Raw genomic sequence first — 56,354 nt, 5'->3', positions numbered from 1 at the left:
CGACCTGACCGTACAATGAAACGACCGCCTCCTGTCAACCAAATGACCGGACGGTTCATTGAAGTGCTCCACTCGTCAGGATGGTGATCAGGTGCCCGAGGCCGAAGCAGCCCTGCGCACGCTCGCGCACAACGTCAGAGCCGCACGCACCCGTGCGGGCCTTTCGCTGGACGAGCTGGGCCGCCGGGCGAAGGTCAGCAAGGGTGCCCTGGTCGGGCTGGAGAAGGCCCAGGGCAACCCGAACTTCGCCACCCTGGTCCGCCTCGCCGACACCCTCGGCATCTCGGTGTCCGCGCTGATGGAGGGACCGGCCGAAGGCCGCGTCCGCGTGGTGTCCGCCGACGCCGTCATGCCCCTGTGGGCCGGGGAGCGGGGCGGCGAGGCCCGGCTCATGCTGACCACCTCGGGACCGGCTCCGGTCGAGGTCTGGCGCTGGAAACTGGAGCCCGGCGAGGAGTACCCCAGCCACCCCCACCAAGCGGGCGTCGTGGAAACGGTCAGCGTCACGTCCGGCCGGATGACACTGGTCGTCGACGGCACCGAGCACACCGTCGAAGCCGGACAGACCGCCACCTTCGACGGCGACACCACCCACACCTACCGCGGCTCGGGCACCGGCACCTGCCACCTGATCATGACCGTTCACATCCCGCCAGGACCCGGCTCCCCGAGCTGAAGGGTGGCGGTCCCGGCCGGGGGAACCCGACGGTACGACCGTTCGTCGCACGAGGAATGCCGCTTACCGCACACGGTCGACCGGATGGTGTTCAACAAGGCACGGGATTCGTACCGTCCGGGATCATGAGTGCTCCTGTTGCTCCCCCGGGATGGAGCCGCTGGCTGATTCCGCCCGCCGCTCTGTCGGTCCACCTGTCCATCGGCCAGGCCTACGCCTGGAGCGTGTTCAAACCGTCCCTGGAGTCAGCGCTCCATCTGGACGGCACGCAAAGCGCGCTGCCGTTCCAACTGGCGATCGTGATGCTCGGTCTGTCCGCCGCGTTCGGCGGCACGCTCGTGGAACGCAAAGGACCGCGCTGGGCGATGACCGTCGCCCTGGTCTGCTTCTCCTCCGGCTTCCTGCTCGCCGCCCTGGGGGCACAGACCGAGCAGTACTGGCTGATCGTCCTCGGCTACGGGTTCGTCGGCGGCATCGGGCTGGGCATCGGCTACATCTCGCCCGTCTCCACCCTGATCAAGTGGTTCCCGGACCGGCCCGGCATGGCCACCGGCATCGCCATCATGGGCTTCGGCGGCGGCGCGCTGATCGCCTCGCCCTGGTCGGCGCAGATGCTGGACTCCTTCGGCGCCGACCATTCGGGGATCGCCCTCGCCTTCCTCGTGCACGGACTGTCGTACGCCGTCTTCATGTCCCTGGGCGTCCTGTTGGTGCGGGTGCCGCGGGCCAAGAAGCCCGTCGTGAGCGGGCCGACTGCCTTCGCAGGCGCTCAGGTCTCCGCCCGCAGTGCCGTGCGCACCCCGCAGTTCTGGTGCCTGTGGCTCGTGCTCTGCATGAACGTGACCGCCGGCATCGGCATCCTGGAGAAGGCCGCCCCGATGATCACGGACTTCTTCGCGGACACCTCCACCCCGGTGTCGGCCTTCGCGGCCGCCGGCTTCGTCGCTCTGCTGTCGGCGGCCAACATGGCGGGCCGCATCGGCTGGTCCTCGACCTCGGACCTGATCGGACGCAAGAACATCTACCGCGTCTACCTGGGCGTCGGCGCGGTCATGTATCTGCTCATCGCTGCGTTCGGTGACTCGTCCAAGCCGCTGTTCGTCCTGTGCGCGCTCGTGATCCTCTCCTTCTACGGTGGCGGATTCGCGACGATCCCCGCCTATCTGAAGGACCTGTTCGGGACCTACGAGGTCGGCGCGATCCACGGCCGGCTGCTCACGGCCTGGTCGACCGCCGGTGTCCTCGGCCCGCTGATCGTGAACTGGATAGCCGACCGCCAGGAGGAGGCCGGCAAGCACGGAGCGTCCCTCTACGGCCTCTCCTTCGTGATCATGATCGGGCTGCTCGTCGTCGGGTTCATCGCCAACGAGTTCGTACGGCCGGTCCACTCCCGCCACCACATTCCCGCACCGAAGGAGGCCGCCGATGGCCGACACGAGCAGCACGCCTGACCGGCGCGCGCTGATCCTCTTCTCCTGGCTGTGGGTGGGCGCCCCCCTGTGCTACGGCCTCTACGAACTCGTCCTGAAAGCCAGGCAACTCTTCACCGGGTGAGGCGGCAGGCACGCTGGTACTGGAGGGGGCGGGAGGCCGAGGGGCGCTTGTTCCGGCGTGCTCGGTCCCTCAACGGCGGCCCGGACGCGAGCCGTTGCGGCAGCCACATGGAGTATGTGAATGAAGTGTGCATATTCCGTGGTGCACTTGTGGCATGATCTGACCTCGCTGCGTTGTGGCGGCGGAGCCCCGGCGGCTCACAGCCGACGTGACGAACGGGCAACCGCCGCACCGAGCAGCACGCCACATGACACGGCCGACGCCACGGCCTGCGCTGCCAACGCGTTCTGGGGGACCTATGACCAATCCGTACACCATTCCGCCGTACCCGGCTGCCCGGACCGCCCCCAAGTGGGCGCGCAAACGCTACGTACTGCCCGCGATGGGCCTCGCCTTCTTCATCGGGATGGGCGCGGGCGCCGGCGGGCAGGACAGTGACACGGCGAAGCCGGTCGCCGCGAAGGTGCTTCCGACGGCCACCGTCACCGCGACAGCCACCGCCACGGAGACCGCGGCCCCGTCGCCGGCACCGACGGTGACTGCGACGGCGACTGCCACGGCGACGGAGACCGTCAAGGTGAAGGTGACCGTCACCGCAAGAGCCGCGGCAGGTTCGGGAAGCAGCGGCGGTTCGTCCGGCGGCTCGTCGGGGAGCGGCGGCTCGAGTTCCTCGGGCGGGTCCAGCAGCGCCGGAAACGGCGCCACCGCTCTGTGCAACGACGGCACCTACTCCTACGCCGCCCACCATCAGGGCGCCTGCTCGCACCATGGAGGCGTGGCCGTCTTCTACCGGTAGACCGAGCAGGCCGCCCCGGCGGCCGTGTGAACGGCCCGGCCGGCGTATCGACCGGCCGGGCAGCCGTGCAGCGTGGCGACCGAGCGCCCTACAACCGGCGCAGTAGCCGCAATGACTCCTTCCGCAGGACGACCACGGTCCTGCCGGTGGGCAATCCTGTGGCGTGTGACAGCTGATCTCCACAGAGGCGACGCTCTTCCGGCCACCTCACCGGCGCCCCCCGCCGGTCAGGCGCCCCGGCCGCGCCGTTCACGGCTGCGGCGGTGGTCGCGGCGCGTCGCGCTGGGCTCTGCCGTCGTGCTGATGGCCGTCACAGCGGCCTCGTTCGCCTACAACGGCTTCACCGCCGGGCGCGCCGCGCCTCCAACGGGACTCAGGTACGTGCAGGCCGCCGACGTCCGGACGCGCTACCAGACCTGGGGCGCGGCGGGCTCACCGGTCGTCCTGGTGCACGGAGCCTTCGAATCCGTGGACACCTGGTCGCGCCTGGCCCCGTTGCTCGCCCGCAACCACCGGGTGTACGCGCTCGACCTGAGCGGCGACGGGTACAGCGAACGCCGCGGCCCGTACACCGTCGACCATTTCACCCGGCAGTTGCTGGGATTCCTTGACGCCATGCGCCTCGGCGGCCCCGGCGAACGGCCGCTGCTGGTAGGGCACTCCAGCGGAGCCGCCGTGGTCGCCGAGGCCGCGCTGCGCGCCCCTGGCCGGACGGGGGGCGTGATGCTGCTCGACGGCGACGCCCTCGACACGGGCGCCGGTCCGCCGCGGGCCTTCAGGTACGTGCTGATCGACCCCTACCGGACCAGCCTGCTGCGCCTCGGGCTCGGCATCGACGCCGTGATCCGCGGCCTGTACGACGCGCAGTGCGGGCCTGCCTGCCCGCCGCTGGACGCCGTCGGTCTGGATCAATGGCGACGCCCGCTCCAGGTGCCGGGTGCGGAGGGCGCTCTGTGGAGCATGCTGGCCGAAGGTGTGCCGGGTCTGCCCGCCGGCCGGGTGGCGCGGCTGGCCGGGCTCGACCTGCCCAAGTCGGTGGTGTTCGGGGCACAGGACGACGTGTTCACCCGGCAGACGCCGTACCAGACCGCCCGACGCATCGGCGCACCCCCTCCGACGCTCATCCCGGACGCCCGGCACCTGACGATGGTCTCCAGCCCGGAGGTGGTCGCGGCGGCCGTGGACAAGCTCATGGACGCACATGCGATCTCGATGCCCGGCGACGGCAACGAGGCGCCGGGTGTCAGCGGTTGAGGGAGTGCGGGGGAGGGGCATCCCTTCCCCCTGGGCATCCCTTCCCCTGCCGCCTCGTGCTGCTGAAGAGCTCGTGAGGAAGGCCGGGTGCCGTCAGGCGGCCCGGCCCGCCCGTCAGCCGGGGTTGGCCGAACTCCCGGGTCGGACCGCTGTCATGCGGCGAAGCGTTCGGCGAGGCTCTTCGCCCTGGTGGCCGCGTCCTGCAGCGCGCGCTCGCGGGACGACTCGAACAGCGGGACCAGTTCGGCCATGGCCGGGTTGTGCGGGGCCATCGTGAGCTCCGGCACGATGAACTCCAGGTCGAGCCCGAGCATGTCGGAGAGGACTGCCGTCAGGTAGTTCTGTACGTACTCGTACGACTCCTTCGGCGTACCCGGAGCGTAGGAACCGCCGCGGCTGGCCACGATGGTGACCGGCGTGCCCTGGGCGGAGGGGCTCTCGCCCGCGGTGCGGCCGAAGAGGATGACGTTGTCCAGCCAGGCCTTGAGGGTCGAGGGGATCGCGTAGTTGTACATCGGCGCGCCGATCAGTACCGCGTCCGCGTGCTCCAACTCCTCGATCAGCCGCAGACGCTCGGCGAAGGCGGCGGCCTGCTCGGGGGTGTGAGCGGCGGGGTCGACGAACCCGGCGCTGTGGGCGTCGGCCGTGATGTGCGGCACAGAGCCGGTGGAGAGGTCGCGGTAGATCACCGTGCCCTCCGGGTGCTGCTCCTGCCAGGCCTCGCGGAAGGCGCTCGTCACCGCACGGGAGGCGGAGGCGGGCGCGGGGAACACGGACGAATCGATGTGCAGCAGTGTGGCCACGAGGGACTCCAATCAGCGGCAGTGGCGGGCAGCCGGGTCGACAGCCGCTCAACCTGCCAAGTACGCGACTATAAATAGCATAGGGACTTACTTTTTTTCACTTGCTTGCGACGGCCCAGTATCCTGGGGGTATGACGGTCGAGCGGAGCCATGACGCGGGTGCGTGCAAGCGGGTGGGTGCAGGCATCACCCGTGTCTTCCAGTTGCTCGGGAAGCGCTGGACCGGCCCGATCGTGGCCGTCCTGGTCGAGCAGCCCGCGCATTTCGCCGACCTGCGGCGGGCCGTCCCCGGTATCAGCGAGCGCATGCTCTCCGACCGGCTGTCCGAGCTCGGCGCCGCGGGACTCGTGGTGCGTGAGGTCGAAGAGGGGCCGCCGCTGCGCGTCTCGTACCGGCTGACGGAATCCGGGGCCGCGCTGGAGCCCGCCCTGCTGGAGCTCGGGAAGTGGGCCGAGGAGCATCTGCCCGAAGGGCGGCCGAGTGCGACAGGCTGCGACAGCTGACCGTTCGGTTATTGTCGAAGGATGCCGCGACCAGCCAATCCGCACGTCCGTGAACGCCTCCTTGCCGCGGGGCTCGAGCTCATCCACACGAACGGCTTCAACGGGTGCGGCATCAAGGAGATCACCGACAGCGCCGGTGTTCCGAAGGGGTCGTTCTACAGCTACTTCGCCAGCAAGGAAGACTTCGCGGTCGCGGTGCTCGAGCACTACTGGGCGTCCATCGACCGGGACTTCGGCTTCCATCTGCGAGACGCGTCCCGGCCTCCGGTCGACCGTGTCACCGCGTTCTTCCTGGCCATGACGGACCACAACGCCCAGCGCGACTTCGCGCTGGGCTGCCTCGTCGGCAACATGTCTCTCGAACTGGCCGACCACAGTGCGGAGGTCAGGGAGAAGCTGGACCACATCATGGACCGGTGGACCGGCTTGATCGCCGCGTGCCTCCGCGAGGCCCAGGCCGATGGCGACCTCCCCGGTGACGCGTCCCCGGAGGAACTCGCCTTCGTTATCGTCGAGGCGTGGGAGGGGGCCGTCATGCAAGGGCGCATCGGGCAGCGACGCGACGCGTACGACAGGTTCGCGACTGTGGCCTTGCCGCGTCTCCTCGGGGTGCCGGCTCCTTCGGTGAAGTAACGGACGGCTGGTGGGCCGGAGATGGCGGTGCTCTGACTTTATAAAAAGACGACTGGTCACTTATTATCGAGTCGTCAGCTACCCCCCTCGTGAGGAGCACTCCCTCTCATGTCCGACAGCAGCATCTACGCCGAGCCTGCCGACCCCGCACTTCCCGGAAGCGGGTTCACACTTGACCCCACGCGTGCGGCGCTGGTCATCACCGACCCGCAGGTCGACTTCCTGAGCCCGAAGGGCGCTACCTGGTCCGTCTTCGGCGACAGCATCACCGAGAACGGCACCGTCGGCCACATCGGCCGGCTTCTCACCTCCGCGAAGGAGGCGGGCATCACGGTCGCCGTGTCGCCGCACTACTTCTATCCCACCGACGAGCAGTGGCAGTTCAACGATCCGATCGAGCAGTTCATGCACGGCGTCGGCATGTTCAGCCGTACCGGTCCGCTCACCCTCGACGGCTTCACCGACTCCGGCGCGGACTTCCTGCCGGAGTACAAGGAGTACATCCTGGACGGAAAGACCGTCATCGCTTCCCCGCACAAGATCGTGGGGCCGGAGTCGAACGACCTCGTCCTCCAACTGCGCAAGCGCGGCATCTCGCAGGTGATCCTCGCCGGGATGGCGGCCAACCTGTGCACCGAAGGGCACCTCCGGGAGCTGCTCGAGCAGGGATTCGAGGTCGTCGTCGTCCGCGACGCCACCGCCGGACCCCGGCTGCCCGAGGGTGACGGATATCTGGCCGCGCTCATCAACTTCCGCTACCTGGCCAGCGCCGTGTGGTCGACCGAGCAGACCATCGGTCAACTCCGCTCGGCCTGAGTTTGTTCTGCCGGACAGGGCAAGTACGGGCGGAGGTTCCTGAACCCCCGGCGGACCCGTGCGGGGGTGAGCCGGCCGAGCCCGGCCGGCTCACCCCCAGGGGTGGCGGATGTCCGCGACCAGCGGCCGGGCGAGACGGAGCTGAGTGTGGGCCGCGACGATCAGCCAGGTCCACTGGCCCGCCGCCTCGGGAGAGCGAAGTCTCGGGCGGGTCCTTCGTACTTGTCCCGCTCAGACACGACTTGGTCTCGGCCTGGCGAACCGCAGGGCAGCGCACAGCGTGACGTACGAGCATGTAGCCATGCGCTTCGAGCCGAGTTCGCGTGTACCGCCCTTGCCGGAGACCGGTTGCCGGCCTGGCAAGCCTGCAGATTCGCGAGGCGACGGGTTCGAGGGTGGCTGCATAAGTCTGATCGTGCTGCTCATCGAGATCCCGGTCGCCATCCTGCTGGGGCTGACGTTGGCCATTCGTGGATGGGGCCGTGCAGACGAACAAACCGGGACACCTACGATGGACTGGGTACCGGTCCTCTGGTTCGGCGGGTTCACCCTGGGCGTGCTCGTGATCGCCGTGGTCTTCCTGTATTTGGCGCATCCGTTCGCAGGAGCGGTTCAACTGCTCATAGCGGCCATCGCACTGATCTTCACGATGAGTGCTTGGCACGAGCAGTATGAGCGCGCCCATCCATCTCCGCTACCAGCGTGCCCGACAAGGGCCGGGACGCCGTGTGTTTCACCGAACCTCGTGACCGACCGGTAAGGCCCCGCAGCGGGGCCCGAAGCACAAGGCTCCACCGGCATGCCTAGCTGACTTCGTTGCCGCTCACGTCGGATGGTCCGAGCCGTTGCATCCCGAGGTGCTCCTGGAGCAGCTCCTGCTCGTACTCCTGAAGAGCCGAGAGCGTCGACCGCCAGGAATCCCTTGCCTCGTGTTCGTCGGTGAAGAGGCAGCAGCTCTGCCCTTCCTCGCCTTCGTCGCTGATGGCCCACCATCCGTTCGTGACGTCCCAGAGCGAGCGTACGGAGCCGTCTCTCAGGCTGAAGGTGTGGTGTGTCAGGCTTGCCCACACCCCCCAGCCCTCGGGACCGCAGCTTCGCCGGTGATCACGGCGCCACGTCTCGACCTCACGCGCCTGGTGTTCCTGTGCCTGGGCGAGCTGCGTGCTGATCTCATCCGGCACCGGAGTCTGCGAAGACTCCACCAACTCCCGTACCTGCCTTGCCGCGGCGGTCGGGCGACACGCATGAGCGGCGACAGCCGTCTCCACCGAGCGGCAGCCCGCCGACCGCAGCTCACGGGCCCGGTCGGCCGAGATTCCCGCCGCGGCGAGCGCCGCCGCCTCCGAAGCCCGCCAGCTCTGACGAGGATCGGCGTTCTGGAGCAACACATGCGCGTTGTTCGGCGTCCGCAGATCCCAGCCGTCCCGGAGCCACTCCTCGGCGGAGCGCACGGTCAGGTGAGCGGCGTCGTCGGCGTCCTCGACATGCAGGACAGGGAGCAGTCGCCGCAGGGCCGCCGGAGTCCAGGGGGTGGACAGAAGGGACCGCGCGGCGTCCTGACCGGCGCCGACGCTCGCGTAGGCGGTGAGGGAGTGCCCGTACTCCTCAACCATGCGGTCGGCCAGGTCGGCGCGCTCGCGGGTGAGGGAGAGGGCGTACTCGGTGCCCCGGCCGTCGTATCCGAAACGACGAACGATCAGGGTTGACCGCTGTTCGTCCATGAAGACCTCAGCGGCGCTGGAGAGTCCCGGGTACTCGGTCGCCAGATGCTCGAATCCCTGGGAGTTCTCCCATCCCGGTTCGGGGGGAAAGGCGTCATCGGGTGCGGGGGGAATGTCACTGTGATACCGGGTGCCGAGGAGGGCGAACGCCTGCCGGCGCAGCGCGTCCGCAGGGTCGCTGTCGCCGGAGCGGACGACGCTGAAGGAGTCCGCGGGCAGCGAATCGAGCGACGTACGGGGGATGTCCTCGATGAGGAGGAGGGTGGCCGGCGTCCACGTGATGCGGCGGCCCTCGGAGGTTTCTCCGACGGAGAGTTCGCCGGTGTGCAGAGCGCAGCCGTGCAGTTGGGGTGCCCGCCAGTCGGGTTGAGCGCTCGCCAGGAGTTCCCCCGTGGGCAGGCTGAACGTCAAGGGGGACGGCCGGTGAAGGCGGTCAGGGCTGAGAAGGATGTCCAGGTGTTCCACAGGCCGGCGGCCGTCACGGCCCAGCCGTGCGACGGTCTCTTCGAATCCCGGATCGGCGTGATCGGTGAACCCCGCTTCCGTCTCCACCGAGCTCGCCGAGTACGGGCTCGGGGCGTGGACGCTGTACGGAGACAGACTCCAGGTGGGCTGCCAGTGGAACCCCGCGCGTAAGGGGCGGTGGTTCTTCCACGTGTGCATCGTCAATTCCTTCTTGGACCGCGCGGCGGACAGCGCGTTGGTGCTTGAAGCTGTGAACAGGGCCGCTGTTTCCTTCGCGCTTCCGCTGTCTGGACGGCCCGAGACGGTCTGGAGTCTGGGGCGGATCACCTGACAGGGCCCTTCTGACGACACCCTGCGGGTCTGCTCACACCACCTCAGTCTACTTGCCGGACTTGCTGATTGAGCAGCCGCAGCAGCGGGGGCCGGGTTGTGACCGGGCAGGTCAGGGCATGAGCAGGGTTTTGATGGCGCGGCGTTCGTCCATGGCCTTGTAACCTTCGGCCACTTCGGACAGGGGCAGCTTCAGGTCGAAGACCTTTTTCCACGGCTGCTTTCCTTGATCAAACGGGGGCCGACAGGGGCTGTCGGGCGGTCCCCTCGTCGGCGGTCATCTTCAGCTGCGTGATGCGCGCCGACCGGGCGGGTTCCCACGACCCGCGGCTTGGACCGCATCCGCTGTCACCATTGAGGAAACCGCAGCTCACAGGCCTGGGGAAGGTACTGCCGTGACAGGTACTGACAGAACCCCCCAGCTCTGCTGCACCCCGCTTGGCCTGGGTGGCATGGACACCGCCCACGAGATCCGTGAGTTCCTCGCCACCCGACGCGCGAAGATCACCCCGCAGCAGGCCGGCCTGCCCGCTTTCGGCGGCGGAAGCCGCAGGGTGCCCGGACTGCGCCGCGAGGAGGTCGCCCTGCTGGCCGGTGTCAGCATCGACTACTACGTCCGCCTGGAGCGCGGACGGCTCGCCGGTGCCTCCGAGGAAGTCCTCGACGCCGTGTGCCGGGCCCTGCGACTGGACGAGGCCGAACGGGCCCACCTGCACGATCTGGCCGCCGCCCAGCGCCGGCGCCCACCGCGCCGGGCCGCCCGCAGGTCCAAGGAGCCCGTCCCGGCCAGTCTCAGGCGCGTCCTCGACTCCATGACCGGCTCACCGGCCTTCATCCGCAACGGCCGCCTGGACATCCTCGCCGTCAACCCGCTCGGGCGCGCCCTCTACGCCCCCCTGTTCACCACCGCGGCCTCCCGCCCGGTGAACATCGCCCGCTTCCGGTTTCTCGACTCCACCAGCCGCAGCTTCTTCCCCGACTGGGCCGCCTCGGTCAACACCACCGTGTCCCTGCTGCGCACCGAAGCCGGCCGAGCCCCGGGGGATGCGGAGCTGACCGGTCTGATCGGCGAACTGGTGACACGCAGCGACGAGTTCCGCGCCGCCTGGGCCAAGCACAACGTGCGCCTGCACCACACCGGCCGCAAGTCCTTCCGCCACCCGGCCGTCGGCGAGATCACCCTCGACTTCTACGCCATGGAAATGCCGGCGCACCCCGGCCTGACCCTGACCGCCTACAGCGCCGAACCCGGCACACCCGAGCACGACGCCCTGTGCCTGCTCGCCTCCTGGGCCGCCACCACCCAGGAACAGCCCGACCAGGAGGGTCCTGTCCGCCCTTGATCTCGTCCGGACACGGATTCCGCTCCTGAAATCCGGGTGCTCAGGCTGTTTCCGTCCCAGGGCTCCCGAGTGCTCCCAGGATGCGCTCAGCGGCCAGAGTGGGCGTCAACTCGCCGTCTTTGACCAGCTGTTCGAGGGAAGGCGCGAGAGCCCGTACCGCCGGGTCGGCGTGCAGACGGCTGAGGAGTTCGTCGCGGACCATGTTCCAGGTCCAGTCGACCTGCTGTTCACGGCGCTTGGCGGCGAGACGTCCGGTCGAGTCCAACAGGGTGCGGTGCTTCTCCAGGCGCTCCCAGACCACGTCCAGGCCGCTCGACTCCCGGGCGCTGCAGCTCAGCACGGGCGGGGTCCAGACCGCGTCCTTGCCGTGCATCAGCCGCAGCGCGCCCGCCAACTCCCGTGCGGCGGCGAGGGCGTCGCGTTCGTGCGGGCCGTCCGCCTTGTTGACGGCGATCACGTCGGCCAGTTCCAGGACGCCCTTCTTGATGCCCTGCAACTGGTCGCCGGTGCGGGCCAGGGTGAGCAGCAGGAAGGAGTCGACCATGTTCGCGACCGCGGTCTCCGACTGGCCGACGCCGACCGTCTCCACCAGGATGACGTCGTAGCCGGCCGCCTCCATCACCACGATCGACTCCCGGGTCGCCTTCGCGACCCCGCCCAGCGTGCCCGCGCTGGGGGAGGGGCGGACGAAGGCCGCCGGGTCCACGGCCAGCCGCTCCATGCGTGTCTTGTCGCCGAGGATGGAGCCGCCCGTACGGGTGGAGGACGGGTCCACGGCGAGCACGGCCACCCGGTGCCCGAGCGAGGTCAGCATGGTGCCGAACGCGTCGATGAACGTCGACTTGCCCACGCCGGGCACCCCGCTGACGCCGATCCGCCGGGCCCGGCCGCTGTGCGGGAGCAGCTCGGTCAGCAGTTCCTGGGCCAGCACTCGGTGCTGGGGGCGGGTGGACTCGACGAGTGTGATGGCCCGCGCGACGATGGCGCGTTTCCCGTCGAGAACGCCCTTCACATAGGTGTCGAGGTTGATGGCCATGGTCGTCAGAGGTCGTGTCCGAGGTCGGCCGACAACCGTTTCACCAGGTCGTACGCGGCGTCCGGGATCACCGTCCCGGGCGGGAAGACGGCCGTCGCGCCCATCTCCAGCAGCGTGGGCACGTCCTGCGGCGGAATCACCCCGCCGACCACGATCACGATGTCCTCGCGCCCTTCCTCGGCGAGCTGCTCGCGCAGCGCCGGTACGAGTGTGAGATGACCGGCGGCCAGCGAGGAGACGCCGACGATGTGCACGTCCGCCTCGACGGCCTGGCGGGCCACCTCGGCCGGGGTCTGGAACAGCGGACCGACGTCCACGTCGAAGCCGAGGTCGGCGAAGGCGGTGGCGATCACCTTCTGGCCGCGGTCGTGGCCGTCCTGGCCCATCTTGGCGACCAGGATGCGCGGACGGCGGCCCTCGGCCTCCTCGAAGGAGGACACCAGGGTGCGCGTGCGGTCCACGGACGGGGACTCGCCGGCTTCGTTGCGGTACACACCGGAGATCGTACGGATCTGCCCCGAGTGCCGGCCGTACACCTTCTCCAGGGCGTCGGAGATCTCTCCGACGGTCGCCTTGGCACGGGCCGCGTGCACGGCCAGCTCCAGCAGGTTGCCGTCGCCCGCGGCGGCCCGCGTGAGCGCGTCCAGCGCCCCCTGGCACACGGCCTCGTCGCGCTCCTCGCGCAGCCGCCGCAGCTTGGCGATCTGCTGGGCGCGTACGGAGGAGTTGTCGACCTTGAGGACCTCGATCTGCTCGTCGCTGTCGACGCGGTACTTGTTGACACCGATGACCGGCTGGCGCCCGGAGTCGATCCGGGCCTGGGTGCGGGCCGCGGCCTCCTCGACACGCAGCTTCGGGATGCCCGCGTCGATGGCCTGCGCCATGCCGCCCGCCTGCTCGACCTCCTGGATGTGCTGCCAGGACCGGCGGGCGAGATCGTAGGTCAGCTTCTCCACGTAGGCGCTGCCGCCCCACGGGTCGATGACCCGGGTGGTGCCGGACTCCTGCTGGATCAGCAACTGGGTGTTGCGGGCGATGCGGGCCGAGAAGTCGGTGGGCAGCGCGAGGGCCTCGTCGAGGGCGTTGGTGTGCAGCGACTGGGTGTGGCCCTGGGTCGCCGCCATCGCCTCCACACAGGTGCGCATGACGTTGTTGAACACGTCCTGCGCGGTCAGCGACCAGCCCGAGGTCTGCGAATGGGTGCGCAGCGAAAGGGACTTGGCGTTCTGCGGGTCGAACTGCCTGACCAGCTTGGCCCACAGCAGCCGCGCCGCCCGCAGCTTGGCGATCTCCATGAAGAAGTTCATGCCGATCGCCCAGAAGAACGACAGCCGCGGCGCGAACGCGTCCACGTCCAGGCCCGCGTCCCGGCCCGCCCGGATGTACTCCACACCGTCGGCGAGGGTGTACGCCAGCTCCAGGTCGGCCGTGGCGCCCGCTTCTTGTATGTGGTAGCCGGAGATGGAGATGGAGTTGTAGCGGGGCATCCGCTGCGAGGTGTACGCGAAGATGTCGGAGATGATCCGCATCGACGGCTTCGGCGGATAGATGTAGGTGTTGCGGACCATGAACTCCTTGAGGATGTCGTTCTGAATGGTCCCGGCCAGCTTCTCGGGCGGCACGCCCTGTTCCTCCGCCGCCACGATGTACAGGGCGAGGATCGGCAGCACGGCGCCGTTCATGGTCATCGACACCGTCATCCTGTCCAGCGGGATGCCGTCGAAGAGCTGACGCATGTCGTAGATGGAGTCGATGGCCACGCCCGCCATGCCGACGTCACCGGTCACCCGCGGGTGGTCGCTGTCGTAGCCGCGGTGCGTGGGCAGGTCGAAGGCGACCGACAGGCCCTTCTGGCCGGCTGCCAGGTTGCGCCGGTAGAAGGCGTTGGACTCCTCGGCGGTGGAGAAGCCCGCGTACTGGCGGATCGTCCACGGCTGGTTGACGTACATCGTCGGGTACGGGCCGCGCAGGTACGGCGCGACGCCCGGATAGGTGCCCAGGAAGTCCAGGCCCTCCAGGTCGCGGCCGGTGTAGAGCGGCTTGACCGGGATGCCCTCGGGGGTCCTCCAGAGCAGGTCGTCCCCGCCGGCCGCCTTCTTGAACGCCGTGTGCCACTCGCCGTCACCGCCGTCGCGGGCCGGGGTCCCCAGCTCGATCCTGGAGAAGTCCGGGATTCCCATCACGACACTCCCATACGGTCGAGGGTGGAGGACAGCACGGCCACGGCATCGCAGCCGGCGAAGATGTACGCGTCGACACCGGGGTACTGCCCGGGGCGCCCGGCGAGGAACACGTGCGACGCGCCCGACGACTTCAGCTCCGCGGCCACCAGCGGCGCCTGCTCCTCGTACAGGGCGTCGCTGGAGCACAGGCAGACCTCAGTGGCTCCACTGGCCGCGAAGGTGCCGTCGGTGACCGGTTCGATGCCGCCGGCCTGGAAGAGGTTCGAGGCGAAGGTGAGCCGTGCGGTGTGGGCGGCGGCCGGGCCGATCGCGGCGAGGAAGATCCGGGGCCGGGAGCCGGTCGCGGCGAGGTGGGCGTCGGAACGGGCCCTCAGCGCCTCGTACGCCTCGTCGCGGCGTACACGCGGCAGGCCACCTGCCGGGGGCTCGGGTGCGTTCTCGCGGACGACCGGCTTCTCCGCGAGGTGCGGGAACTCGCTGACGCCGGTGATGGGTTCGCGGCGCCTGGCCAGCTTGTCGGCGCGCGCCTGCCAGGTGGCGGCCAGCTCCTGCCCGAGGTGCCCCGAACGCAGGGCGGCCGCCTGCCCGCCGGCCCGTTCGATGGACCGGAAGTGCTCCCAGCCCGCGTGCGCGAGTTCGTCGGTGAGCCGCTCCACGTACCAGGAACCGCCCGCCGGGTCGATCACCCGGGACAGATGCGACTCCTCGACGAGGATCGTCGAAGTGTTGCGGGCGATGCGCCGCGCGAACGCGTCCGGCATGCCGAGCGCGTGGTCGAAGGGCAGGACGGTGACCGAGTCGGCCCCGCCGACCCCGGCGGCCAGCGTGGCGATCGTCGTGCGGAGCATGTTCACCCACGGGTCGCGGCGCGTCAGCATCACCGACGAGGTCACCACGTGCTGGAGCTGCGCGCCCGCGCGCGGGGCTCCGCAGACCTCGGCCACCTTCGCCCACAGGCGGCGCGCGGCCCGCAGCTTGGCGATCGTGAGGAACTGGTCGGCGGTCGCCGCGTACCGGAACTCGAGCTGCGCACAAGCCTGTTCGACGCTCAGCCCGGCATCCGTCAGCTCCCGCAGGTACGCCACCGCGGTGGCCAGCGAGCAGCCCAGCTCCTGGGCGGCCGAGCCACCGGCATCGTGGTACGGCAGCGCGTCCACGGTCAGCGCCCGCAGTCCGGGGTACTGCTCCGCACACAGCCGCGCCAGATCGGCCGCCGCCGCGAAGTCGGACCGCTGCCCGGTGCGGGCCTCGTGGCCGAGCGGATCCGCGCCCAGGTTGCCGCGCGCCGCGTCCTTGGCGACGCCACGCTCCTCGTAGAGCCGCAGCAACGCCCGTGCGGCGGGCTCGACGTCCGGTCCCGCGTCCAGGACGACGGGTGCCAGGTCGAGATAGACGCCGTCGAGGACCTCGCCGAGCGCCGGCACGGGGATGCCGCCCTCCCCGAGGGTCAGCCAGAGGGAGGTGACGCCGTTCTCCAGGTCCGCGAGCACCGCGCCGCTGTCGGCCGCCGTGTGCCGCTGCCGGATGTCCCAGCCGCCGACCGTGTTCCCCTCGGCCCGCCCGCCGCGGACGAAAGGCGCGAACCCTGGGAAGCCGGGCTCGGGCGCGGCGTCGCGCGCGGAGTAGAGGGGCCGGGTGCGCAACCCGTCCTCCAGCTTCGTGGACAGGGCGTGCTCGGCTTCTGAGCCCTCGACGTCCTTGCCCGACTTGCGCAGGACACCCGCCACAAGGCGCTGCCACTGCTCGTGGGGAACATCAGGGAATTCGCCGGCCAGTTCAAGGCCGTCGTCGGACAGGACCGTCATGCTCGGATGCTAGGTCACCGGGACTAGGGAGATGCACAGAACATGGCTGTGATCTTGCCCTCTCCCGCAATGTGACCCCGGCCTCCCCGTCGTTTTCCTGAAAGCCTGAGTGGATCTCCTGTCACGGCGGCACGGGCGCGTCGGCGAGGGCCGGATGCCGCGGGGCGAGGAAGACGGCGATGCCCGTTCCGCCGGGGGAGGGGTGGGTGACCTGGGACCAGCCCTGCCGCCGGTAGAAGGATATGGCGCGGGTCGACCGGACCGAGGTGAGCAGCCAGGAGCGGCCGTCGGGGGCGTCTTCGGTGACCGCCTGAAGCAGCCCGGCCGCGGGTCCGGTGCACCGGTCGTTGCGGCAGGACAGCTCGATGGCGCCGTTCCAGCCACGGCGGGTGAGGCTTAGCGGCGCGTGTAGGTGGAAACGACTATTCCCGAACGGTGTTGTCGCGGCGACGGTCGGCCGAACAGGGGAGGGGCCTCACATGGACGCGCCCTTGTATCTCAGGCCGCGGGTGGATCCGCCGCTCGCCTCGCTGCTGGGGGCCGGACCGTTTCTGCACTCGCTCGTCGACGCGCTGGGGTCTCCGCTCAACGTGCTGCTCCCCGAGGTCATCGCCGAGAACGCCGCGCGCTTCCGTGCCGTGCACCGCCGCCACCATCTCGCCGGGCGCGTGTACTTCGCGCACAAGGCGAATCGTTCCAGCGCGCTGCTGCGGAGACTGGCGGCGGAGGACGTGGCCGCCGTCGGTGTCGACGTCGCCTCGCTGGAGGAACTACGGCACGGACTGAGCTGCGGATTCACCGGTGACCGGATCATGGCCACCGGCCCCAAGGACACGGAGTTCCTGTGGCTGGCGGCCCGGGTGGGGGCGACGGTGAACCTGGACTCGATCAGCGAGCTGGAACAGCTCGCCGGCCTGGTGCGTGCGCACGGTCTCGGCCGGGCCACCGTACTGCTGCGCCTGTCCGGATTCGAGTCCTCCGCCGGTCCCGGGGGAGCGGCGGGCACACGGCTGCTGTCGCGGCGCAGCCGTTTCGGCACCCCGCTAAGGGACGCGGAGGCGCTGCTGTCGGCTCTCGTACGGAACGCGGACGCCGTCGGGATGACCGGTGTCGCCTACCACCTGGACACCACCGGCGTGGACGAGAAGGTCCGGGCCCTGGAACAGTGCGTGCTGTTCATGGACGAGTGCCGGGCACGTGGCCTGGCACCACGTGTCGTCGACATCGGCGGCGGGTTCGGAGTCGGCTACGTCGCCGAGGCCGGCGAGTGGGAACAGTGGACGACCGCGCTGAGCGAGGCGGTGCTCGGCCGACGCCCACCGCTGACCTGGCGCGGTCACGGCTACGGGCTGCGCAACGAGGGCGGCACGGTGCGCGGGACCGCGGCGCTGTACCCCGGCCACCGTCCCACCGCAGGCCCCGACTACCTCGACGAACTCCTCTCACTGCCCGCACCGGTCCTCGGCCGGCCGCCGGCCAACCTCCTCCTGGAACACCTCCACGACCTGTACATCGAACCCGGTCGTGCCCTGGTCGACCAGTGCGGGCTGTCGCTGGCGCGGGTGCTGGACGTGCGGCTCGCGGACACGGACTCCGGGCAGTACCTGGTCCGCCTCGGGATGAACGCGGGTGACATGAGCCTTGAGGAGCACGGCGTCCTCGTGGACCCCGTGCTGCTGCCGCGCGGGGAGCCGGACAAGGATGAGGAAGGACCGGTCGGCGTCTTCCTCGCCGGCAACCTGTGCCTGGAAGCCGATCTGATCACCCGCCGTCTGGTTCACCTTCCCGAACTGCCGCGCGTGGGCGATCTGCTGGCGTTCGCCAACACCGCCGGCTACGCGATGGACTTCCACGCGCACCGCGCGCAGCGACAGCCGCTCGCGAGAACGGTCGCGGTCGAGCGGCGAGGTGACTCCTGGCGCTGGTGCCTGGACGAGGACTACTGGCCGATCCCATCCCTGGGGGGAATGCCCGCATGAGGTACGACAGCATCACGGAGGCCATCGGCAACACACCGCTGGTGCGCATCGACCCCGCCGTGCACGGACTGCGCAACATCGACCTCTACGCCAAGCTGGAGATGCTCAACCCGTTCGGATCCGTCAAGGACCGGCCCGCCTGGCACATGGCCCGACCTCATGTGGAGGCCGCGGCCGGCGGCGACGGTACGGTCGTGGAACTCTCCAGCGGCAACACAGCCAAGGCCCTCGCCCTGCTGGCCGGCATGCACGGGCTGAAGTTCAAGAGCGTCACCAACCGGATGCGCGTCCCCGAGATCAAGGAACTGCTCCTGCTCCTGGGTGCCGAGATCGAGGAGCTTCCGGGGCGCAGCGAGTGTCTCGACCCGACCGACACGGACGATCCGCTGACCCACTTCCACCAGGCGCTCTCCGACCCTGACAGTACCTATCTGCACACCGACCAGTACTTCAACCCGCGCAACGTCGAGGCGCACGCGGCGGGCACCGGACCCGAGATAGTGAAGGACCTGGACGGGCGGGTGCCGGACTGGTTCATCGCCTGTGTGGGCACGGCCGGCTCGTCGACCGGTGTCGCCAGGGTCCTGCGCGAGCACGACCCGCAGGTGCGGGTCCTCGGCCTGGTCGCCCACAAGTCGGACTTCATACCCGGCATCCGCACGATCGACGAGGTCCACCAGGTCGGCCTGTTCGACCCGGCGACCTACGACACCGTCGAGTCGGTGACCTCCGACGAGGCCATCGACGGGATGATCACCCTCATCCGCCGCTGCGGACTGCTGTCGGGACCGACCGGAGGCGCCGCGTACCAGGGGGCGGTACGACATCTCCGGCATGCCGACGCCGAGTTGGAGGGCACCGCGCAACGCCGTACGGCGGTCTTCATCGTGTGCGACCGGGCCGAGAGCTACCTGAGCTATGTGCGCAGGCGCCGCCCGGAACTCCTCGGCCTGACGTACCGGGGAAACTCCGCCTCGGCCCTCACGGACGCCGAGATCCACGCGTCGGCCCGCGTCATCGATGTCGGCGACGCCCTGCGCTGGACCGCGGCGGGCGAGCCCCGGCCGCTCGTAGTCGACCTGCGCAGCCCGCACGCCTACGCCGCTCTGCAGATCGAGGGTTCGGTCAACATCGTCGACGAACTGTTCGAGGACCTGCTCCGGGGCGGGCTTCCCTTCAGTAAGCGGACGCCCGTGCTGCTGGCCTGTCCCGTCGGTGAGAGGTCGCTGCGTTACGCCGCCGTGCTGACCCGGATGGGGCACCCGGACGTCCGGAGCCTGGCCGGCGGAATCGTCGCCTGGCGGGACGCGGGCGCTCCGCTGGTGCGCGCATGAGCGCTAAGCAGCCGCTTCCTGACACGGAACAGGCCCCGGACCCGCTGTGGCAACGGGAGTTGAGGGAGCAGTTCCCGATCATCGGGGCTCATCCGGAGCTGGCGTACCTGGACAGCGCGGCGACGTCCCAGAAGCCGCGCGCCGTACTGGACGCCGTCCAGACCTACTTGACGACATCGAACGCCAACGCCGGCCGTGGAACCTACCCCTGGGCCAACCGGACCACGCGACTGGTGGAATCGACCCGGGAGCGGGTCAAGGAGTTCCTCCGCGATCCCGAACCGGAGCGCTCCGCCGTCCACTTCACCGGCGGCACCACCGACGGGCTGCGCACGATCGCCCGCGACTGGCTCGCCCCCTACCTGAGCGACGGAGACGAGATCCTCGTGCCGTTCGCCGACCACCGCGCCAATCTGGATCCCTGGCTCGAGACCGGGCGGCTGCTGGCCGAGCGCGGAATCGACGTGCGCGTACGGGCACTGCCGTACCAGGAGGTCTCCGGCGACTACGACCACCGCGCCCTCGGTGATCTCGTGGGCCCGCGCACCCGCTTCGTGGCCGCCACCCATGTCCACCACGTCTACGGCGGCGACATGAACGTGCACCGCATCCGCGCGGCGGTCGGTCCACGGGTTCCGATCTGCCTGGACGCCGCACAGAGCGTCGGCCATCTGCCCGTTCATCTCGACGACCCCTCCCTCGACGTCGACTTCGTGGTCTTCTCGGGACACAAGGCGATGGCCCTTCCCGGTACGGGGGTGGTGTGGGCCCGCAACACACGGGGCCCGACGTTCCGGCCGGGCGGCTGGCAGGGCACGCCGAACACGGTGGGCATCGTGTCCCTGCGCGCAGCGCTCGACTGGCTGCACGAGGCCGGCCCCGACCGGATCGGCCGCTGGACGACCGGCCTGGCCACCCGGCTGACCGATCGGCTGCGCGGCCTCGGCCCGTACGAGATCCTCGGCTGCCCCGCCAGCCTGGCCGCCGGCTCCGCACTCCCGGCCTCCCAGCGCCGGCACGGCATCGTGACCTTCCGGCACCGTGACATCCCGCCCGACGACCTGGGATTCATCCTGTACAGCCACGGATTCATGGTGCGGGCCGACAGCCTCTGCCAGGCGGGAGCGGGCGAGGGAGACGGGGCGGTGCGGGTGAGCCTGCACGTCTACAACACGGCGGAGGAGGTCGACCGCCTGCTGGCCGTCCTCGTGTCGCTGATATGAATGGCAAGTGATAACCGTTTCCACCTGTAGATTCGTGATGTCCACGGGCAGGTGAGAGACGGAAGAGGTGGCGCGCGGCATGGGCGTGAGCATGGCGACGGCCAGGGCGTGGGTCGAGCGCTGGGAACGGCAGCAGGAGCGGTACGCGCTGGACCGCGAGGAGCGGTTCACCGTGATCGCGGATGTCGTCGAGCACGTCACGGCCGGCCGGCCCCGCCCGCTCCTGCTCGACCTCGGCTGCGGCCCCGGCTCCCTGGCCGCTCGCCTCTCCGACCGCCTTCCGGACGCGGAGATCGTCGCCGCCGACATGGACCCCCTGCTGCTGGAGCTGGGACGAACCCATCACGCCGACGCCGCCCGCTATGTCGACACCGTCATCGGGGAGGAAGGCTGGGCCGACGCCCTCGGGCTGGAACGCCCCCTGGACGCCGCCGTCTCGACGACCGCCCTGCACTACCTCCCCGAACCGGTGCTGCTGCGCACATACCGCTGTCTCGCCGCACTGCTGCGCCCCGGCGGTGTCCTCGTCAACGGCGACCACTTCCCGCCGGACGGAGCACCGTGCTCGGACATCACCGCGTACGTGGCCCGCCGACGGGCGGAACGGACGGGCGGCCACCCCCAGGAGGACTGGCGGTCCTGGTGGGACGCGGCGGCCCGGGAACCGGAACTGGGTGACCTGTTCGACGAGCGCGAGCGGCGTCGGCCGGCCCATGGCGTCAGTGGGGGCGGCGGCCACCTGACGATGGGTCGCCATACCGAGCTGCTGCACCAGGCGGGCTTCAGCCATGTCACGCCGGTCTGGCAGTTCGGCGACAGTGCCGTGCTGGTGGCGGTCAGGGTGATCACGGGCGCGTGCGCGGGCTGATGAGCTGTCACACCCAGCAGCTGCCGGCCGTGCCGTACCGTGCCGTGCCGAAGCCGGTGTCCGCGGTGATCCGGCCTGCTCAGCCGCGTGCCGGGACGGCGATGACAGGGCAGCCGGCGTGGTGGAGCACGCCTTGGCTGACCGAGCCCAGCAGCATGCCCGCGAAGCCTCCCCGCCCCCGGGTCCCCACCACCAGGCCCAGCGCGTGCGACGAGGCCTCCGTGAGCACCTGGACCGGATGCCCGACGACCACTTCGTGGCGCAGCTCCACCTCGGGGAAACGGGTGTGCCGGCCCGCCACGATCTCGGAGAGCAGCCGGCGGCACTCCTGCTGCGGCTCGTGCTCGTCGAAGATCCTCAGCGGCCCCGGCTCCCAGGCCAGCACGGCCCGCAGCCCGGCGCCGCGCAGGGCCGCCTCCTCGAACGCCAAGTCGACCGCGGTGGTGGAGTGTTCGCTGCCGTCCACGCCGACGACGTAGTACCCGGGGTCCTCGGGGGTGTGTTCCGGCTCGGGGACGACCACCAGAGGACAGTGCGTATGGGCCATCACCGGGAGGGCGACCGACGCGGAGCCGAACACCTCCTGCCTCCGGCTCAGATGCCGTGATCCCAGCACGAGGGCGGTGGCGTCGCGGCTCTGCTCGCGCAGCACCCACACCGGGTCGCCCTCCGCCAGCAGAGCTTCCACCTCCAGACGGGGGTACCGGGCCGCGACGAAGTCCGTGGCCTCACCGAGCACTTGCCTCCCGGCCGTGTGCAGCGACTCGTTCCACTTCTCCCACGACGCCGGGACCTCGTGCCGCCGGTAGCCCCCGGTCGGCACGCCCTCGACATGCACCGGACGCAACGGCAGTCCCCGGCGGACGGCCTCTTCGGCCGCCCAGGCCACTGCCGTCCGGTGGGCCGGATCAGGGTCGACGCCCACGACGATCGGCCGGCGGTCACCGGGCCGGGACATGGCCGCCTCCGGTCGTTGCGGAGCCGGTGCCCGGTACGGCCCGGTCGTTGTTCCTCGCTGGTGCGGGAACGGACATCGCCCTCGCCTCCTCCCTGCGGTGGCGTGGAGAGGTGCCGCCGCTTCCATGGAAAGCCCTGGCAAGGGGGAGACGCCAGGGGCCATTGGTCCCCACGAGAGGCCGGGACCGGTTCGGGGCCCTTGACCCGGCGTGCGGTACCGGGTCATGCCGTCTGCGATGATCGGCCCGGTGGGCACCGGACCGGGCACATCCCCGGACGCGGACCTCGGGTTCCCCCGCATCCGCGCCACCGGCCGGCCCGCGCCGTTCAACCGGCACGCGCGCACCCCTCCACCGCCGCGACGCCTGACGCCAACCTGCCGCGAGGAGCACCATGAATCCCGGATCCACGGCTTTGGCGGCGGTGGGCACATCGCTGCTGGAGGACTTCTCCCTCGAGATGACGGGCAAGGACATCCCGAAACTGGAGGAAGCCCACCCCGCGATCCCGCCGGGCACCCGCATCAACATCACGTTCCTCGCCCACGAGGACCTGGCGACGCGTCTGGCGGCCGCCCGCGCGGTCGAGCGGCTCGGCTTCGTTCCGGTACCGCACATCTCCGCCCGCCGCCTGAGGTCACGGACCGATCTGGAACGGTTCCTGGCCGGTCTGCGCGACGACGGAACCGTGGAGAATGTGTTCGTCGTCGGTGGGGACCCCGTCCGTGCCGAAGGCCCCTACGAGGACGCCCTGGCCGTCATCCGCACCGGACTGCTCCAGCACTACGGGGTGCGCCACGCCGGGATCAGCGGCTACCCGGAAGGCCACCCGGCCATAGCGGACCACGTGCTGTGGTCCGCTATGGCGGACAAGCACGCGGCGCTGGGAGCACAGCGGTTGGCGGGCGACGTCATCACGCAGTTCGGCTTCGACGTCGACCCCGTGCTGGCCTGGCTGGAGGGGACACGCACGCGAGGCGTCGGCCTGCCGATCCGCATCGGTGTGCCCGGACCGGCCGGCATCAAGCGACTCATCACGTACGCCGCCCGCTTCGGCGTCGGCACCAGCGCCTCCATCACCAAGAAGTACGGCTTCTCCCTGACCAACCTCATGGGCACGGCCGGCCCCGACCGCTTCCTGCGCGCCCTGGCCGAGGGCTACGACGCCGGGCGTCACGGGGTGGTGAAGGTGCACTTCTACACCTTCGGCGGGATCGGAGCCACGTCGGAATGGATCGCCCGGTTCCGGGAGGAGGGGCTGACATGACAAGCACCCGGGGCAGCCCGACGCGCCCCGCCTGACGGCGGCATCATCGGTGGCGTGGGCGGCTTGCCCGTACGCGCTTCAGGGGCGTCGGTGGCCCCGACCTCCAGTACGGCGATGCTGCCGTAGCACTTGGCTCGTCCGGCTCAGCTCGACCGTGCCGGGGATGAGCGGATCCTGGCCGTCGTCATCGGACCCGCGCGGGCTCCGGCCCGCGCGGCAGCAGTGCCACGGCGAGTGCCGGCACGGCGGCGAGGAGCAGCCACGGCACGGCGGGCGAAAGCCCCATGTCGAGCAGGGATCCGGTGGCCGAGCTGCCGATGAGCACGATCAGGCCGGAGACGGAGGACAGCGCCCCCGTGTAGAGGCCGATGCGGCCCTCTTCGGCGAGGTCGGGCACCCACGCGCGGGCGGCGGGCACGATCAGCATCTGGCCGAGGGTGAGCAGGACGACGTACCCGGCGGCCGGCAGCAGACCCACGAGGCCCGTCCAGCCCGCCGGGCGCGCCGCCGCCACGACCGCGAACCCGGCAGCGACCAGCAGCAGCCCGGCGGCCATGGAGCGGCGCAGGCCGAGCCGGTCGCTCGCCCACCCGGTGACCGGGAGCTGCGCGATGACGACCAGCAGGGACGACAGGGCGAACAGCCAGGACAGCGGAGCCTGTGAACCCGTCGCTCGCTCCACCTCGTCCGGCAGGGCGAGGTAGAGCTGGTTGTAGGCGAGCAGGTAGCTCCCGTACGCGCAGCACAGCGCCAGGAAGCGGCGGTGGCGCAGCAACTCGCCTACTCCGCCCCCCTCCCGCGACCGCACTCGGCCGGGGATGTGCCGGGGCATCAGCCACGCGTGCCCCGCGAGGACGAGCACGAAGACCCCGGCGCCGGCGAGGCAGGCGGTGCGGAAGTCCACGGCGAGCAGCAGGCCGCCGAGCAACGGACCGACGAAGGCACCGGCCTGGCCCGCGGCGGAGAACAGGGCCAGGACCCTGGTGCGGGAGCCGTTGCCCTGGTCTTCCCACAGCACCGCCTGCCGCGCCACCTCCGACTCCACGGCCGGGGAGAACAGTGCGGCGGCGAAGCCGATCAGCAGCACCGCGCCGATGACCGCCCAGGTCTCCTCGGCGAACCCCAGCCAGACGAACCCGGCGATCCGCAGCACGCAGCCCACCAGGACGACCGGCCGCACGCCGTGCCGGTCGACGAGCCGCCCGCCGACCACGAACAGGCCCTGCTGGCTGAAGGTTCTGAGGCCCAGCACGAAGCCGACCGTCCAGCCCGCCATGCCGATGGCTGTGCCGAGATGGTCGGCGAGAAACGGCAGTACGGCGAAGAAACCGATGCTGAAGGCGAGTTGGGTCAGTATCAGCAGCCGCAGCAGTGGCGAGAGACGCTTCCGGGCGCGTTCGTGCGGCGGCCTGCCGCCGGTGCTGGGGCGCTTGGTCAGGAGGCGGGAGAACACGTCGGCCACCAAGAGGTCAAGTACGTCAGGGGACGTCGGCGCGGGAGGAGGTCAGGACAGTGGGCGGCTCGGCCCGCGGTGCGGCCGGTTCGGTCACGGCGGCCCGCGGGGCCGGGCGTTTCGGCCTCCGCACGGGCCGGGGCAGCCGTACCCCGCCCGCCGCCGTGACGGCCAGCGCGCCGAGCAGGGCGAGCACGGCGGCGGGCGCCAGGACCGCCCACGGCGCGCGTTCGACGTAGGGCTGGTTCTGGCGAGCAACAGGCCCCACTCGGCCCACCGGTGTCACTCCGGTCGTTCAGGCCCGAGGCAGTGGCGCGTCGAAGAAGTCGATTGCATAAAATCCCTGGATGCCAACCACCAGCCACCTCCTGCAAGGGCCGCGAGTGGCTGTTCGCCACGTCCGTCGCCAGGACTACGACGAGTTGACAGCGCTGGCTCAGGACAGCGCCGACATGCTCCACCGCTGGCTTGGTGCCCGCGACCACACGGAGGAGGCGTTCGACGCCTACCTCAAGCGGTTGGAACAGCCCACGCACGCAGGCTTCGTGATCTGCCTTCGCGACACCGACGCAATCGTCGGCGGCGCCAACATCAACAACATTGTCCGAGGCGCCCTCCAGAACGGAACCCTGGGCTACACCGCATACGCCTCCACGACCGGTCGCGGCTACATGACCGAAGGACTGTGGCTCGTCATCCAGCATGCCTTCGGCGAACTTGGGCTGCACCGGCTCGAGGCGAACATCCAGCCCGACAACACTGCCTCCCTGAAGCTGATCCAACGGCTGGGGTTCCAGCGCGAGGGCTACTCGACCGCCTTCCAGTTCATCAATGGCGAATGGAGAGACCACGAGCGCTGGGCCCTCACCGCAGAAATGGCAGGCACTGCCCAACAGCTCACGGAGCAGGACCAGTTCGCCTGAGAAGGTTCGAAATCAGCTCACGAGCTACCCTGACGGAGGTCTTCCGGGGTGGCGGCGTCGGCCAGGCGCTGCATGATCAGGGCGACGCACTGGCTTCGGGGTCGGCGCCTTGGTCAACAGGACATCCACGAACCGTCCCGGACACAGCACCAGGGCCCCTCTCACGCCGGCGTGGCGATGCCACCAGGAGGCCGGCGGAGCAGGTGCAGACAGACGACCGAGGCGACGACGGTCCGCCGTTCGGAGGCGTCCAGGCGAGGGTCCATCTCGACCACGTACTGCTGCAACCCGATCCACGAGTCGATGGTGCTCACCGTGACCCGGCCGAAGGTCTCCGGCGCCGGGCTCTCTTCCGGATCGGTCTCCGTGAGATGCCATTCGGCGTGCAGGAGACCCGGCCGCGTCAGAAGGAGTTGGCGTCCCTGCTCCGTCCGGAGGCTCAGCTGCCGGGTCTTGACGAGTCCACGGGCGCCGGCGGTGCCGGCCTCCCGGCCCTCGGCGTCGGTGAAGCGGAACTCCACCGGCCCGAACTGCTCGATGCCGACGATGAACTCGCCGGACGTTTTCGTGAGGACGGAGTACGTGTCGTCGGGGTCTTCACCTGCTGGCCCTCCAAGTCGGGTAAGTGAGCGTAACCATGTATGGGTGAGTGCCGTTGTCAGAGTGTGAATCTGACGGAATGGGCGAGGACGCAGGGCGTGCATCCGCAGACCGCGTATCGCTGGTTCCGTGAGGGGACGTTGCCGGTACCGGCTCAGAGGGTCGGGCCACGCACGATCCTGGTGAACATCGATACGAACGCCGGGCCTGAGGCCATTGGCGGTCTGGGACTGTATGCCCGCGTCTCCTCGCACGATCAGAAGGCCGATCTGGAACGCCAGGTCGCCCGGCTGTCGGCGTGGGCGGCGAGGGCCGGTCACCGAGTCGTTCGTGTTGAGACGGAGATCGCTTCCGGGATGAACGGCTGCCGTTCCAAGGCCCGGCGTCTGCTGGCCGACGCGCAGGTGACCTGCGTGGTGGTGGAGCACAAGGACCGGCTCGGCCGGATGAACGTCGAACTTGTCGAGGCCGCCTTGTCCGCGGCGGGCCGTCGTCTGCTGGTGCTGGACGACGGCGAGGTCGAGGACGACCTGGTGCGTGACATGGTGGAGGTGCTGACGTCGTTCTGCGCCCGCCTGTACGGCCGCCGCTCGGCAAAGAACCGGGCGAAGGCTGCGCTGGAGGCCGCCGAACGTGGCTGACCTGCGCTCGATCGATCCGCCATTCGTTGCTCCGGGTCCGTCCGGTGTCGCGGTCCGTACCCGGCTCAAGGCGATCACGGCTGAGGAGGAGAAGGTGCTCAGGCTGGTCGGTGACCACTTGGGGACGCTGGCCGGGCGTGACCTCAAGGCCCGCTGTGCGGCTGGTCTGGAGCACGACACCGACCAGTGGGCAGAGCGAAAGCGCACCCTGACGCTGGAGGCGTCGTCCCGCTGGGCCGGGAGCATCACCAAGGCCACCCACGACCAGTGGGCGCTGTCCCGCCGTGCCCAGCTCGCCCACATCCAGAACCTGGAGGCCGGTGTCCGTACGGTTGCGCACCGGCTGTCCCTCCAGGTCGGAGAGAAGGGCACAAAGCGGGCGCCAGGCGGATACCGGACGAAGCGGGAGTGGTTCGCCAAGTCCCGCCGCCTGCACGTGCTTGAGGACCGGCTGACTGCTGAGCGAGCCGACCGTGAGGCCGGGCGCGTCCGGGTGGTCCGCGGCGGCGCACGCCTGCTTGGCACCCGGCACAATCTCACGACCGCGAACCTGACCGAGGCCCGATGGCGTGAGCGTTGGCAGGCCGAGCGCCGGTTTCTCCAGGCGGACGGCGAGTCGGGCAAGCGGTTCGGGAACGAGACAATCCGCGTCACCCCTGACGGGGAGGTCAGCATCAAGCTGCCCGGCCCGCTGGCTCATCTGGCCAATGCCCCCTGCGGCCGGTACCTTCTCACCGGCACCGTGGTGTTCCACCACCGGGGCGACGAACGGGCCGACCGCGCCGCGGGCAACCGGGCGGTCGCCTACCGCATCCACGAAGACGTGCAGCGCGGCCGCTGGTACCTGACCGCCTCCTGGACCATCCCACCGGTCAAGACCGTTCCCCTGGCGCAGGCCCGCGCCAAAGGGCTGATCGGCGTGGACACCAACGCCGACCACCTGGCCGCCTGGCGGCTCGACCAGCACGGCAACCCCTGTGGTGAGCCCCGAAGGTTCTTCTTCGACCTCTCCGGCACCGCCAATCACCGTGACGCGCAGGCCCGGTACGCCCTCATCCGGCTCCTGCACTGGGCAGCCCGGCACAAACTCGCCATCGGCATCGAAAACCTGGACTTCAGCGCGGAGAAGACCAGGGAGAAACACGGCCGCCGCAAACGGTTCCGCAAGCTGATCTCCGGCATGCCCGTGAGCAAGCTGCGCGCCCGGCTCGTCAGCATGGCCGCCGAACTCGGCTTGACGATCATCTCCGTGGACCCCGCCTACACATCGATATGGGGCGCCCAGCACTGGCAAAAGCCCCTCACCAGCAACACCAGGAAGACCACCCGCCACGACGCGGCAGCCGTGGCGATCGGCAGGCGCGCCCTGGGGCACCCGGTCCGGCGACGGACGGCACCACCCCCGCACGACCAGAGCGATCGTGCGGGGCATCGGACCGTCCAGGCCCGACCAGGCGTCCCGGGGCGTGAGGAAACCCGCCCCTCCGTCCCCGGACAACGGGCACGACCCGCTGCACCGGACGTGAGAGCGAAAGCGGGAGACCAGTGTGCCCAACACCGTTCGGGGCACGCGGCTGAGCACGGGTCCTGGCAACAGGACTCACTCCCGCTCAGTCTTTAGGAACGGTACGTGACCCAGGCGAGCGGGGTCCCCTCCACGGTGGACACGGCCAGGGCGGGGCCCACGTATGTGCGCCACCGTGAACGCTTCGGCTGCCCCACCACAACGGCTTCCAGCTCGAACAGACCGGGTTCCGTCATCGGTCTTCCTCCCCCTGCCACGGCTTCCCCCTCGACCGAGTACGTCCAGGGTGACTGAGAACCGGCCCGACTCCCATCCCCCGGGCGGACATCGGCACCACGCAACGGCGCCACCCGGAACTCCCGGATGTTCGCGAGGATTTGACGACTGCGCCGCTACTCGCTCGCGCCGTACTGATTTGAGACGGGACTCGTGGATGCCGCGGCCCGGCTGGGTGGCACGGCCCCATAGGCTGAGCCCCCTGTCCGCACTGTCTGGGGGAGTAATGACCAGTAGGTTCACCGAGTTGGTTGTCGACTGCCACGATCCGGAGCGGCTCGCGGCCTTCTGCTGCGCGGTCCTGGGGTTCAGGGTGATCGACCGGAGCGAGGGCAACGTCGAGATCGGCTCCTGGGTGCCGACCGTCGAGGAGGTCCGGGCCCGCCAGATGCCGCCCACCCTGGTCTTTATCCGGGTGCCCGAGGGCAAGACTGTGAAGAACCGGCTTCACCTCGATGTCAGCCCGATCGACGGAAGTACCGAAGACGAGGTGGCCAGGCTGCTCGGCCTCGGCGCCGCCAAGGTGGACGTGGGCCAGGGCTCCGGCCGGAGCTGGGTGGTCATGGCCGACCCCGAGGGCAACGAGTTCGACGTCCTGCGCACCCTGGCACCGTCCACCTAGGTCCGTCTTCAAAGATCATCGGGTGGTGGATCATGGTGGAGTGATACGCCGCCATGAAGTCACCGATCAGGAGTGGCAGTTACTCGCTCCCCTGATACCGCGGGCCGCTACTGGCCGGCCGCGGGCGTCGGACCGGCAGGTCGTCAACGGGACGGTTTACAAGATCCGGACCGGGATCTCCTGGCGCGACCTGCCGGAACGCTACGGACCGTCGAAGACCGTCTACACCCGCTTCCGCCGCTACGCCCTGGCCGGTGTGTTCACCCAGGCCCTGCAGCAAATCCAGGCTCGTTCGGACGCGGCCAGTGACATCGACTGGCTCGTCCAGATCGACTCCACCATCGTCCGCGCCCACCAGCACGCCGCCGCTCGGCTGTCTCACCCCACGGAAATTCGTGGAGGTGAATGATGCGAGTGGTCGTCTTCGGCACTTTGGTTTGTGCAGGAGAAAAGTTCCTGGTAATGCCCGTGGCGCAGCCACCAGACTGACCTCATGGACACTGAGCCTGTCACCGGTGCGGGGACCCCCATGCAGCGGATCGATCGCTTCTGCACGCGCGTCTACCTCGGACTGCGCGAGCATCAACTCGCCCCGCAGGATGTGGTCGAGTTGGCCTGCGGACTGCTGGACTGGGGCCACTCCTGGGAGGCCGTGCGCGAGGTCGTGGAACGCGACCCCGCACAGGTGCCCGCATCGGAGATGGCCGACCTCGCCCGGCGGATCCTGGAGAAGACCGGGTTCGATCCCGGCTTCGACCTGGCCCCTGAGCGACTCGCGGTCCTGCGGCAGGCACTCCGCGTCGTCGCACGCGACCTGCCAACCGCCGGCATCGACGGCGAACCGCGGCTGGTGCTCCTGGAGGAATTCACGCCCGTGTCCGCCGGGATCGAACTTTCCGACGGCCGCCTCCTGGTCGGCGATGGGGGACTGCACGCATGCGCGGGCGACACACCTGCGGGTGCGGTGACGGCGGTCGCCGATCTCATCCAGGACGACCTCATGAAACAAACCTGGCAGGTCTGGCCGGTCTGCTCCGACCACCGGCTGGGCCTTCATGCTGCCACTCATCAGGGCGCGGCCGTGTGGTGGTGCGCAGGCGGCGACGAACACGCCGCCGCCCTCATCGGTGAGCTGGCGCACCACAGACGGTCAGTTCACTGAGAGAACGCCAGTGGCCGCCAAGTCGCCTACGGGAGACGGGAGATGATGCATCAGAGCCGGACCGGCTGCCAGTGGGCCCGTCCTACCGGACCTGCACGAGCACCCGGACCCCCCGCATCGTCGCCGTCTTCAACGAAACGACCGGACCACGTCAGTGGCTCTCCGCGACGGCTACGCGTCCTGACCGCAAGGATGTCCGCCCGCGTGCCGGGCTGCCGAGGGTGTGTGCGAGGGCGAGGAGGTTGTCGTCCGACACCACCCTCAGGCCGTACTCCGCGAGCAGTGCAGCCATCCGCTGCGGCTTCCACAGCGAGCGCCACGGCTCGCCCGATGTGACAAAACCGCCGAGCATGCGTGTCAGCAGCCGCCCCGCGGCCACCCTCGCCGACGGTGCCTGATAGTTGACGACGAGTGCACTGCCCGGGACCGTCCGGGCGGCGAGTGCGGCCACCGTGGCGTGCACCTCGTCGCGCGTGAGGTACGGGACGACGCCCTCCCACAGCCATGTCGTCGGCGCGGACGGGTCGTGCCCCGCGGCATCCAACGCCGCACCGAGATCGTCGACTGCGAAATCGACGGGCGTGAACCGCACGGAACGGGCGGTGGCCGGCAGCTCGGCGTGGTGGACATCGCCCTCGTCCGGCCCTCGGAGCACTGGGGCGGTCCCGGCGAGGCGGGCGCGCTTGTCTTGCTGGGAGGCCGGATGGTCGACCTCCCACACATCTGTCTGCGCGAGCTCGGGCAGACGCCACGCCCGCGTATCCAGGCCGGCGCCGAGGATCACGAGCTGGCCGGTCACACGGGCGCGCAGTGCCCTGTCGATCGCGACCGTCCGCGGCACGACCACCTCGGCGCACGCCCGCACACTCTCGTACGCGGTGCGCTCCCGCCAACCCTCCGGCGGAGTGTTCGCGCGTACCTGGTCCACGGTCGTGCGTTCCGCGACGCCCAGTAGCCCTACCGCCACCGGATCCGCGAACTGGTCCGTGGCAGCCCTCCCATGCGCGGCCGCTCGCCCCTGGCAGACCAGCACCGCCGTCCGGCTCGCCGCACGCCCGCTCTCGGTCATGGAGCCATATTCAACACCACGGGCAGGCCGAACTCGGAGTCGCTGTACGACGGCCCGGTCTTCCACCGGGTCATCGAGGGCTTCATGATCCAGGGCGGTGACCCCCTGGGGAACGGCACTGGCGGCCCCGCGTACAAGTTCGCGGCTACCGGGGTCGGCCGGTAGGACGTCGGCGAGGGTCTCGGCGGCGGCTCCGCAGTGGCCGGCTGCCGCTTACGCGGCAGCCGACCGGTTTGGCTCCGTCGGTCAGTGCTGGGGGTGCGGACGGGCGTGGAACATAGGCCGCCGCCGGGTGGCCGTGCCCGCGGCGAGATGGCCGATCTCGACGCGTGTCCTGATGGCGCGGAGCACCTCGGTCAGGCCCAGAACTATGGCCATGACGCCCACGACCAGGGTCAGCGTCGCGATTGTGGCGAACGGCATGATGATCATCACGACACCCGCCAGCGCTCCGATGACGCCGAAGGCCACGTGCCAGCCGCGCGCCGGCATCTCCGGAGCGGAGGCCGCCGCGGCTGTCTCAGTGGTGCCGCGCAGCAGCCAGCTGAAGCCGATCCACAGGGCGAGCAGCAGGATCGACTCCAGGGTGCCCCTGAAGGAGATCAGCCCCAGCAGAATGGCGACCGCACCGGTGATGAAATGCAGTACGCGAAGATGCCGGGGCACGTGCGTGCCGAAGGCGCCGGCCAGCTGGAAGACACCGGTGACCAGCAAGTAGATGCCGAAGAGCACGCCGGCGACCCGCAGCGTCGCGCCCGGCCAGGCCAGGGCGACGACGCCCAGGGCGATGGTGGCAAGGCCCATGGTGAGCATGATCTGCCAGCCCATGTTCGCCAGGGCCGTCATGCCTTCGGCCAGCGGACTCTCTTGCGGCTCGGTGCCGCGCACTTCTGGCTCGGTGCCGCGCGCCTGTGGCTCGGTGCCGCGCGCCTGTGGCTCGGTGCCGCGCGCTTCTGGCTCGGTGCCGCGCGGGGGAACGGGGCCAGGGCCCGGAGAATCGGAAGGAGATGTGGCACCGGAAGGAGATGTCATGACACCTACCTCCTCTTGGGAGCAGCGTGGTGACGTCAGTACACGTCCATCGTCACCCGGTCGGCCTCATGTTGCTCAGTGGAGACGGCAGGGGTTCGTGGCGCATGCGGTATGCCTCGTGCGAGCCGGCTGACCCTGCTCACCGGCACGGCAACGCTCCGTCGCCGCACTGGCCCTCTTCCTCGCCTCCGCCAGAGCCAGGTCGATCACAGGACGGAATGCGCAGTGCCCCAGGCCCAAGGGCGCCGGGCGAGCGTCGGGACGCTGTCCGTGCTGCGCTGGAAACATGCCTCAAGGACCGGCAGCGCCACTCGCGCCGATCCCGCCCGCGCCGGGGCCGGGCCCGATCGGGATCCGCCCCCTGTTCGCGCTGCGTGACGCGAGGCGGCGGTGGCCGTTCGCGGCACGCGCGGGGTTGTGCATGGGTGTGCCGGTCGTGATCGGCTGGGCCGCCGGCGACACCGCGGCCGGTCTCATGGCGACGATCGGTGGCTTCACCGCGTTGTACGGCAGCGCCCTGCCCTACCTCTGCCGTGCGGGCAGGCTCGCGCTCATCGCGGTGTCCCTGGCGTTCGCGGTCGGGATGGGCATATGGGCCGCCGCTGTCGTGTGGGTCGGTGTGCTCGTGGTCGCCCTCATCGCGATGGTGGCGACCCTGCTGTGCAACGCCCTGGCCGTCGGTCCACCCGGGGCCTACATGGTCGCCCTCGCCTGTGCCGCCGGCACCTCGATGCACGCGGAACACCTGGGCCCGTTGCACACCGGCCTGCTGGTGCTGGGGGGCGGTGGCTTCGCCTGGCTGGTCCACATGTCCGGCGCTCTGCTGTGGCCGCGGGGTCCGGAGAAGTCCGCGGTCGCGGCCGCCGGTGACGCGGTGGCGCGCTTCGCCCAGGCGGTGGGCACATCCCGGCAGGACACCGCCCGGCACTGGGCCGCCCTGGCCATGCACGAGTCATGGGCGGCGCTGGTCAGCTACCAGCCGATCCGCACCACCCCCGACAGCACGTTGCACAGGCTGCGCCGACTCAACCGCGAACTGCATCTGCTCTTCGCCGACGCCATGCGGGCCGCAGCCCGCGACGCACCCCTGGACCACGCCGTACCCGACCACGCACGACGACTCGCCGCTCAGGCCCAGCACCCTTCTCCGGCTGATTCCGCGGCCGGCGAGGAGGAACTCCCGCACGGCGGCCCCGGGCCGGCCGGTCTGGTGCGGCAAGCGCTCACGGCCGGGTCGGGACAGCTCCTCGTCACCCTGCGGGTCGGCGCCGCGGCCCTGGTGGCAGGAATGATCGGCGCGGCCCTGAGTCTGGACCACGCCTACTGGGCCATCGCAGCCGCGGTGCTGATGCTGCACCAGGGCTTCGACTGGGTCCGCACCGTGCAGCGCGGCCTGGAGCGTCTGGTCGGCACCTGGGTCGGGCTGATCCTCGCGCTGGGCGTGCTCACCGCGCATCCCACCGGACTGTGGCTCGCGCTGACCGTCGTGCTGCTGCAGTTCTCCATCGAGATGATCGTGGTGCGCAACTACGCCCTGGCCGTCGTCTTCATCACCGCCGTCGCGCTGACCATCGTGAGCGGCGGACAGCGCGTTTCCGGGCTCGGCGGCCTGCTGCTCGCCCGCGGCGTCGACACCGCGATCGGCTGCGCCGTGGCACTCGCGGTGTTCCTGGTGACGATGCGGGCCGGGGCCGCGGCACGCATCCCGGCGGCGATCGATCGCACCCTGGAAGCAGTCGGCGCCGTATCGGACCATCTGGCCGACGGCGCGGTCACCACCCCGGGTGCCTGGGCGGCCCGGCGCGATCTGCAGATGCGGGCCATCGGCGTACTCCAGGCCTACGACGCGAGTGTCAACTCCTCGGTCGTCCGGCGAAGTGACGCGGAGCTGATGTGGCCCACAGTGGTCGCCACCCAACGGCTGGCCTACCGGGTACTCGCCGCCTGCTGGGCGCTGGAGCAGGCCGGGAGCGGCAGTGAGGCGGCACGCGGGGCTTCCCGCCCGCTGTTCAGTGCCCACGGCGACGATCAGCTGCACCGAGCGCTCGCGGCCCTTGCCGGCGCGATCCGTACAGGGACCGCCCCGGCACCGCTCGGAGAGGTGCCGTCCTTCCTGTCCACCGAGCTGTCGACCTTGCACGAGTCCTTGGTCCAGACAGCCCCGGACAGCTGACCCGCCGCACCGCGGACAGGTACGCCGCACCGGTCTGTTCACAGGTGAGCGGGGCGAGCCGGGCCGTTCCGGTCGTGGCGTTCTGCAGGGTGCGCCCCGGTGAGGACGGCGCTCGGTGGTGCTGCCGATAGGCTGGGCCCGCGATGGGTGAGGACGAGGAGATCGAAGCCGGCGGCGACAGCGACAGCGTGGACGCGATGCTGGCCGAGTGGCGCAGCGAGTGGCCCGGACTGGACGTGTCGTCCAGCGAGGTCATCGCCCGCCTGCTGCGTGCGGCTCGGCTGCTGGAAGACCTGTTCGCGTCGGGGCTGCGCCGCCAGGGCGGCATGCCCATCGCCAACGTCGGGGACTTCGACCTGCTGCAGGCACTGCGCCGCGGCGGCCCTCCCTACGCGCTGACGCCCGGGCAGCTGCGTCAGGCGCTGATCGTGTCCTCCGCCGGCCTCACGGGCAGGCTCAACCGGCTGGAGCGGGAAGGCTGGATCGAGCGCGGTCCCTCCCCCGTCGACGGCAGAAGCACTCTGGTCCGTCTGTCGGAGGAGGGCCGGGCGAGTTTCGACCGCGCGGTGGAACGGCACTTCACACTGGAACGGGACGTGCTCTCCGTCCTGGAGCCCAAGGAACACGCTGAGGTGGCGGACGCCCTGCGCAAGATCCTGGTGTTCCTGGAGGCAGAGACTGGTTGACGGACCGGCCGGGTGACGTCAGGCAGCTCCCGCCGCCGAGCCGAGGAGCACCGCGATGCAGAGCCCGATGAGCCCGAGGGTGACCACGGCCATGGCGATGGCCGCCTCCCGAGTGAAGCGACGGTGGCGTGCCGCGTAGCGGGACTCGATCTGCTGTATGCGTTGCGAGATGTGGTGGGTGACCCGGTGGGCGTTCTCCACCTGCTCGCGGGCGTACGCCTCCTCGATCATGAGACGTTGGTCCGTGGTGAGGCCGGGCAGTTCCCAGGCGAAGTCCCGCGCCTTGCGGTGCGCCTCAAGGCGGTTGGCCTCCTGGTGCAGGTAGCCCTCGATCTGGTGCAGGCCGAGGGCGGCTTCATGGCCGGCGTCCATGGACGGCTCCTGAAGGTTCGAAGGGGGACCGGTCCGCTCAGCGTCGGCCGGTGGCCGTCGCCCGCTCCTCCTCGATGTCGTCACTGAGGGCGATCTCGGGGTGGGAGAGGCCGAAGGCGGGTGACTCGTTCCGTATGCGCGGCAGCTCTTCGAAGTTGTGGCGCGGCGGGGGACAGGAGGTCGCCCACTCCAGCGAACGGCCCCAGCCCCACGGATCGTTGACGGTGATGTGCCGGCCGTGTTTGGCGGTCTTCCAGACGTTGTGGAAGAACGGCAGGATCGACAGACCGAGCAGGAACGAGAAGACCGTCGACACGGTGTTCAGGGCGGTGAAGCCGTCGGCCGCCAGGTAGTCGGCGTACCGGCGCGGCATGCCCTCGGCGCCCAGCCAGTGCTGGACGAGGAAGGTGCCGTGGAAGCCGACGAACAGCAGCCAGAAGGTGATCTTGCCGAGGCGCTCGTCGAGCATCTTGCCGGTGAACTTCGGCCACCAGAAGTGGAATCCGGCGAACATCGCGAACACCACGGTGCCGAAGACGACGTAGTGGAAGTGCGCCACCACGAAGTACGAGTCCGTGACGTGGAAGTCCAGCGGAGGCGAGGCCAGGATCACGCCGGTCAGACCACCGAACAGGAAGGTGACCATGAAGCCGATGGACCACAGCATCGGCGTCTCGAAGCTCAGGGACCCCTTCCACATGGTGCCGATCCAGTTGAAGAACTTCACCCCGGTCGGAATCGCGATCAGGAAGGTCATGAAGGAGAAGAACGGCAGCAGCACTCCACCTGTCGCATACATGTGATGCGCCCACACCGTCACCGACAGGCCCGCGATCGCGATCGTCGCGCCGATCAGCCCCATGTAGCCGAAGATCGGCTTACGGGAGAAGACGGGGACCACCTCGGACACGATGCCGAAGAAGGGCAGCGCCAGGATGTACACCTCCGGGTGGCCGAAGAACCAGAAGAGGTGCTGCCACAGCAGCGCCCCGCCGTTGGAGGGGGCGAAGATCTGGGCGCCGAACTTCCGGTCGAACTCGAGCGCGAAGAGCGCGGCGGCGAGCACGGGGAAGGCCAGCAGCACCAGCACGCTGGTGAGTAGCACGTTCCAGGTGAAGATCGGCATGCGGAACATGGTCATGCCCGGCGCGCGCATGCAGACGATCGTGGTGATGAAGTTGACCGAGCCGAGGATGGTGCCGAAGCCCTGCATGGCCAGACCCATGATCCACAGGTCACTGCCGAGACCCGGCGAGTGGACCGTGTCGGACAGCGGGCTGTAGGCGAACCAGCCGAAGTCGGCGGCGCTCTGCGGCGTGAGGAAGCCGCCCACCGCGATCAGCGAGCCGAACAGGTACAGCCAGTAGGCAAGCATGTTGAGCCTCGGGAACGCCACGTCGGGCGCGCCGATCTGCAGCGGCATGATCCAGTTCGCGAAGCCGGAGAAGATCGGTGTGGCGAACATGAACAGCATCACGGTGCCGTGCATCGTGAAGGCCTGGTTGAACTGCTCGTTCGAGATGAGCTGTGTACCCGGACGGGCCAATTCGGCGCGCATGAGCAGTGCCAACAGGCCGCCGAAGCAGAAGAACGCGAACGAGGTGACCAGATAGAGGGTGCCGATCCTCTTGTGGTCGGTACTCGTCAGCCAGCCGACGACGGCCCGGCCGGACGAGCGATGTCGCGCCGGAACGGTCGCCCGCGGCGACGAGTCGGGCGGTGACAGGGCGGGCAGGGCCACGGCAATCCTCCATGCGTGCGAGACCTCCGGGCGTGCGCTGCTTGCACAGCGGCCCGGCCTCTCCCAAGGTATCTCGCTCGCGAGAGAAATAAATGCTGGAGGTGGGCGTTGGTGGTCGCGGCCCGGTGCCGGGCGTCTCTGGGGGGCGTAACGACTGAGTCTCCGAAGTTGAATTCCGCACTCCAAGGGTTGGCGCGAAAGCGTCCCCTCGTTATCGTTCACGCACTTCACTCAATCGTTCCGCTGAACGAATAACGAGAAGGACGGTCGGTTCATGCCCGACACCCACCACCTTGGACGGCGGTCGGTCCTCGCCGCGGGCGTCGCCTCCCTGGGCGCGTCCTGGCTGATGACCGGCTGCACGGGGGCCGCGTCCACCCCCGTCCTGCCCGCCGCCGCGCACACGGGCGCACCCGCCCGCGGCGGCACGCTGCGCATCGCGCGGCCGGCCGCATCCGACGCCGAGACACTGGATCCGGCCAGCTCCCTGTCGGCCTACGAATACCTGGGCGCCCTCTACAACCGGCTCGTCCGGATCGGCGCGGACGGCATGCTCGCCCCCGACCTCGCCGAGTCCTGGGAGCCCGACGACAAGGCCGCCACCTGGACCTTCCGCCTCCGCAAGGGCGTCACGTTCCACGACGGACGCGCCTTCACCGCCGCCGACGCGGCCTACACCCTGCGCCACATCCTCGACAAGGCGACGGCGTCACCGCAGGCCGCCGTCCTCGCCCCGCTCATCGACCCCGAGACGCTGCGCACCCCCGACCCCCACACGCTCGTGGTCCCGCTGAAGACCCCGAACGCGGAGTTCCCGAGCCTCCTGACGCACTACAACTGCTACGTCGTCCCCGACGGCAGCGCGAAGTCCATCGGCCGCACGGGCATCGGCACCGGCCCCTTCAAACTGGAGTCGTTCGCCCCGGCCGGACCCGGGCGCATCACCGCGTACCAGGACCACTGGGCGGGCCGCCCCGTACTCGACGCCATCGCCTTCTACTCGGTCGCCGACATGTCGGCCCGCTCGAACGCCCTGCTCGCGGGCCAGGTCGACCTGCTCTCCCAGACCAACCTCGACTTCGCGACCGCCCGCGTGGTCGCCGCCTCCGACCGGGCCACCGTCGCCCGGGTGAAGAACGCCCAGTGGTACGTGCTCCCGATGCTGACCACGGAGAAGCCCTTCACCGACGTCCGCGTGCGGCAGGCGATGAAGCTCGCCTACGACCCCGAGCACGTGGTGAAGGCGGCCCTGCAGGGCGCGGGCAGCGCCGGCTGGGACAACCCGGTGCCGCCCTCCGACCCCGTCCACATCTCCGCGCATCCCGAACACGATCCGGAGAAGGCGCGGCATCTGCTGAAGCAGGCGGGTCAGGAGGGACTCGCCGTCGACCTCTACACCTCCGCGTACGACCCGCTGTTCACGCCCATGGCCCTCGCCTACCGGGACTCGGCCGGGCGGGCCGGAATCCGCGTCCGGGTCAAGACCGCGTCCGCCGACTCGTACTACACGCAGATCTGGATGAAGAAGCCCCTCATGGCCACCTACTGGTTCACGGGCCGGCCCGTCGACCAGCTCTTCACCCAGATCTTCCGCAGCGGCTCCTCCTACAACGAGACCGCCTGGTCCGACAAGGACTTCGACGCTCTCCTCGATCGGGCCAGACGCGAGACCGACGACACCCTGCGCCACGACCTGTACGGCGAGGCGCAGACGATGGTGATCGAGAGGGGCGGGGCGATGACCCCCATGTTCGCCGACCGGCTCGTCGGCATCTCCCGCCAGGTGCGCGGATACGACGAGCACGGCTTCGAGTTCGACTACCTCGGCATCGGCCTGAAGGGAGCCTGACCATGCTGTCGTTCGTCGCCCGTCGCGTGGGCTCGGCCGTCGGCACGCTCGTCCTGTCCTCCGTGATCGTCTTCCTCGCCGTCCAGGCCCTGCCCGGCGACGTCGCCACCCAGATCCTCGGCAAGGACGCCACCCCGGACGCCGTCGCCGCCCTGCGCGGAAAGCTCGGACTCGACCAGCCTGCCTGGCAGCGGTACGCGCACTGGATGCGCGGGGCGCTGCACGGGGACTTCGGCACCTCCCTCGTCTCCGGCCGGCCCGTCGGCGGCGAGGTCGCCACCCACCTCGGCAACTCGGCGCTCATCGCCCTCGTCACGGTGCTCTTCGCCGTCACCGGGTCGATCGTGCTGGGCATCCTCGCGGGTCTGTACCGCGACCGCTGGCCCGACCACCTGATCTCGACGGTCAGCCTGGTCGGCATGAGCGTCCCCGAGTTCGTGGTCGCCACCGTGCTGGTGCTCTGCTTCTCGATCGCGCTGCCCTGGTTCCCGGCGGTCGTGCTGTACGGCCCCGAGGCGAGCGTGGGCCAGCTGCTGCCCGCCGTCTGGCTCCCGGCGCTCGCGCTCGCCGTGGTCATGGCCGCCTACATCGTGCGCATGGCCCGTACGTCCGTCATCGACGTGATGGCGAGCGAGTACGTCACCACGGCCCGGCTCAAGGGCCTTTCCACCTGGCGGGTCGTCACCCGGCACGCCCTGCCCGGCGCCCTGCTGCCGACGCTGCACGTGATCGCGCTGAACGTCGCCTGGCTCGCCGGAGGCGTAGCGGTCGTCGAGAACGTCTTCAACTACCCCGGCATCGGCAAGCTGATGCTCTCCTCGGTGCAGAACCGCGACCTGCCCGTCATCCAGGCCATCGCGCTGATCAGCGCCGTCGTCTACGTCGTCTGCAACCTCGCCGCCGACCTCGGCGCCATGGCCCTCAACCCCAAGCTCCGTACCGGAGGGAGGACCCGATGACCACGCTCGACACCGCACCGGTGGCCGCGCCGGTCGCCTCCGCGACGCGTGCGGCCCGCGCCTGGCGTACGCTGCGCTCCTCGCGCACCGCCCTCGTCGGCCTGACGATCGTCGCCGTGCACGTGCTGATCGCCCTGCTCGCCCCGCTCCTCACCTCGTCCGACCCGGTCGCGGGCGACGCCTCGCACGCACTGCTCGGCCCGAGCTGGGAGCACTGGGCGGGCACGGACCAGTACGGGCGCGACGTCCTCGCCCGCGTCCTGTACGGCGGCCGCTACGCACTCGGCGTGTCGGTGGCCGCGACCGTCCTGACCGTCGCGCTGGGCACGGTCGTCGGATGCGCGGCCGCACTGCGCGGCGGCTGGTTCGACGACGTCCTGGGCCGCGTGCTCGACGCGGTGCTGTCCGTGCCGTCGATCCTCGCGCTCCTCGTCATCGTGACCGCGCTGGGCACGGGCCCGGCGGTCATCGTCCTGGCGATCGCCGTGGTCTACGTGCCCCAGGTCGTCCGGGTGGTGCGCGGCGCGGCGCTCGCCGTCGTCCCCGCCGACTACGTGACCGCGGCCCGTGCCCGGGGTGAGCGGACCTGGCCGATCCTGCGGCGGGAGATCCTGCCCAACATCACCGACGTGGTGTGCGTGGAGGCCGCCATGCGGGCCTCCTGGGTCGTCCTGCTCATCTCCTCGTTGTCCTTCCTCGGCTTCGGCGCCGACCCGCCGACCCCCGACTGGGGCCTGATGGTCGCCGAGAACCGCACCGCCATCACCGTCGTCCCGATGGCGAGCCTCGCGCCCATCATCGCCCTGGCCACGCTGGTGATCGGACTCAACCTCGCGGCCGACGGCCTGTCCAAGGCGTGGGGCGTGGACCGGATCAGGGAGGGCTCCTGATGACCTCGATCGTTTCCGTGAACTCCCTTTCCGTCTCCTACCGTTCGGGCGGCCGGGACGTACCCGTCGTGCGGGAGGTGTCCTGGGAGGTCGCCGAGGGACACACGCTCGCCCTCGTCGGCGAGTCCGGCAGCGGCAAGTCGACCGTCGCGGCCACACTGCTCGGCCATCTGCGGCACGGGTCGCGGATCACGGGCGGTTCGGTGCACGTGGACGGCAAGGACGTCTTCGCCCTTCCCGCGCGCGAGCTCAGACGGCTGCGTGGCGGCACCGTCGCCATGGTCGCGCAGAACGCCGGCCAGGCGCTGACACCCTCCATGCGCGTCGGGCGTCAGATCCAGGAGGCGGGCGGCGACGTCCCGGTCCTCGACCTGCTCGAACAGGTCCGGCTGCCACGCCCGGCCGAACTGGCCCGCCGCTACCCGCACGAACTCTCCGGCGGCCAGCAGCAGCGCGTCGCCATCGCCATGGCCATCGCCGCCCGCCCGAAGGTCCTCGTCCTGGACGAGCCCACGACCGGCCTGGACGTCGTCACCCAGCGCAGCGTCCTCGACCTGATCGGCGCCCTGCGCGACGAACTCGGCCTGGCCGCCGTGCTGGTGAGCCACGACCTCGGCGTGGTCGCGCACATGGCCGACGAGGTGACCGTGCTGCGCTCGGGCCGGACCGTGGAGACGGCGCCGACGCGACGGCTCTTCGCCGCGCCGCAGGACCCGTACACCAAAAGGCTGCTGGCGAGCGTGCCGCGCCTCGACGACGCGGGTCTCGCCCTGGTGAGCGAGACGGGGGAGCGGGAGATCAGGCCCCGGGCGGCGCTGCCCCCCGAGGCCGAGGTCGCGGTGGCCGCGCGGGACGTGACGATCGACTACGGCTCCTCCCGGGCGGTGCACGGCGTCTCCTTCGATGTCCGGCGCGGCGAAGTCCTCGCCCTCGTCGGGGAGTCGGGCAGCGGGAAGTCCACGCTCGCCTGGACGCTGGCCGGGCTGCGCACCCCCTCCGGCGGCACGATGACACACGAGAGCGGCGACCTCGCGCGCCCGGCGGGCAAACGCCCCCTCGCTCTGCGGCGCCGCGTCCAGCTCGTCTTCCAGAACGCCGACACCTCCCTCAACCCGCGCCGCTCGGTGGGCGACGCCATCCGCCGGCCGCTGCGCTTCTTCGGCACGGTCGAGGGGCGTACGGAGGCCGCGGCCCGCGCCCGCGAACTGATCTCCGACGTACGGCTCGACCCCGCCTTCGCCGACCGGCTGCCCGCCCAGCTCTCCGGCGGCCAGCGCCAGCGCATCGGCATCGCACGCGCGCTCGCGGGCGGACCGGACGTGCTGATCGCCGACGAGATCACCACCGCCCTCGACGTGTCCGTCCAGGCCGACGTCCTGCGGCTGCTGGACGACCTGCGCCGCGAGCGTCGACTGGCCTGCCTGTTCATCAGCCACGACCTCGCCGTCGTCCGCGGCATCGCGGACCGGGTGGTCGTCCTGCGGCACGGAGTCGTGGTGGAGGAAGGCCCGACGGAGGCCGTGTTCACGGAGCCGGGCCACCCCTACACCAGACAACTGATGGCAGCCGCCCTCGAACCGGACCCGGACGCACGGCCGCTCGCCGCCGACGTCGCCCACTGGGCGGACGCCACCGAACCGGACAACGTCTGGACAGACCACGGACACGGTCACCGAGTGCGCCGCTGGCGCCCGGTGACCAAGGACGGATCCGTGCCGAAGGAGCGCACGGCGACCACGGAAGGAGCCGCGTGAGGTACCGCGAGCAGTTCGAGCGCCAGGTCGTACGCGAGGACGTCTGGATCCCGGTGGGCGACGGAAGCACCCGTCTGCACGCCCGGATCTGGCGTCCCGCCGACGCGGAGGCAGACCCCGTCCCCGCGCTGCTCGAATACCTGCCCTACCGCAAGAGCGACTGGACCGCGCCCCGCGACGCGCAGCGTCACCCCTGGTACGCGGGTCACGGCTACGCCTCCGTCCGCGTCGACATCCGAGGCCACGGCGACAGCGAGGGCACGCCCGGCGACGAGTACGACGCGCGGGAACTCGCGGACGGCGTCGACGTCGTCAACTGGCTCGCCGAGCAGCCCTGGTGCACCGGCCGGGTCGGCATGTTCGGCATCTCCTGGGGCGGTTTCAACTCCCTGCAGATCGCGGCCCTCGCCCCCGAACCGCTCAAGGCGATCGTCACGGTCTGCTCGACCGACGACCGCTACGACAACGACGTCCACTACACCGGCGGCGCCGTCCTCGGCATCGACATGCTCGCCTGGGCCGGCACCATGCTCGCCTTCGCCTCACGGCCGCCGGACCCGCAGGTCGTCGGGGCCGACCGCTGGCTGCCGATGTGGCGCGAACGCCTCGGCTCCCTCGAACCCTTCCTGCACACCTGGCTGGACCACCAGGAACGGGACGACTACTGGCGGCACGGAAGCGTGTGCGAGGACTACGGGGCCGTACGGGCGGCGGTACTGGCGGTGGGCGGCTGGAACGACCCGTACCGCGACACCGTGCTGCGGCTCGTCGAGCACCTGCCGACCGACCGCGTCCGCGGCATCGTCGGTCCCTGGTCCCACCAGTACCCCGATCGCGGACTGCCGCCCGGCCCCGCGATCGGCTTCCTCCAGGAGACCCTTCGCTGGTGGGACCACTGGCTGAAGGACGAGGACACCGGTGTCATGGCGGAGCCCCTGCTCAGGGCCTGGGTCAACGACCCGGTGCCGCCCGCCACTTCGTACGACGTCATGCCCGGCCGCTGGGTGGGGGACACGGACCGGCCCTCGCGGAGTATCGCCTGGTGCGAGCGACCGCTGGGCACAGACACCGTCCCCGGCCCCGTCGTCATGGTTCGCTCCCCGCAGCACACAGGGCTGGACGCCGGCCGGTTCTTCCCCTTCGGCAACGCGAGCGACCTGCCGCCCGACCAGCGCGAGGAGGACGGACGGTCCGTCTGCTTCGACTCGGAGGTGCTTCAGGAGCGGGTCGAGATCCTCGGCCGTCCGCGGCTGAGGCTGCGGCTCGACAGCGCTGCCCCGCGCGCCAACGTGATCGCCCGCCTCTGCGACGTCGCACCCGACGGCTCGTCCACGCTCGTGACCCGAGGGGTGCTCAACCTGCTCAGCAGGCAGGGACGGGACCGGGTGGCCGAGTGGACGCCGGGCACGTACGAGGACGTCGAGTTGGAACTGACCGGTATCGGCTATGCCTTCCCGCCCGGCCACCGCATCCGGGTCGCCGTCTCCGACGCGTACTGGCCCTGGGTCTGGCCGCACGGCGAACGCGGCGAACTGACCGTGCTCCCCGCCGACAGTGCCCTGCTCCTGCCCGTGCGCGAGCCCGGGGACGAGCCGCAGATCCGCTTCGAGGAGCCCGAGCAGGCGCCACCGCTGCCGGTGACGTACGACGCCCCCGCGAAGCCGCACCCCGAGCGGCTGGTCACGATCGACGTGGCGAAGGGGGAGTGGACGCTGGAGGTCGACCCCAACTACGGGGGATCGCGCACGTACCCGGACGGACTGCGCTACGAGGAGAGCGCGCGCGAGACCTACCGCATCCGTCACGACGACCCGCTGTCCGCGCGGGCCGTCTCCGAGTGGCACATCCGGCTGCGTCGCGGGGACGACTGGGACGCTGAGATCATGGCGCGCACGGAGCTGCGGGCCACGGCCGCGGACTTCGTCATGGACAGCCGCATCGAAGCACGGGCGAACGGAGAGACAGTGGCCAAGCGCGCATGGCACCGCACCACGCCGAGGACGTCGGGATGACGGCGGCGAAGAGCCCGCGCCGCGCCGTCGCCGCCGCGGACCGCACGCGCCAGCCCACCGAGGTACGCCGCCGCCTCATCGTGGAGGCGGCGGTCCCCCTGATCGCCGAACGCGGCTACGCGTCGGTGGGAGTGCGTGACGTCGCCGCCGCGGCAGGGGTGTCGGTCGGCACCGTCACCTACCACTTCGGCAGTGTCCAGGAAATCCTCTCCGAGGCGATGATCCTGCACATCGAGCGGTACTACGCGGCGCTCGACGAGGCGGCGGAGCAGGCCACCAGCGGTGCCGAGGGCCTGCGGCTGATGGTCGACGCCCTGTTCACCGAGGACACCGACCGGCACTGGCGCATGTGGTTCGACTACTGGAACGCGGGGGAGCAGGCCGCGGACGAGACCTTCGCCCGCGGCCAGGCCCAGCGCTACGAGGCCTGGCACCACCAGATCCGCCACCTGATCGAACGGGGCGTCGCCGAGGGCGAGTTCACCTGCGAAGACCTCGACGGCGTCACGGTCCGCTTCGCCGCTCTCGCCGACGGCCTGGCCCTGCAGCACCTGCGGCAGACACCCCCGCTGACGACGGAGGACGCCCGCCGGCATCTGAACCGCCTCATCGAGACGGAACTCGCGCGAGATTCCCTGGAGTGACGCGCCGGAAATCCTGGGCTCACAACCGCCGCAGGGACAGCAGGGTCCCGGATGTGGCGCCGGGCGCCCGAGTGATCGGCCCGGGAGCAGGGGGCGGACCGGGCCGTTCAGCCCTGCGCCGTGCCCTTGACGTAGGCCTCATAGCCTTCGTCCTCCAGCCGGTCGGCGAGTTCGGGGCCGCCGGAGTCGGCGATGCGGCCTTCGGCGAAGACGTGGACGTGGTCGGGGTGGACGTAGCGCAGGATGCGCGTGTAGTGCGTGATCAGCAGCGTGGCCACCTGTCCCGTGGCGCGGACGCGGTTGACGCCCTCGGCGACGACGCGCAGCGCGTCGACGTCCAGTCCGGAGTCGGTCTCGTCCAGGATCGCGATCTTCGGCTTGAGCAGTTCGAGCTGGAGGATCTCGTGGCGTTTCTTCTCCCCTCCGGAGAAGCCCTCGTTGACGTTGCGCTCGGCGAAGGCGGGATCGATCTGGAGGCGTTCCATCGCCTCGCGGACCTCCTTGAGCCAGGTGCGCAGCCTGGGGGCCTCGCCGCGGACAGCGGTGGCGGCGCTGCGCAGGAAGTTGGTCATGGATACGCCGGGGACCTCGACGGGGTACTGCATGGCGAGGAAGATTCCGGCCCGCGCCCGTTCGTCGACCTTCATCGCGAGCACGTCCTCGCCGTCCAGGGTGACGCTGCCGGAGGTGACCAGGTATTTCGGGTGGCCGGCGAGCGCGTAGGCGAGGGTGGTCTTGCCGGAGCCGTTGGGGCCCATGATGGCATGGGTCTCGCCCTGGCGTACGGCCAGGTCGACCCCGTGAAGGATCTCGCGCGGCCCGGCCTCGGTGTGCACCGAACAGTGCAGGTCGCGGATGTCGAGGGTGGCCATGAGCACCTCACCTGCCTCACCTTGTTCACCGACTGGAACGGTACGGGCACCACGCGGCCCGTGCTTCCAGCGTGACGCAGCCGTCGCTGTCCGGCACAGCGCGGGTGGCCGTGCGGGGGAAACGGGGTTGCGGTTGAAGACCGTGACGCCGATGTTTTCCGCGTGAAGACGCACCTCCACCGGCGCCGCGAAGGGTGCTCCGCGACCGCCTGGACTGCGACGACCTTGAGTGGGAGCTCAGCGCGTCGGGAAGCCGAAGGAGTAGCCCTGCTCCTTGAGTTGGGGCAGGATCCGGCGCAGGGCGTCGACGGTCTGTGAGCGGTCGCCGCCGGCGTCGTGGAAGAGGAGTGTCGGCCCGTTGGGCAGCTCCCGCTGGACGGTGGCGACGATGGCGTCCGTGCCCGGCCTCTCGAAATCCTTGGAGTCCACGTTCCAGCCCAGCGGGCGCATGCCGCGGGAGGCGGCCAACTTGCGGCTGTAGGGGGTGAAGGCCCCGCCGGGCGCCCGGTAGTACATCGGCCGTACACCACCGGACGCCTCGGTGATCATGCGTTCGGCGTCGAGAATCTGCTGCGACTGGTACGCCTGGGGCTTGGCGTCCATGGCGGTGTCATGGGACACGGTGTGGTCGCACAGCCGGTGCCCGGCGGCGACCACCTTCTTCACGAGGTCCGGGTGGGCCTGCGCCTGCGTTCCCACCATGCAGAACGTGGCCTTCACCCCGTACTCCCGCAGGATGTCCAGCATTTGCGGGGTCCAGACGGGGTCGGGCCCGTCGTCGATGGTGATGTTGAGGCCGCGCTCCCCCTGGTCCGAGGCGTGCGCGATGGTTTCCGCCACCGGCTTGACGTCACTGCCCGGAGTGGCCGACGCGGCGGCCCGAGGCGACGGGCCGCGCACGGCATCGGCCTGCGCGGTCCACAGCGAGGCACCGGCGGCCAGCACCGTCACCCCGAGCGCCGCCCCGGCCACCTTGCCGTACCAGCCATGCGCGCTGCCGTGCCGTGCCATGTCCGCCCCGCTTTCCCGCAGTTCCTCGCCGATCCCCGGTCGCCTTCCGACCACATGGCAGGACGAGGGACGGGGGCCACGGGATGCGTCCGTTACCGATCACGGACAATTCCGGGGGAATTCACGGACAACTCGATCGCCGGCATGTTGGCAACCTCCCTTCCAGAGCCTGGCCCTTTCCTGCGGCTGGGCCGGCGGTGCCGGCCGCGGTCCGCGGCACCAACTGCTCGGATCCGGTGCCCTGCGAAGCCGCCCCAGCCGCCCGCATGAGGTGAAGAGGGCGGCCGAGGCGGCGGCTCGGGTCAGGGCAGGAGGATGACCTTGCCCTGGTTGCGGTGGGCTTCGATGTCGGCCTGGGCTCTTGCTGCCTCGGCCAGCGGGTAGGTGCGCCAGACAGGGATGTCGAGCTTGCCCTCGGCGTTCAGCTTCGCCAGCAGCGGCAGTGACTGCGGGAAGCGGTCGGTCGGGTCACCGCCGGTGAACCGGACACCATGTTGCGCGGCGGCATGATCGGCGATGGTGATCACCCGGGTGGCCTCGCCGACCAGGGCGATCGAGTCCGGCAGCAGGCCGGCGCCCGCGGTGTCGAACACGTAGTCCACGCCCTGCCGGGCGGCGGCCCTGACTCGATCCGCCCAGCCCTCGCCGTAGCGGACCGCGGTGGCGCCGAGCTTGCCGACCCGGTCGATCTCCTGTCCGCCGGCGGTGCCGACGACGGTGATGCCCCGGGCGACGGCGAGCTGGACCGCGACGGTTCCCACGCTGCCGCCCGCGCCGTGGACCAGCAGGGTCTGGCCGCCCTTGACACCGAGATGGTGGAGGCCGCGGTAGGCGGCCTCGCCGACCGTGACCAGGGCGGCCGCTGTCTCGAACGACACCTCCTTCGGCTTGGCCACCGGCCGGTCCAACAGGGCGTACTCGCTGTAGCCGCCGAGGGAAGCGACGCCGAAAACCTCATCGCCGACCGAGGCGCTCGCGCCCTCACCGACCTTGTCGACGACGCCCGCCACGTCCCGGCCCGGCAGCACCGGGAACTCGATCGGGAAGATGCCCTCCATCATCCCGGAGCGGATCTTCAGGTCGATCAGGTTGATCGCGACCGCCCGGAGCTTGATCCGGACCTCGCCCGGCCCCGGCTCGGGGGTGTCTACCTCGGTCAGGGTGAGCACCTCCGGGCCGCCGTAGCGGGAGTAGGTGATCGCAGTGGACATCAGACACTCCAAGAGAAGAAAAGACAGCACACGCTCTGAATCACTCATCGCGTGTGATTGCCTTACCTGTGTATCACACGCAGTGTGTGATTGATGGGGTGTCTTGAATCACACTCCATGTGTGATTTCTGGGTAGGGTAGAAGCCATGCCCGCTCTGCCGCCCGTACACCGCCGCAAGCCGGACCTGAGCAACCCTCGGGTCCAGCGCACCCGTACCCATGCCCTGGCCGTCGCCCGCGACCTCTTGCCCGAAGCCGGGCCGATCGGGCTGACATACGCCCTGCTGGCCGAGCGGGCCGGACTCACCCGCCAGACCCTCTACCGGCACTGGCCCACCCGTGCCGCCCTGCTCTGCGACCTCATCCTGGAAGGCCCCGACCTCGGCGGTTATCCCCGGCCGGGCAGCGATGTGCGTACGGTGGCCACCGCGTGGCTGAGGAGCCTGCGCGACGGCATCAGCGTCCCGGCCGTCCGCACCGCGGTGCTGGCGGTGACGGCCCAGGCCGACCACGACCCTGACAGTGCCCAGGCCCTGATGCGGATCGGCGAGGACCGCCGCGCGGCCCTCAACAAGCTGCTCGAACCCAGCGGACTTCAGATCAGCGCCAACGAGTACACACTGCTCTCCGGCCCCGTTCTGGCCCGCCTCCTCCTCGACCGCGGTGAGGCCGGCGACGAGTTCATCGACGCCGTTGTCGCCCAGTGGCTCACCATCATCGACCTTGCGGAAGGTGAATGAACGCCCCTTGAGGAGGGAAGGCGACGCTGCTGCCGTGGCCTGCGTCGGCCTTGATCACCGGCACGGCCGGGCCCTGGCTCATCGAGCCGTGGTCGAGGGCGGCGGTCGGAGCCCGCGGCCGTCAGCGGGGCGGGCCCGTGGTGCCGAGCGAACTGGCCATGGGGGAGGAGTCGGTGGCGCGCCGCCCGGTTGGAGTGCCTGCCGCACGCGCCGTTGGCCGCGCGGCCGACGGGACATCGGTCGACGGACTGGGCGCGCGACCTGCTCGCGCTGACGCGCGGGAGCTCCGGCGGCCGGATTCAGCCCCCCGACGCGGCGCGCACCAGTGCGGTCATCACCCGTACGTCCTCGCCCATCTCGGGGTGCCACTGCACGCCCAGCGCGAAACGGTCGCCGGGCAGTTCGACCGCCTCCACCGTGCCGTCCGTCGCGTGGGCCGAGGCGCGCAGACCCTCGCCCAGACGGTCCACCGCCTGGTGGTGGTACGTCGGGACGTACGTCTCCTCCGGCACCACGGCCGCGTACCGCGTGCCCGCCACGGGGGTCACCGGGTGCGCGCCGAAGACGCCGACGTCCTCGGTGTGGCCGTCGATGTGCTGGACGAGGGTGCCGCCGAGCGCGACGTTCAGCAGCTGCATGCCGCGGCAGATGCCGAGCAGAGGTGTGCCGGAGACCAACGCCGCCCGGATCAGCGCGAGTTCCCAGGCGTCACGCTCCCGCGCGGGCGGCCCGGTGCGCGGCTCGCGCTCAGCGCCGTAGCGCTCCGGCTCGACGTCCGGGCCGCCCGCGACGACCAGCCCGTCGAGGCGGGCGACCACCGACGCCGCGTGGGACGGATCGTCCGGCGGCAGCATGGCCGCGATACCGCCCGCGGCCTGCACCAGCCGCGGGTACCCGGCGGGCAGCAGCGCCGCGGGCAGCTCCCAGACCCCCCAGGACGCCCGAGATTCCAGATAGGTGCTGACGCCGATGAGCGGCTTGACCACTGTGTGCTCCTTCACGGTCCTCAGCCGGGTTCCCACTCGGCTTCCGCTGCGGCGGGCGCTGCGAAGCATTCCATGGAACGGATTCATACCTTTGTGTCGGCGCTGCCGGGAAATCAAGACCCGCGCGCGACGTCGCCGTGCAGCGCCCTGCTCACGTCAAGAAGCCGCGCAGCAGGGCGGCCGTGCCCGCGCAGTGCTCCCGCATCATCTCCCGCGCGCCGTCGGCGTCCCCGTCGAGCACGGCCTCGACCAGGGCGGTGTGCTGGCGCTGTGAGTGTTCCAGGTTCCTGACCAGCAGCGGAATGCAGTCCAGCAGGTCGTTCACGGTCGCGCGCACGGCCGCGTACTGCGCGGTGAGGGTCGGCGATCCGGCCAGCTCGGCGAGTGTGAGGTGCAGCAGCGTGTCGAGCCGGCGGTACTCGGTGAGCGGCGCGTCGTGCGTGCGGGCGAGCGCGTCCCGCAGCCGCTCCTCCTGCTCGTCGGTGAGCCCGTGCGCCGCGCACAGTCCGGCCGCGCCCACCTCCAGCACCTCCCGGAACCGCAGGACGTCCTCGACATCGACCTCCTCGATGCGGCGGCGCAGCTCGTCCTCGCCGTGGGCGGCCGCCTTCGGCAGGACGAACGTTCCGCCGTAGCGGCCGCGCCGCGACTCCACCAGACCCTGGTCCTGGAGGACCTTCAGCACCTCGCGCAGCGTCACCCGGCTGATGCCGAGCCGCTCCGCCAGCTCCCGCTCCGACGGCAGTCGCTCGCCGCTGGGCACCAGACCCAGCCGTACGACCTGGAGTATCTGTTCAAGAGCCTCCTCGAAACCGTTCCCCGCCCGCACCGGCCGCAGCACCGGAGACAGCCGGTCGTCCGTGAGGGCGCCCTCGCCCGCGTCCGTCTGCGACATCTGACCGCATCCCCTTCCCAAGCAATGGTTCTCGGCAATACCTTATTTGGTCTCGGCTGACCGAAGGAGGCTTTCCCGTGGCAGACCGCACACCCCCGCTCAGTGTCGAGGAGCTTCGCGCCCTCGTCGCGAGCGGCGAGATCGACACTGTCGTCCTGGCCTTCCCCGATATGCAAGGACGACTCCAGGGCAAGCGGTTCGCCGCCCGCTTCTTCCTCGACGAAGTCCTCCAGCACGGCACGGAGTGCTGCAACTACCTCCTCGCCGTCGACGCGGAGATGAACACCGTCGAAGGCTACGAGATGTCCTCCTGGGACCGCGGCTACGGTGATTTCGCCATGCTCCCCGACCCGGCCACCCTGCGCCGGGTGCCCTGGAACCGAGCCACCGCGATGCTGATGGCCGACCTCGCCTGGGAGGACGGAACGCCGGTCGTGGCCGCGCCCCGGCAGATCCTGCGCCGCCAGCTCGAACGGCTCGCCGAGCTCGGCTACACGGCCAACGTCGGCACGGAGCTCGAATTCATCGTCTTCAAGGACTCCTACGAACAGGCCTGGGACGCCGGCTACCGGGACCTCACCCCGGCCAACCAGTACAACGTCGACTACTCGGTCCTCGGCACCGGCCGCATCGAGCCGCTGCTGCGCCGCATCTGCAACGAGATGAGCGCGGCGGGCCTGACCGTCGAGTCCGCGAAGGGCGAGTGCAATCCCGGCCAGCACGAGATCGTGTTCCGCTACGACGATGCCCTGGTCAGCTGCGACCAGCACGCCGTCTACAAGACCGGCGCCAAGGAGATCGCCGCCCAGGAGGGCTACGCGCTCACCTTCATGGCGAAGTACAACGAGCGCGAGGGAAACTCCTGCCACATCCACCTCTCCCTCGCCGACGCGGACGGCACCGGCATCATGGCCGGGGACGGACCCGGCGGCATGTCCCAGGTGATGCGGCACTTCCTCGCCGGCCAGTTGGCCGCGCTGCGGGACTTCTCCCTCCTCTACGCCCCCAACATCAACTCCTACAAGCGCTTCCAGCCCGGCTCCTTCGCGCCGACCGCCGTCGCCTGGGGACACGACAACCGCACCTGCGCGCTGCGCGTCGTCGGCCATGGCCGTTCGCTGCGCTTCGAGAACCGGCTGCCCGGCGGCGACGTCAACCCGCATCTCGCGGTCGCGGGCCTGATCGCCGCCGGTCTCCACGGTATCGAGCAGCACCTGGAGCTGCCCGACGCATGTCCGGGCAACGCGTACACCGCCCCCTACGAACACGTCCCCACCACCCTGCGCGAGGCCGCCGAGCTCTGGGAGAACAGCCCGATCGCCAAGGCCGCCTTCGGCGACGAAGTGGTCGCGCACTACCGCAACATGGCCCGCGTCGAACTCGAAGCCTTCGACGCCGCGGTCACCGACTGGGAACTCCGCCGTTCCTTCGAACGCATGTGAGGCCCTTCTTGTCGTACGAGCGCGAGGACCACGAGGACCACGAGGACATGGACACGTACGTGCACGAGCACCAGGTACTGAACCCGGCTACGGAAGAAGTCATCGCGACCGTCCCCGCCGCCACCCCCGAGGACGTCGACGTGGCCGTCGCCCGCGCGGCCGTGGCCCAGACCCGCTGGGCCGCCCTCGCGCCCGCCGACCGGGCCAGGCTGCTGCGCCGCTTCGCCGCCACGGTCGACGAACACCACGAGGAACTCGCGCAGTTGGAGGTGCGCGAAGCCGGGCACGTCATCGGCAACGCGCGCTGGGAGGCGGGAAACGCCCGCGACCTGCTCGACTTCGCCGCTGGGGGAGTGGAACGCCTGTCCGGCCGCCAGATCCCCGTGCCCGGCGGACTCGACATCACGATCCTCGAACCCCTGGGGGTCGTCGGTGTCATCGCGCCGTGGAACTTTCCGATGCCGATCGCCGCCTGGGGGACCGCACCCGCGCTCGCGGCCGGCAACGCCGTCCTCCTCAAACCCGCGGAGACGACCCCGCTGACCGCCCGCCGGCTCGCCGAACTCGCCCTGGAGTCAGGCCTTCCGGAGCACCTTTTCCAAGTGCTGCCCGGCGCGGGCGACGTGGCGGGCAACGCACTCGTCGAGCACCCCGGCGTCGCCAAGATCGTGTTCACCGGATCCACCCGTGTGGGCCAGGCGATCATGGCCAAGTGCGCCGCTCGCGTGAAGCGCGTGACGCTCGAACTCGGCGGCAAGAGCCCCAACATCGTCTTCGCCGACGCCGACATCGAGGCCGCCGCCGCTGCCGCGCCCATGTCGTTCCTCGACAACGCGGGGCAGGACTGCTGCGCCCGCACCCGCATCCTCGTCCAGCGCTCGGTCTACGACCGCTTCCTGGACCTGCTCACGCCCGGCATCGAGTCCGTCGTCGTCGGCGACCCGAACGACGAGCGCACCCAGATGGGCCCGCTGATCTCGAAGGTCCAGCTGGAGCGCGTACGGTCGTACGTCACCGACGACCTGAAGGCGATCCGTGGCAGCGCGCCCGAAGGGCCCGGCTTCTGGTTCCCTCCGACCGTCGTCACCGACGTCGACCCGGCCGCGCCCATCGCCGCCGAAGAGGTCTTCGGCCCGGTCGCTGTCGTCCTGCCCTTCGAGGACGAGGCCGACGCGGTGCGGCTCGCCAACGCGACCGAGTACGGCCTGTCCGGGTCGATCTGGACGCGGGACGTGGGCCGGGCGCTGCGCGTGTCCCGCGCCGTCGCGGCCGGGAACCTCTCCGTCAACTCCCACTCCAGCGTTCGCTACTGGACCCCGTTCGGCGGCTACAAGCAGTCGGGGCTCGGCCGCGAACTGGGACCGGACGCGCTCGCCGCCTTCACCGAGACCAAGAACGTCTTCATCAGCGACGTTTCCACCAGCACGGACACCACGGAGGGCTGAACACTCATGACCGACACCAGCAGCGTCTGCCGCCGCCTCGTCGGCCGTACCGCCGTCATCACCGGCGCGGGCAGCGGCATCGGCCTCGCCACCGCGCGCCGTCTCGCCTCAGAGGGGGCGAACGTCGTCTGCGGCGACATCGACGAGAGCGCGGGGAAGGCCGCGGCCGAGGAGGTCGGGGGCACCTTCGTGAAGGTGGACGTGACCGACGCCGATCAGGTCGAGGCGCTGTTCAAGACCGCGTTCGACACCTACGGCTCCGTCGACATCGCCTTCAACAACGCGGGCATCTCGCCACCGGACGACGACTCGATCCTGGAGACCGGCCTGGATGCCTGGAGGCGGGTCCAAGAGGTCAACCTGACCTCGGTGTACCTGTGCTGCAAGGCCGCCATCCCCTACATGCGGCGTCAGGGCCGCGGTTCCATCATCAACACCGCGTCGTTCGTCGCCATCATGGGCGCCGCCACCTCGCAGATCTCCTACACCGCGTCCAAGGGCGGCGTGCTCGCCATGTCGCGTGAGCTGGGCGTGCAGTTCGCCCGCGAGGGCATCCGCGTGAACGCGCTCTGCCCCGGACCCGTCAACACCCCGCTCCTTCAGGAACTGTTCGCGAAGGACCCGGAGCGGGCGGCGCGACGCCTCGTGCACATTCCGGTGGGGCGGTTCGCGGAGGCCGACGAGATCGCGGCCGCGGTCGCCTTCCTCGCGAGCGACGACTCCTCGTTCGTGAACGCCACCGACTTCCTCGTCGACGGCGGGATCTCGGGCGCCTACGTCACGCCGCTGTAGGGCCCAGGCGGCGGGTCGAGAACGCGGCCATGACCGACAGCCGGGCGCCTTGCGACGCCCGGCTGTCGAGGTCCGGTGCCGACGCCGAGGGCCGGACTTGCCGAATCGGCAAACGAACTCTCCTTCTGGCTCGCGTCTTCGCAAGATGGGCGTTGAGCCGGCGGATCGCAGGACGGGACCGTCCTGGCGGTACACAAGAAGGGGCACGGTGGCAGAAGACTCATGGCGCATCACGTCGCGGAGACGACACATCGGTTGGTGACCACGCCGGAAGGACGGATCCACCTGGTCGAGCAGGGAACCGGGCCGCTGGTGCTGCTCGTGCACGGCTTCCCGGAATCCTGGTACTCCTGGCGCCACCAACTGCCGGCTCTCGCAGCGGCGGGATACCGCGCGGTAGCCATCGACGTACGCGGTTACGGCCGTTCGTCCAAGCCGGCCGCCACGGACGCGTACCGGATGCTCCACCTGGTCGAGGACAACGTCGCGGTGGTGCACGCCCTGGGCGAGCGGTCGGCGGTGGTCATCGGCCACGACTGGGGCGCCGGCATCGCCGCGAACTCCGCCCTGCTCCGGCCGGACGTCTTCCGAGCGGTGGGGCTGCTGAGCGTGCCCTACACCCCGCGCGGCGGGCCCCGCCCCAGCGACGTCTTCGCTCGGATGGGCGGGGACGAGGAGTTCTACGTCTCGTACTTTCAGGAGCCGGGCCGTGCCGAGGCCGAGATCGAACCGGACGTACGAGGCTGGCTCGCGGGCTTCTACGCGGCCCTGTCCGCCGACACCATGCCCGCGCCCGGCGCTCCCGATCCCCACTTCGTCAGCAGGGCCGGGACACTGCGGGACCGGTTCCCCGCCGGCCGGATGCCCGCCTGGCTCAGCGAGCGGGACCTCGACGTCTACGCCGCGGAGTTCGAACGCACCGGCCTGAGCGGAGCGCTCAACCGCTACCGGAACATGGACCGCGACTGGGAGGACCTCGCCGCCTTCGACGGTGCCCCCGTCACCCAGCCGTCAGTGTTCATCGGCGGCAGC

Annotated in this window: 52 protein-coding genes and 4 pseudogenes (1 of these 56 only partly in view); 35 read left to right on the top strand and 21 right to left on the bottom strand. The window is 70.3% G+C overall.

Annotation, left to right across the window (positions count from 1 at the left end):
- Window positions 1–91: 91 nt before the first annotated feature.
- The 5 genes from CG719_RS12945 (at window position 92) to CG719_RS12930 (ending at window position 4,280) form a co-directional block, all read left to right on the top strand.
- The gene (locus CG719_RS12945) at window positions 92–676 is read left to right on the top strand and encodes a helix-turn-helix domain-containing protein (protein ID WP_100568733.1); all 585 of its coding nucleotides are present in this window, start codon (window positions 92–94) and stop codon (window positions 674–676) included.
- Window positions 677–801: 125 nt separating this feature from the next.
- Complete coding sequence (locus CG719_RS12940) at window positions 802–2,127, top strand: OFA family MFS transporter (protein ID WP_100568732.1); 1,326 nt, start codon at window positions 802–804, stop codon at window positions 2,125–2,127.
- Window positions 2,102–2,230, top strand: coding sequence for an MFS transporter small subunit (locus tag CG719_RS37115; RefSeq protein WP_267895356.1), 129 nt, complete (start codon window positions 2,102–2,104; stop codon window positions 2,228–2,230). Before CG719_RS12940 ends, CG719_RS37115 begins: the two co-directional genes overlap by 26 nt.
- A gap of 298 nt (window positions 2,231–2,528) precedes the next feature.
- On the top strand, window positions 2,529–3,026 hold the full coding sequence (locus CG719_RS12935; protein ID WP_100568731.1) for a DUF3761 domain-containing protein: 498 nt from the start codon (window positions 2,529–2,531) through the stop codon (window positions 3,024–3,026).
- A gap of 303 nt (window positions 3,027–3,329) precedes the next feature.
- On the top strand, window positions 3,330–4,280 hold the full coding sequence (locus tag CG719_RS12930) for an alpha/beta fold hydrolase (RefSeq protein WP_199836622.1): 951 nt from the start codon (window positions 3,330–3,332) through the stop codon (window positions 4,278–4,280).
- Window positions 4,281–4,432: 152 nt separating this feature from the next.
- On the opposite strand, the gene CG719_RS12925 is transcribed toward CG719_RS12930, so the two are convergent.
- Window positions 4,433–5,083: an FMN-dependent NADH-azoreductase gene (locus CG719_RS12925; RefSeq protein ID WP_100568729.1), complete on the bottom strand. Its 651-nt coding sequence runs from the start codon at window positions 5,081–5,083 to the stop codon at window positions 4,433–4,435.
- Window positions 5,084–5,214: 131 nt separating this feature from the next.
- Here CG719_RS12925 and CG719_RS12920 point away from each other — a divergent pair, with 131 nt between their 5' ends.
- From CG719_RS12920 to CG719_RS12910, 3 genes are all read left to right on the top strand, one after another.
- Entirely contained in the window at window positions 5,215–5,586 is a 372-nt protein-coding gene (locus CG719_RS12920; protein WP_100568728.1) for a winged helix-turn-helix transcriptional regulator, read from the top strand.
- A gap of 21 nt (window positions 5,587–5,607) precedes the next feature.
- On the top strand, window positions 5,608–6,219 hold the full coding sequence (locus CG719_RS12915; RefSeq protein ID WP_100568727.1) for a TetR/AcrR family transcriptional regulator: 612 nt from the start codon (window positions 5,608–5,610) through the stop codon (window positions 6,217–6,219).
- Window positions 6,220–6,327: 108 nt separating this feature from the next.
- Window positions 6,328–7,035, top strand: a complete 708-nt coding sequence (locus CG719_RS12910; protein WP_100568726.1) for a cysteine hydrolase — start codon at window positions 6,328–6,330, stop codon at window positions 7,033–7,035.
- Here CG719_RS12910 and CG719_RS36360 read toward each other — a convergent pair.
- Window positions 7,032–7,248: pseudogene (locus tag CG719_RS36360) on the bottom strand (NF041680 family putative transposase); the annotation flags it as partial. The gene CG719_RS12910 and the pseudogene CG719_RS36360 overlap by 4 nt on opposite strands.
- Before the next feature lie 202 nt (window positions 7,249–7,450).
- Here CG719_RS36360 and CG719_RS12905 point away from each other — a divergent pair.
- Window positions 7,451–7,795, top strand: coding sequence for a DUF6234 family protein (locus tag CG719_RS12905; protein WP_100568725.1), 345 nt, complete (start codon window positions 7,451–7,453; stop codon window positions 7,793–7,795).
- A gap of 43 nt (window positions 7,796–7,838) precedes the next feature.
- Here CG719_RS12905 and CG719_RS12900 read toward each other — a convergent pair whose 3' ends face one another.
- Window positions 7,839–9,419 carry a hypothetical protein gene (locus CG719_RS12900; protein WP_100568724.1) on the bottom strand — a complete coding sequence of 527 codons (1,581 nt, stop codon included), beginning with the start codon at window positions 9,417–9,419 and terminating at the stop codon, window positions 7,839–7,841.
- Between the two features lie 584 nt (window positions 9,420–10,003).
- On the opposite strand from CG719_RS12900, the gene CG719_RS12890 reads away from it, so the two are divergent.
- The gene (locus CG719_RS12890) at window positions 10,004–10,894 is read left to right on the top strand and encodes a helix-turn-helix transcriptional regulator (RefSeq protein WP_100568723.1); all 891 of its coding nucleotides are present in this window, start codon (window positions 10,004–10,006) and stop codon (window positions 10,892–10,894) included.
- A gap of 40 nt (window positions 10,895–10,934) precedes the next feature.
- Here CG719_RS12890 and meaB read toward each other — a convergent pair whose 3' ends face one another.
- The 4 genes and pseudogenes from meaB to CG719_RS36355 all read right to left on the bottom strand — a co-directional run.
- The gene (meaB, locus tag CG719_RS12885; protein WP_100568722.1) at window positions 10,935–11,930 is read right to left on the bottom strand and encodes a methylmalonyl Co-A mutase-associated GTPase MeaB; all 996 of its coding nucleotides are present in this window, start codon (window positions 11,928–11,930) and stop codon (window positions 10,935–10,937) included.
- Between the two features lie 5 nt (window positions 11,931–11,935).
- Complete coding sequence (gene scpA / locus CG719_RS12880; RefSeq protein ID WP_100568721.1) at window positions 11,936–14,110, bottom strand: methylmalonyl-CoA mutase; 2,175 nt, start codon at window positions 14,108–14,110, stop codon at window positions 11,936–11,938.
- Entirely contained in the window at window positions 14,110–15,918 is a 1,809-nt protein-coding gene (locus CG719_RS12875) for a methylmalonyl-CoA mutase subunit beta (RefSeq protein ID WP_100568720.1), read from the bottom strand. Before CG719_RS12875 ends, scpA begins: the two co-directional genes overlap by 1 nt.
- A gap of 121 nt (window positions 15,919–16,039) precedes the next feature.
- Window positions 16,040–16,255: pseudogene (locus CG719_RS36355) on the bottom strand (GNAT family N-acetyltransferase); the annotation flags it as partial.
- Between the two features lie 142 nt (window positions 16,256–16,397).
- Between CG719_RS36355 and CG719_RS12865 the strand changes: the two are divergent.
- The 4 genes from CG719_RS12865 (at window position 16,398) to CG719_RS12850 (ending at window position 21,322) form a co-directional block, all read left to right on the top strand.
- Window positions 16,398–17,897 carry a Y4yA family PLP-dependent enzyme gene (locus tag CG719_RS12865; RefSeq protein ID WP_100568719.1) on the top strand — a complete coding sequence of 500 codons (1,500 nt, stop codon included), beginning with the start codon at window positions 16,398–16,400 and terminating at the stop codon, window positions 17,895–17,897.
- Complete coding sequence (locus CG719_RS12860) at window positions 17,894–19,231, top strand: pyridoxal-phosphate dependent enzyme (protein WP_100568718.1); 1,338 nt, start codon at window positions 17,894–17,896, stop codon at window positions 19,229–19,231. Before CG719_RS12865 ends, CG719_RS12860 begins: the two co-directional genes overlap by 4 nt.
- Entirely contained in the window at window positions 19,228–20,454 is a 1,227-nt protein-coding gene (locus tag CG719_RS12855; protein ID WP_100568717.1) for an aminotransferase class V-fold PLP-dependent enzyme, read from the top strand. The genes CG719_RS12860 and CG719_RS12855 overlap by 4 nt, the downstream gene beginning before the upstream one ends.
- A gap of 79 nt (window positions 20,455–20,533) precedes the next feature.
- On the top strand, window positions 20,534–21,322 hold the full coding sequence (locus CG719_RS12850; protein ID WP_100568716.1) for a class I SAM-dependent methyltransferase: 789 nt from the start codon (window positions 20,534–20,536) through the stop codon (window positions 21,320–21,322).
- Between the two features lie 79 nt (window positions 21,323–21,401).
- Here CG719_RS12850 and CG719_RS12845 read toward each other — a convergent pair whose 3' ends face one another.
- Complete coding sequence (locus CG719_RS12845; protein ID WP_100568715.1) at window positions 21,402–22,280, bottom strand: universal stress protein; 879 nt, start codon at window positions 22,278–22,280, stop codon at window positions 21,402–21,404.
- Window positions 22,281–22,672: 392 nt separating this feature from the next.
- On the opposite strand from CG719_RS12845, the gene CG719_RS12840 reads away from it, so the two are divergent.
- Window positions 22,673–23,545, top strand: coding sequence for a methylenetetrahydrofolate reductase (locus CG719_RS12840; protein WP_199836621.1), 873 nt, complete (start codon window positions 22,673–22,675; stop codon window positions 23,543–23,545).
- Between the two features lie 184 nt (window positions 23,546–23,729).
- On the opposite strand, the gene CG719_RS12835 is transcribed toward CG719_RS12840, so the two are convergent.
- On the bottom strand, window positions 23,730–24,983 hold the full coding sequence (locus CG719_RS12835; RefSeq protein WP_234375563.1) for an MDR family MFS transporter: 1,254 nt from the start codon (window positions 24,981–24,983) through the stop codon (window positions 23,730–23,732).
- A gap of 40 nt (window positions 24,984–25,023) precedes the next feature.
- A pseudogene (locus CG719_RS36350) lies at window positions 25,024–25,268 on the bottom strand (ABC transporter permease subunit); the annotation flags it as partial.
- Window positions 25,269–25,345: 77 nt separating this feature from the next.
- On the opposite strand from CG719_RS36350, the gene CG719_RS12825 reads away from it, so the two are divergent.
- A complete protein-coding gene (locus CG719_RS12825) occupies window positions 25,346–25,921 on the top strand; it encodes a GNAT family N-acetyltransferase (RefSeq protein WP_100568713.1) in 576 nt (191 codons plus the stop codon).
- A 161-nt stretch (window positions 25,922–26,082) separates the two neighbouring features.
- On the opposite strand, the gene CG719_RS12820 is transcribed toward CG719_RS12825, so the two are convergent.
- Window positions 26,083–26,442 carry a hypothetical protein gene (locus CG719_RS12820; RefSeq protein WP_199836620.1) on the bottom strand — a complete coding sequence of 120 codons (360 nt, stop codon included), beginning with the start codon at window positions 26,440–26,442 and terminating at the stop codon, window positions 26,083–26,085.
- Window positions 26,443–26,586: 144 nt separating this feature from the next.
- On the opposite strand from CG719_RS12820, the gene CG719_RS12815 reads away from it, so the two are divergent.
- Both CG719_RS12815 and CG719_RS12810 read left to right on the top strand, forming a co-directional pair.
- Window positions 26,587–27,162, top strand: coding sequence for an IS607 family transposase (locus CG719_RS12815; protein WP_100568712.1), 576 nt, complete (start codon window positions 26,587–26,589; stop codon window positions 27,160–27,162).
- A complete protein-coding gene (locus tag CG719_RS12810; RefSeq protein WP_107488226.1) occupies window positions 27,155–28,783 on the top strand; it encodes an IS200/IS605 family element transposase accessory protein TnpB in 1,629 nt (542 codons plus the stop codon). Before CG719_RS12815 ends, CG719_RS12810 begins: the two co-directional genes overlap by 8 nt.
- On the opposite strand, the gene CG719_RS35380 is transcribed toward CG719_RS12810, so the two are convergent.
- Entirely contained in the window at window positions 28,780–28,923 is a 144-nt protein-coding gene (locus CG719_RS35380; RefSeq protein ID WP_159024864.1) for a hypothetical protein, read from the bottom strand. The genes CG719_RS12810 and CG719_RS35380 overlap by 4 nt on opposite strands.
- Window positions 28,924–29,189: 266 nt before the next feature.
- Between CG719_RS35380 and CG719_RS12805 the strand changes: the two genes are divergently transcribed.
- From CG719_RS12805 to CG719_RS12795, 3 genes are all read left to right on the top strand, one after another.
- On the top strand, window positions 29,190–29,585 hold the full coding sequence (locus CG719_RS12805; RefSeq protein WP_100568711.1) for a VOC family protein: 396 nt from the start codon (window positions 29,190–29,192) through the stop codon (window positions 29,583–29,585).
- Window positions 29,586–29,625: 40 nt separating this feature from the next.
- The gene (locus CG719_RS12800) at window positions 29,626–29,994 is read left to right on the top strand and encodes an IS5 family transposase (protein ID WP_159024863.1); all 369 of its coding nucleotides are present in this window, start codon (window positions 29,626–29,628) and stop codon (window positions 29,992–29,994) included.
- A gap of 84 nt (window positions 29,995–30,078) precedes the next feature.
- Window positions 30,079–30,747 carry a hypothetical protein gene (locus CG719_RS12795; RefSeq protein ID WP_234375546.1) on the top strand — a complete coding sequence of 223 codons (669 nt, stop codon included), beginning with the start codon at window positions 30,079–30,081 and terminating at the stop codon, window positions 30,745–30,747.
- A 151-nt stretch (window positions 30,748–30,898) separates the two neighbouring features.
- Here CG719_RS12795 and CG719_RS12790 read toward each other — a convergent pair whose 3' ends face one another.
- Complete coding sequence (locus CG719_RS12790; RefSeq protein WP_100568708.1) at window positions 30,899–31,816, bottom strand: class I SAM-dependent methyltransferase; 918 nt, start codon at window positions 31,814–31,816, stop codon at window positions 30,899–30,901.
- 39 nt (window positions 31,817–31,855) lie between these two features.
- Between CG719_RS12790 and CG719_RS36345 the strand changes: the two are divergent.
- Window positions 31,856–31,960, top strand: a pseudogene (locus CG719_RS36345) (peptidylprolyl isomerase); the annotation flags it as partial.
- Window positions 31,961–32,062: 102 nt separating this feature from the next.
- Here the strand turns inward: CG719_RS36345 and CG719_RS12780 are convergent.
- Window positions 32,063–32,662, bottom strand: coding sequence for an HdeD family acid-resistance protein (locus tag CG719_RS12780; RefSeq protein ID WP_442802726.1), 600 nt, complete (start codon window positions 32,660–32,662; stop codon window positions 32,063–32,065).
- A gap of 607 nt (window positions 32,663–33,269) precedes the next feature.
- Between CG719_RS12780 and CG719_RS12775 the strand changes: the two genes are divergently transcribed.
- Both CG719_RS12775 and CG719_RS12770 read left to right on the top strand, forming a co-directional pair.
- Window positions 33,270–35,021 carry an FUSC family protein gene (locus CG719_RS12775; RefSeq protein ID WP_100568706.1) on the top strand — a complete coding sequence of 584 codons (1,752 nt, stop codon included), beginning with the start codon at window positions 33,270–33,272 and terminating at the stop codon, window positions 35,019–35,021.
- 143 nt (window positions 35,022–35,164) lie between these two features.
- A complete protein-coding gene (locus CG719_RS12770; protein WP_100568705.1) occupies window positions 35,165–35,707 on the top strand; it encodes a MarR family winged helix-turn-helix transcriptional regulator in 543 nt (180 codons plus the stop codon).
- Window positions 35,708–35,725: 18 nt separating this feature from the next.
- Here CG719_RS12770 and CG719_RS12765 read toward each other — a convergent pair whose 3' ends face one another.
- Window positions 35,726–36,079: a hypothetical protein gene (locus tag CG719_RS12765; RefSeq protein WP_100568704.1), complete on the bottom strand. Its 354-nt coding sequence runs from the start codon at window positions 36,077–36,079 to the stop codon at window positions 35,726–35,728.
- 37 nt (window positions 36,080–36,116) lie between these two features.
- Window positions 36,117–37,805, bottom strand: coding sequence for an aa3-type cytochrome oxidase subunit I (gene ctaD / locus CG719_RS12760; RefSeq protein WP_442802725.1), 1,689 nt, complete (start codon window positions 37,803–37,805; stop codon window positions 36,117–36,119).
- A 289-nt stretch (window positions 37,806–38,094) separates the two neighbouring features.
- Between ctaD and CG719_RS12755 the strand changes: the two genes are divergently transcribed.
- Genes CG719_RS12755 through CG719_RS12730 form a run of 6 tightly spaced genes read left to right on the top strand, consistent with a single transcriptional unit; the run spans window position 38,095 to window position 45,928 of the window.
- Window positions 38,095–39,669 (top strand): ABC transporter substrate-binding protein, encoded by a 1,575-nt coding sequence (locus CG719_RS12755; protein ID WP_100568702.1) that lies wholly within the window; start codon window positions 38,095–38,097, stop codon window positions 39,667–39,669.
- Between the two features lie 2 nt (window positions 39,670–39,671).
- Entirely contained in the window at window positions 39,672–40,628 is a 957-nt protein-coding gene (locus CG719_RS12750) for an ABC transporter permease (RefSeq protein WP_100568701.1), read from the top strand.
- The gene (locus CG719_RS12745; protein ID WP_100568700.1) at window positions 40,625–41,518 is read left to right on the top strand and encodes an ABC transporter permease; all 894 of its coding nucleotides are present in this window, start codon (window positions 40,625–40,627) and stop codon (window positions 41,516–41,518) included. Before CG719_RS12750 ends, CG719_RS12745 begins: the two co-directional genes overlap by 4 nt.
- Entirely contained in the window at window positions 41,518–43,272 is a 1,755-nt protein-coding gene (locus CG719_RS12740) for a dipeptide ABC transporter ATP-binding protein (RefSeq protein WP_100568699.1), read from the top strand. Before CG719_RS12745 ends, CG719_RS12740 begins: the two co-directional genes overlap by 1 nt.
- On the top strand, window positions 43,269–45,284 hold the full coding sequence (locus CG719_RS12735) for a CocE/NonD family hydrolase (RefSeq protein WP_100568698.1): 2,016 nt from the start codon (window positions 43,269–43,271) through the stop codon (window positions 45,282–45,284). Before CG719_RS12740 ends, CG719_RS12735 begins: the two co-directional genes overlap by 4 nt.
- Window positions 45,281–45,928, top strand: coding sequence for a TetR/AcrR family transcriptional regulator (locus tag CG719_RS12730; RefSeq protein WP_234375545.1), 648 nt, complete (start codon window positions 45,281–45,283; stop codon window positions 45,926–45,928). The genes CG719_RS12735 and CG719_RS12730 overlap by 4 nt, the downstream gene beginning before the upstream one ends.
- 107 nt (window positions 45,929–46,035) lie before the next feature.
- Here the strand turns inward: CG719_RS12730 and sufC are convergent, their stop codons facing one another.
- The 3 genes from sufC to CG719_RS12715 form a co-directional block, all read right to left on the bottom strand.
- Window positions 46,036–46,800 carry a Fe-S cluster assembly ATPase SufC gene (sufC, locus tag CG719_RS12725; RefSeq protein ID WP_100568868.1) on the bottom strand — a complete coding sequence of 255 codons (765 nt, stop codon included), beginning with the start codon at window positions 46,798–46,800 and terminating at the stop codon, window positions 46,036–46,038.
- Window positions 46,801–47,037: 237 nt separating this feature from the next.
- Window positions 47,038–47,811 carry a polysaccharide deacetylase family protein gene (locus CG719_RS12720; RefSeq protein ID WP_100568696.1) on the bottom strand — a complete coding sequence of 258 codons (774 nt, stop codon included), beginning with the start codon at window positions 47,809–47,811 and terminating at the stop codon, window positions 47,038–47,040.
- A gap of 302 nt (window positions 47,812–48,113) precedes the next feature.
- Window positions 48,114–49,022 carry an NADP-dependent oxidoreductase gene (locus CG719_RS12715; RefSeq protein ID WP_100568695.1) on the bottom strand — a complete coding sequence of 303 codons (909 nt, stop codon included), beginning with the start codon at window positions 49,020–49,022 and terminating at the stop codon, window positions 48,114–48,116.
- Window positions 49,023–49,168: 146 nt separating this feature from the next.
- On the opposite strand from CG719_RS12715, the gene CG719_RS12710 reads away from it, so the two are divergent.
- Window positions 49,169–49,762, top strand: coding sequence for a TetR/AcrR family transcriptional regulator (locus tag CG719_RS12710; RefSeq protein ID WP_100568694.1), 594 nt, complete (start codon window positions 49,169–49,171; stop codon window positions 49,760–49,762).
- A 299-nt stretch (window positions 49,763–50,061) separates the two neighbouring features.
- Here the strand turns inward: CG719_RS12710 and CG719_RS12705 are convergent, their stop codons facing one another.
- The gene (locus CG719_RS12705) at window positions 50,062–50,748 is read right to left on the bottom strand and encodes a gamma-glutamyl-gamma-aminobutyrate hydrolase family protein (RefSeq protein ID WP_100568693.1); all 687 of its coding nucleotides are present in this window, start codon (window positions 50,746–50,748) and stop codon (window positions 50,062–50,064) included.
- 151 nt (window positions 50,749–50,899) lie between these two features.
- Entirely contained in the window at window positions 50,900–51,643 is a 744-nt protein-coding gene (locus CG719_RS12700) for a FadR/GntR family transcriptional regulator (protein WP_100568692.1), read from the bottom strand.
- Window positions 51,644–51,720: 77 nt separating this feature from the next.
- On the opposite strand from CG719_RS12700, the gene CG719_RS12695 reads away from it, so the two are divergent.
- From CG719_RS12695 to CG719_RS12680, 4 genes are all read left to right on the top strand, one after another.
- Window positions 51,721–53,085: a glutamine synthetase family protein gene (locus CG719_RS12695; protein WP_100568691.1), complete on the top strand. Its 1,365-nt coding sequence runs from the start codon at window positions 51,721–51,723 to the stop codon at window positions 53,083–53,085.
- Window positions 53,086–53,132: 47 nt separating this feature from the next.
- Window positions 53,133–54,530 (top strand): aldehyde dehydrogenase family protein, encoded by a 1,398-nt coding sequence (locus tag CG719_RS12690; protein WP_100568867.1) that lies wholly within the window; start codon window positions 53,133–53,135, stop codon window positions 54,528–54,530.
- Window positions 54,531–54,536: 6 nt separating this feature from the next.
- Entirely contained in the window at window positions 54,537–55,322 is a 786-nt protein-coding gene (locus CG719_RS12685) for a 3-oxoacyl-ACP reductase (protein WP_100568690.1), read from the top strand.
- Between the two features lie 222 nt (window positions 55,323–55,544).
- Window positions 55,545–56,354, top strand: partial view of an alpha/beta fold hydrolase gene (locus CG719_RS12680; RefSeq protein ID WP_100568689.1) — the 5' portion only. Its footprint extends 180 nt past the window's final position; the window shows 810 of its 990 coding nt (coding positions 1–810); its start codon is at window positions 55,545–55,547; its stop codon lies off the right edge, out of view.

The sequence above is a fragment of the Streptomyces sp. CB01373 genome (assembly GCF_002803075.1).
GTDB lineage: Bacteria > Actinomycetota > Actinomycetes > Streptomycetales > Streptomycetaceae > Streptomyces.
Note: the sequence above shows the minus strand (reverse complement) of the source record. Positions and strands in the feature narration are given on the sequence as shown.

Coding starts and splice junctions, on each gene's coding strand:
- CG719_RS12890 (WP_100568723.1), top strand. CDS start 10,004: ATGGACACCGCCCACGAGATCCGTGAGTTCCTCGCCACCCGACGCGCG.
- CG719_RS12935 (WP_100568731.1), top strand. CDS start 2,529: ATGACCAATCCGTACACCATTCCGCCGTACCCGGCTGCCCGGACCGCC.
- CG719_RS35380 (WP_159024864.1), bottom strand. CDS start 28,923: ATGACGGAACCCGGTCTGTTCGAGCTGGAAGCCGTTGTGGTGGGGCAG.
- CG719_RS12845 (WP_100568715.1), bottom strand. CDS start 22,280: ATGTCCCGGCCCGGTGACCGCCGGCCGATCGTCGTGGGCGTCGACCCT.
- CG719_RS12860 (WP_100568718.1), top strand. CDS start 17,894: ATGAGGTACGACAGCATCACGGAGGCCATCGGCAACACACCGCTGGTG.
- CG719_RS12900 (WP_100568724.1), bottom strand. CDS start 9,419: ATGCACACGTGGAAGAACCACCGCCCCTTACGCGCGGGGTTCCACTGG.
- scpA (WP_100568721.1), bottom strand. CDS start 14,110: ATGGGAATCCCGGACTTCTCCAGGATCGAGCTGGGGACCCCGGCCCGC.
- CG719_RS12740 (WP_100568699.1), top strand. CDS start 41,518: ATGACCTCGATCGTTTCCGTGAACTCCCTTTCCGTCTCCTACCGTTCG.
- CG719_RS12840 (WP_199836621.1), top strand. CDS start 22,673: ATGAATCCCGGATCCACGGCTTTGGCGGCGGTGGGCACATCGCTGCTG.
- CG719_RS12730 (WP_234375545.1), top strand. CDS start 45,281: ATGACGGCGGCGAAGAGCCCGCGCCGCGCCGTCGCCGCCGCGGACCGC.
- CG719_RS12875 (WP_100568720.1), bottom strand. CDS start 15,918: ATGACGGTCCTGTCCGACGACGGCCTTGAACTGGCCGGCGAATTCCCT.
- sufC (WP_100568868.1), bottom strand. CDS start 46,800: ATGGCCACCCTCGACATCCGCGACCTGCACTGTTCGGTGCACACCGAG.
- CG719_RS12930 (WP_199836622.1), top strand. CDS start 3,330: ATGGCCGTCACAGCGGCCTCGTTCGCCTACAACGGCTTCACCGCCGGG.
- CG719_RS12915 (WP_100568727.1), top strand. CDS start 5,608: ATGCCGCGACCAGCCAATCCGCACGTCCGTGAACGCCTCCTTGCCGCG.
- CG719_RS12825 (WP_100568713.1), top strand. CDS start 25,346: ATGCCAACCACCAGCCACCTCCTGCAAGGGCCGCGAGTGGCTGTTCGC.
- CG719_RS12745 (WP_100568700.1), top strand. CDS start 40,625: ATGACCACGCTCGACACCGCACCGGTGGCCGCGCCGGTCGCCTCCGCG.
- CG719_RS12775 (WP_100568706.1), top strand. CDS start 33,270: ATGGGTGTGCCGGTCGTGATCGGCTGGGCCGCCGGCGACACCGCGGCC.
- CG719_RS12720 (WP_100568696.1), bottom strand. CDS start 47,811: ATGGCACGGCACGGCAGCGCGCATGGCTGGTACGGCAAGGTGGCCGGG.
- CG719_RS12770 (WP_100568705.1), top strand. CDS start 35,165: ATGGGTGAGGACGAGGAGATCGAAGCCGGCGGCGACAGCGACAGCGTG.
- CG719_RS12790 (WP_100568708.1), bottom strand. CDS start 31,816: ATGACCGAGAGCGGGCGTGCGGCGAGCCGGACGGCGGTGCTGGTCTGC.
- CG719_RS12780 (WP_442802726.1), bottom strand. CDS start 32,662: ATGACGGCCCTGGCGAACATGGGCTGGCAGATCATGCTCACCATGGGC.
- CG719_RS12755 (WP_100568702.1), top strand. CDS start 38,095: ATGCCCGACACCCACCACCTTGGACGGCGGTCGGTCCTCGCCGCGGGC.
- CG719_RS12765 (WP_100568704.1), bottom strand. CDS start 36,079: ATGGACGCCGGCCATGAAGCCGCCCTCGGCCTGCACCAGATCGAGGGC.
- CG719_RS12855 (WP_100568717.1), top strand. CDS start 19,228: ATGAGCGCTAAGCAGCCGCTTCCTGACACGGAACAGGCCCCGGACCCG.
- CG719_RS12850 (WP_100568716.1), top strand. CDS start 20,534: ATGGGCGTGAGCATGGCGACGGCCAGGGCGTGGGTCGAGCGCTGGGAA.
- CG719_RS12715 (WP_100568695.1), bottom strand. CDS start 49,022: ATGTCCACTGCGATCACCTACTCCCGCTACGGCGGCCCGGAGGTGCTC.
- CG719_RS12805 (WP_100568711.1), top strand. CDS start 29,190: ATGACCAGTAGGTTCACCGAGTTGGTTGTCGACTGCCACGATCCGGAG.
- CG719_RS12710 (WP_100568694.1), top strand. CDS start 49,169: ATGCCCGCTCTGCCGCCCGTACACCGCCGCAAGCCGGACCTGAGCAAC.
- CG719_RS12920 (WP_100568728.1), top strand. CDS start 5,215: ATGACGGTCGAGCGGAGCCATGACGCGGGTGCGTGCAAGCGGGTGGGT.
- meaB (WP_100568722.1), bottom strand. CDS start 11,930: ATGGCCATCAACCTCGACACCTATGTGAAGGGCGTTCTCGACGGGAAA.
- CG719_RS12940 (WP_100568732.1), top strand. CDS start 802: ATGAGTGCTCCTGTTGCTCCCCCGGGATGGAGCCGCTGGCTGATTCCG.
- CG719_RS12750 (WP_100568701.1), top strand. CDS start 39,672: ATGCTGTCGTTCGTCGCCCGTCGCGTGGGCTCGGCCGTCGGCACGCTC.
- CG719_RS12685 (WP_100568690.1), top strand. CDS start 54,537: ATGACCGACACCAGCAGCGTCTGCCGCCGCCTCGTCGGCCGTACCGCC.
- CG719_RS12690 (WP_100568867.1), top strand. CDS start 53,133: ATGGACACGTACGTGCACGAGCACCAGGTACTGAACCCGGCTACGGAA.
- CG719_RS12795 (WP_234375546.1), top strand. CDS start 30,079: ATGGACACTGAGCCTGTCACCGGTGCGGGGACCCCCATGCAGCGGATC.
- CG719_RS12910 (WP_100568726.1), top strand. CDS start 6,328: ATGTCCGACAGCAGCATCTACGCCGAGCCTGCCGACCCCGCACTTCCC.
- CG719_RS37115 (WP_267895356.1), top strand. CDS start 2,102: ATGGCCGACACGAGCAGCACGCCTGACCGGCGCGCGCTGATCCTCTTC.
- CG719_RS12700 (WP_100568692.1), bottom strand. CDS start 51,643: ATGTCGCAGACGGACGCGGGCGAGGGCGCCCTCACGGACGACCGGCTG.
- CG719_RS12865 (WP_100568719.1), top strand. CDS start 16,398: ATGGACGCGCCCTTGTATCTCAGGCCGCGGGTGGATCCGCCGCTCGCC.